40 protein-coding genes and 1 pseudogene are annotated in these 45,009 nt (G+C 46.0%); 7 read left to right on the top strand and 34 right to left on the bottom strand.

What is annotated here, in order from left to right:
* The 18 genes from AC1DSE_RS04570 to AC1DSE_RS04485 all read right to left on the bottom strand — a co-directional run.
* Window positions 1–302 (bottom strand): phage holin family protein (locus AC1DSE_RS04570; RefSeq protein ID WP_477527442.1); only part of this gene is annotated, 302 nt, incomplete at its 3' end.
* A gap of 334 nt (window positions 303–636) precedes the next feature.
* Complete coding sequence (locus tag AC1DSE_RS04565) at window positions 637–2,118, bottom strand: hypothetical protein (RefSeq protein ID WP_477510233.1); 1,482 nt, start codon at window positions 2,116–2,118, stop codon at window positions 637–639.
* A 3-nt stretch (window positions 2,119–2,121) separates the two neighbouring features.
* Complete coding sequence (locus AC1DSE_RS04560; protein ID WP_477527441.1) at window positions 2,122–3,159, bottom strand: hypothetical protein; 1,038 nt, start codon at window positions 3,157–3,159, stop codon at window positions 2,122–2,124.
* Between the two features lie 4 nt (window positions 3,160–3,163).
* On the bottom strand, window positions 3,164–3,781 hold the full coding sequence (locus AC1DSE_RS04555) for a putative phage tail protein (RefSeq protein WP_477510235.1): 618 nt from the start codon (window positions 3,779–3,781) through the stop codon (window positions 3,164–3,166).
* Window positions 3,782–3,784: 3 nt separating this feature from the next.
* Entirely contained in the window at window positions 3,785–4,279 is a 495-nt protein-coding gene (locus AC1DSE_RS04550; RefSeq protein WP_477510236.1) for a tail fiber protein, read from the bottom strand.
* 12 nt (window positions 4,280–4,291) lie between these two features.
* Window positions 4,292–5,314, bottom strand: a complete 1,023-nt coding sequence (locus AC1DSE_RS04545) for a DUF2793 domain-containing protein (RefSeq protein WP_477510237.1) — start codon at window positions 5,312–5,314, stop codon at window positions 4,292–4,294.
* Window positions 5,315–5,728: a phosphoglucomutase gene (locus AC1DSE_RS04540; RefSeq protein ID WP_477510238.1), complete on the bottom strand. Its 414-nt coding sequence runs from the start codon at window positions 5,726–5,728 to the stop codon at window positions 5,315–5,317.
* Between the two features lie 3 nt (window positions 5,729–5,731).
* The gene (locus AC1DSE_RS04535; RefSeq protein ID WP_477527440.1) at window positions 5,732–6,769 is read right to left on the bottom strand and encodes a baseplate J/gp47 family protein; all 1,038 of its coding nucleotides are present in this window, start codon (window positions 6,767–6,769) and stop codon (window positions 5,732–5,734) included.
* On the bottom strand, window positions 6,762–7,163 hold the full coding sequence (locus tag AC1DSE_RS04530) for a DUF2634 domain-containing protein (RefSeq protein WP_477510240.1): 402 nt from the start codon (window positions 7,161–7,163) through the stop codon (window positions 6,762–6,764). Before AC1DSE_RS04530 ends, AC1DSE_RS04535 begins: the two co-directional genes overlap by 8 nt.
* A complete protein-coding gene (locus AC1DSE_RS04525) occupies window positions 7,160–7,462 on the bottom strand; it encodes a DUF2577 domain-containing protein (RefSeq protein ID WP_477510241.1) in 303 nt (100 codons plus the stop codon). The genes AC1DSE_RS04530 and AC1DSE_RS04525 overlap by 4 nt, the downstream gene beginning before the upstream one ends.
* Entirely contained in the window at window positions 7,462–8,430 is a 969-nt protein-coding gene (locus tag AC1DSE_RS04520) for an XkdQ/YqbQ family protein (RefSeq protein ID WP_477527439.1), read from the bottom strand. Before AC1DSE_RS04520 ends, AC1DSE_RS04525 begins: the two co-directional genes overlap by 1 nt.
* Window positions 8,431–8,434: 4 nt before the next feature.
* Window positions 8,435–9,100: a LysM peptidoglycan-binding domain-containing protein gene (locus AC1DSE_RS04515; RefSeq protein ID WP_477510243.1), complete on the bottom strand. Its 666-nt coding sequence runs from the start codon at window positions 9,098–9,100 to the stop codon at window positions 8,435–8,437.
* Entirely contained in the window at window positions 9,097–11,310 is a 2,214-nt protein-coding gene (locus AC1DSE_RS04510) for a phage tail family protein (RefSeq protein WP_477527438.1), read from the bottom strand. Before AC1DSE_RS04510 ends, AC1DSE_RS04515 begins: the two co-directional genes overlap by 4 nt.
* Before the next feature lie 229 nt (window positions 11,311–11,539).
* Window positions 11,540–11,962 carry a phage tail assembly chaperone gene (locus AC1DSE_RS04505; protein WP_076269726.1) on the bottom strand — a complete coding sequence of 141 codons (423 nt, stop codon included), beginning with the start codon at window positions 11,960–11,962 and terminating at the stop codon, window positions 11,540–11,542.
* A gap of 32 nt (window positions 11,963–11,994) precedes the next feature.
* A complete protein-coding gene (locus AC1DSE_RS04500; RefSeq protein ID WP_076269725.1) occupies window positions 11,995–12,453 on the bottom strand; it encodes a phage tail tube protein in 459 nt (152 codons plus the stop codon).
* A 1-nt stretch (window position 12,454) separates the two neighbouring features.
* Window positions 12,455–13,771 carry a phage tail sheath family protein gene (locus AC1DSE_RS04495; protein WP_477527437.1) on the bottom strand — a complete coding sequence of 439 codons (1,317 nt, stop codon included), beginning with the start codon at window positions 13,769–13,771 and terminating at the stop codon, window positions 12,455–12,457.
* A 3-nt stretch (window positions 13,772–13,774) separates the two neighbouring features.
* Window positions 13,775–13,963, bottom strand: a complete 189-nt coding sequence (locus tag AC1DSE_RS04490; protein WP_339207325.1) for a hypothetical protein — start codon at window positions 13,961–13,963, stop codon at window positions 13,775–13,777.
* Between the two features lie 178 nt (window positions 13,964–14,141).
* Entirely contained in the window at window positions 14,142–14,762 is a 621-nt protein-coding gene (locus AC1DSE_RS04485; RefSeq protein ID WP_339207323.1) for an ECF-type sigma factor, read from the bottom strand.
* A 256-nt stretch (window positions 14,763–15,018) separates the two neighbouring features.
* Here AC1DSE_RS04485 and AC1DSE_RS04480 point away from each other — a divergent pair, with 256 nt between their 5' ends.
* Together AC1DSE_RS04480 and AC1DSE_RS04475 are read left to right on the top strand one after the other, a co-directional pair.
* Window positions 15,019–15,444, top strand: coding sequence for a helix-turn-helix domain-containing protein (locus tag AC1DSE_RS04480; RefSeq protein ID WP_076269721.1), 426 nt, complete (start codon window positions 15,019–15,021; stop codon window positions 15,442–15,444).
* Between the two features lie 8 nt (window positions 15,445–15,452).
* Window positions 15,453–15,863: an ImmA/IrrE family metallo-endopeptidase gene (locus AC1DSE_RS04475; protein ID WP_339207322.1), complete on the top strand. Its 411-nt coding sequence runs from the start codon at window positions 15,453–15,455 to the stop codon at window positions 15,861–15,863.
* A gap of 357 nt (window positions 15,864–16,220) precedes the next feature.
* Here the strand turns inward: AC1DSE_RS04475 and AC1DSE_RS04470 are convergent, their stop codons facing one another.
* The 10 genes from AC1DSE_RS04470 to AC1DSE_RS04425 form a co-directional block, all read right to left on the bottom strand.
* A complete protein-coding gene (locus AC1DSE_RS04470; protein WP_477510246.1) occupies window positions 16,221–17,453 on the bottom strand; it encodes an aminopeptidase in 1,233 nt (410 codons plus the stop codon).
* A 215-nt stretch (window positions 17,454–17,668) separates the two neighbouring features.
* On the bottom strand, window positions 17,669–17,908 hold the full coding sequence (locus tag AC1DSE_RS04465) for a YolD-like family protein (RefSeq protein WP_076269718.1): 240 nt from the start codon (window positions 17,906–17,908) through the stop codon (window positions 17,669–17,671).
* Between the two features lie 252 nt (window positions 17,909–18,160).
* Entirely contained in the window at window positions 18,161–20,899 is a 2,739-nt protein-coding gene (locus tag AC1DSE_RS04460) for an alpha-mannosidase (RefSeq protein ID WP_477527436.1), read from the bottom strand.
* A 20-nt stretch (window positions 20,900–20,919) separates the two neighbouring features.
* Window positions 20,920–24,051, bottom strand: coding sequence for a beta-galactosidase (locus AC1DSE_RS04455; protein ID WP_477510248.1), 3,132 nt, complete (start codon window positions 24,049–24,051; stop codon window positions 20,920–20,922).
* A complete protein-coding gene (locus AC1DSE_RS04450; RefSeq protein WP_076269715.1) occupies window positions 24,048–25,367 on the bottom strand; it encodes a glycoside hydrolase family 125 protein in 1,320 nt (439 codons plus the stop codon). The genes AC1DSE_RS04455 and AC1DSE_RS04450 overlap by 4 nt, the downstream gene beginning before the upstream one ends.
* A 32-nt stretch (window positions 25,368–25,399) precedes the next feature.
* Window positions 25,400–26,314 (bottom strand): carbohydrate ABC transporter permease, encoded by a 915-nt coding sequence (locus tag AC1DSE_RS04445; protein WP_076269714.1) that lies wholly within the window; start codon window positions 26,312–26,314, stop codon window positions 25,400–25,402.
* A gap of 50 nt (window positions 26,315–26,364) precedes the next feature.
* Window positions 26,365–27,303 carry an ABC transporter permease gene (locus tag AC1DSE_RS04440; RefSeq protein ID WP_477527435.1) on the bottom strand — a complete coding sequence of 313 codons (939 nt, stop codon included), beginning with the start codon at window positions 27,301–27,303 and terminating at the stop codon, window positions 26,365–26,367.
* Between the two features lie 80 nt (window positions 27,304–27,383).
* Window positions 27,384–28,850 (bottom strand): ABC transporter substrate-binding protein, encoded by a 1,467-nt coding sequence (locus AC1DSE_RS04435; RefSeq protein ID WP_076269713.1) that lies wholly within the window; start codon window positions 28,848–28,850, stop codon window positions 27,384–27,386.
* A 195-nt stretch (window positions 28,851–29,045) separates the two neighbouring features.
* Window positions 29,046–30,566: a response regulator gene (locus AC1DSE_RS04430; RefSeq protein ID WP_477510249.1), complete on the bottom strand. Its 1,521-nt coding sequence runs from the start codon at window positions 30,564–30,566 to the stop codon at window positions 29,046–29,048.
* Window positions 30,559–32,478 carry a sensor histidine kinase gene (locus tag AC1DSE_RS04425; RefSeq protein ID WP_477510250.1) on the bottom strand — a complete coding sequence of 640 codons (1,920 nt, stop codon included), beginning with the start codon at window positions 32,476–32,478 and terminating at the stop codon, window positions 30,559–30,561. The genes AC1DSE_RS04430 and AC1DSE_RS04425 overlap by 8 nt, the downstream gene beginning before the upstream one ends.
* Before the next feature lie 106 nt (window positions 32,479–32,584).
* Between AC1DSE_RS04425 and AC1DSE_RS04420 the strand changes: the two genes are divergently transcribed.
* From AC1DSE_RS04420 to AC1DSE_RS04405, 4 genes are all read left to right on the top strand, one after another.
* Window positions 32,585–32,827, top strand: coding sequence for a hypothetical protein (locus tag AC1DSE_RS04420; RefSeq protein WP_339207313.1), 243 nt, complete (start codon window positions 32,585–32,587; stop codon window positions 32,825–32,827).
* 150 nt (window positions 32,828–32,977) lie between these two features.
* Window positions 32,978–33,286 (top strand): hypothetical protein, encoded by a 309-nt coding sequence (locus tag AC1DSE_RS04415; RefSeq protein ID WP_441877200.1) that lies wholly within the window; start codon window positions 32,978–32,980, stop codon window positions 33,284–33,286.
* 144 nt (window positions 33,287–33,430) lie between these two features.
* Window positions 33,431–34,264 carry a non-homologous end joining protein Ku gene (ku, locus tag AC1DSE_RS04410; RefSeq protein ID WP_477510251.1) on the top strand — a complete coding sequence of 278 codons (834 nt, stop codon included), beginning with the start codon at window positions 33,431–33,433 and terminating at the stop codon, window positions 34,262–34,264.
* On the top strand, window positions 34,264–35,169 hold the full coding sequence (locus AC1DSE_RS04405; protein WP_477510252.1) for an ATP-dependent DNA ligase: 906 nt from the start codon (window positions 34,264–34,266) through the stop codon (window positions 35,167–35,169). The genes ku and AC1DSE_RS04405 overlap by 1 nt, the downstream gene beginning before the upstream one ends.
* A gap of 794 nt (window positions 35,170–35,963) precedes the next feature.
* Here the strand turns inward: AC1DSE_RS04405 and AC1DSE_RS04400 are convergent.
* Genes AC1DSE_RS04400 through AC1DSE_RS04375 form a run of 6 tightly spaced genes read right to left on the bottom strand, consistent with a single transcriptional unit; the run spans window position 35,964 to window position 44,333 of the window.
* Complete coding sequence (locus AC1DSE_RS04400) at window positions 35,964–37,001, bottom strand: glycoside hydrolase family 18 protein (protein ID WP_477510253.1); 1,038 nt, start codon at window positions 36,999–37,001, stop codon at window positions 35,964–35,966.
* Complete coding sequence (locus AC1DSE_RS04395) at window positions 37,001–39,646, bottom strand: transglutaminase domain-containing protein (RefSeq protein ID WP_477510254.1); 2,646 nt, start codon at window positions 39,644–39,646, stop codon at window positions 37,001–37,003. The genes AC1DSE_RS04400 and AC1DSE_RS04395 overlap by 1 nt, the downstream gene beginning before the upstream one ends.
* Window positions 39,647–39,652: 6 nt before the next feature.
* On the bottom strand, window positions 39,653–40,678 hold the full coding sequence (locus AC1DSE_RS04390; protein ID WP_477510255.1) for a carbohydrate-binding family 9-like protein: 1,026 nt from the start codon (window positions 40,676–40,678) through the stop codon (window positions 39,653–39,655).
* Window positions 40,679–40,729: 51 nt separating this feature from the next.
* Window positions 40,730–41,608, bottom strand: coding sequence for a sugar phosphate isomerase/epimerase family protein (locus AC1DSE_RS04385; RefSeq protein WP_477510256.1), 879 nt, complete (start codon window positions 41,606–41,608; stop codon window positions 40,730–40,732).
* A 33-nt stretch (window positions 41,609–41,641) separates the two neighbouring features.
* Complete coding sequence (locus tag AC1DSE_RS04380) at window positions 41,642–42,928, bottom strand: alpha-L-fucosidase (protein WP_477510257.1); 1,287 nt, start codon at window positions 42,926–42,928, stop codon at window positions 41,642–41,644.
* Window positions 42,929–42,947: 19 nt separating this feature from the next.
* Window positions 42,948–44,333 (bottom strand): alpha-L-fucosidase, encoded by a 1,386-nt coding sequence (locus AC1DSE_RS04375; protein WP_477510258.1) that lies wholly within the window; start codon window positions 44,331–44,333, stop codon window positions 42,948–42,950.
* A 135-nt stretch (window positions 44,334–44,468) separates the two neighbouring features.
* Between AC1DSE_RS04375 and AC1DSE_RS04370 the strand changes: the two are divergent.
* A pseudogene (locus tag AC1DSE_RS04370) lies at window positions 44,469–45,009 on the top strand (AraC family transcriptional regulator); the annotation flags it as partial.

Below are 45,009 nucleotides of genomic sequence, written 5' to 3'. Positions count from 1 at the left end.
TAGAATAAGAGCCCTGGCGTTCCGAGCATCAAGTCAAGTAAATTCGCCAGGAAAGGAAATAACAACAAAAAAACAGTCCTTAAAATACCATGACGTCCGTATTCCGAGCTATAAGTCTCATCCTTTAACGACGCTGCTACTCCTGTTATCCAGTCCATAACTATGGTAGATAAGAGTAGCATGATAGGAAGCATTCTCCCTTCTCCGTATAAAAGATCTATCCAAGGTGCAGCAGCCGCTCCAACTCCTGCAGCTAGTGTCTTGCTTGGAGTAATATCCAATGAAAAAATATATTTAAGCATAACTATTCCTCTTTTCTTATTTCTTTGAAAACTAAGCTTAAATAATTTAAATTAATTTAAATATCTCTACTTTTAAGATTGTCTTATATTGAAAATATTTGGTTTATAATCATGATATTTGCTCATAATTTATTTCTTTTTTATTTACAAATAAAAAGACAAAAATAGAAGTTTTAAGCTCCTCTTCTTGTCTTAATATGTATAAATATAATTAAACTGAAGATGCATGAAATTATACTTAGAAAATGATGTACTACAAAAATCCATCTTACTTAGACTATAAGAGATTAAGCAAAATAAATTGACAAAGAACCTATCATATAGCTCAATTTTTTTAAGCAATAATGTTTGTTCGAAGCCCATCCACATAGTTTGTGCTATTGTTCCATAAAACATCGATAAATGTTGATAAGTCATTACTTAGACCTATAACAAAGGGTACATTTGTTGGTGTGACTGTACCATTCGATGCTCTAAATCTATCACAACCAAGCCATCTTTGACCGTTTGCCGATATTTTAGACATACGTATCGTTGTTCTTGTTTGGTAATACTCAGTAGCAATTCCACCAACATAGGAATAATAAAATTTAGTATAATTCGAATCTTCAATTGTGATGGCTGCATTTTGATTATCTTTAGCTACATCATAGTCAACTAGAGTATAACCTGCGGGTGCTTGATAAAATACAGTTCGAGTGTTTCCATTCTGCGTATCTGTTACGTAAATAGTACCAGGAGCAGTATACTGAGAATCATATACATAGCGACCATCTCCACTGCATTTAATGGTGCCTAAGTATAAATTCGGAAATGTATTGGAAATAATAGTCCACGTACTAGTAACAACATCTAAACGATAGATTTTGGTTCTCTGGCAATTATGAGTAAACACGAATCGACCATCAGCGGTGCAGGCAATTCCCGCCGAACCATAATTTGTTTCTACCCATTCTGGAACATTCCATGAAGTTGTTCCGCCAGAGCTATTACGACGAAGATAAATAACAGGGACTCCGTTATACATGCAATAAGCAAAGAAATAATCTCCATCGGAATTGGTACAAATAGCCGTCGTACTTTGATGTGACATACCCGTAATCTCAGTAATACCATTAATAGGAGTATATCTATAAACCCTAGCCGCCCCCCCTCCTTGCATACCTAAATAGTAAACGACGGAAGCATCATAGCTTGTGCAGGAATACGCACTAGTTTCAGGTCTATAACTTAAGTAACCAGGTGCCGAAGTATGTGTGAATACAGTTCCTGTATATGCTGATGAAATAGTTTTAGCGGTCCCAGTCAAACCAAATAATACCTCACCGCTCTTAATGTTCTTAGAAACTAACTTAGGCTCAGCAGCTTGCAACTGCGACAGGGACACTCTAGCTTCCGAAGTGCCCAATGTACCATAATAACCCTCAGGTAAATATACCGCTAATTGTCCGTCGCCCCATTGAGACGTTCCAGATGCTTGTATAACCCCAGATCTGTATGGCATTGTTCCTTGAAGTCCGAAAATATTCTTATCTGAACGTATATTCGATGCGATAAAATCAGGATCATTTGCAAGTAAAGAGCCATAACCATTTACGTTTAACCCTGAAGTATAATATCCTGTAGGTGGTTCGAATACAAGATTCCCACCTCCGTCTGGTTTGACTGATATAGAATGAGCATATCCTCCACCCAAGACCGATAATGACCTGTTGAGCATTTTTCCTGCTCCATCATAAATGAGTCCAGCTGAAAATTTTTTACCCTCTAGAACTTCCTCAGCTCTTACGTTTCCTGTTACTATAATTTGCCCCATTTTCTATACCCCCATAATAGTCGCTGATACTTCAACTTGACTTGCGATGTTTGAAGTAACTTTAACTGCAATTGGCGTACTTGTTACTGCATTTATATAACAAGGTAACAAGCTATAGCTTCCTACTCCTACAGCTTGTGCATTTAATAGTATCGTTGATTGTGCTCCTGTTACATCTGCATAAGTTACCCTTATTGTTATTGTAGCAGCAGTTAATGCTCGCATATAAATACCAATCAAAAAATTCCCATTAGACGTTGGAGTAAAAGTTGCTATTATCGTTTCTGACGTTGTCGTAATTGTTGTGTCATCTGCTTGCGCCTTCCTAGCGATGTTCAAGCTATCTGTAGCAGATTTAACAAAAGCAGTTGTAGCCAACTGTGTTGTATTTGTTCCTATTACCGCCGTTGGAGCTGTAGGTGTTCCTGTAAATGCTGGTGAAGCTAAATTAGCTTTCGTTTCCAAAGCAGTTGTAATAGATGTAATCGTCATTGAAGGTAATGTATACCAGTTCGAAGAACCCGTTATGCCCTTAATCATATTAGCCAACTTCGACCATAACCGTGTAGGCGTGTCTGCACCTGCTGCAGCTGTTATCGTATCATCAATCGTTCGTGTACCTATTACGGGATCCGTTGCACTATTTACGCTTCCTGCCCCAGCAGCAATCCCATCCAGCTTCACCTTATCAGCCGCAGACTGAAGACCAGCTGCGGAAGTGGTGGCTGCAGCCGTGCTCGCCTTTGCATTCCAAGCCGTTTTCTCAGCGTCAGTCACAAATCGATTGCTCGCATCCTGAGTAATAACGGATGCAGGATGATTAGCCGGATGCACATATGCATTAGCCCCCGCAGCAACGCCTGCCAGCTTGGTCTTCTCCGCTGTCATATAGTCCTCTGTAGATAGCTGCTTCCCAGCCACTTTATCTACTTTGTTGCTAACCGCAGTATCCAAAATATCCGCATTCCCATTCAAATCCGCAATATCGACAACATCTGTTCCTTCCGGTTTTTTCAATCCTAAATTCCCTGTCGTTTGCATATTTTCACACTCCCTCGTAAACTCTTAATTCACTCCATGTCTTGCTTCGCGCTTGATTCCATGTCATCGTTCCTATCTGATTCCACACTGTATAGGTGTATTTCAAAGCAAAAGCTAAATGAGCGGGCTTAATATCCTCTAGCATTTGAATAAAGCCAGCCATATTGGGCGGAATCCCCTTCGTCCCAACAAATACGACCTCGAAACGGCTCTCTGCCGGATATTCAATTACAATCACCTCACCGCCAGAGAAAGCGATAGCCGTTTGGATAATTTTAACTTTAGTCGTCGTACCAGCTCCGCGAAGCTTGGCTAAAATACTCTCGCGTCGTCGAGCATCCGGCAAAGAGGAGTCGCTTTTCAGTCCAAGCACATTTTCCCAGCGCGTCAGTCCCCATGTAGCCGAATGTACAAAATATTGATCAAATGCCGTTTCAATCGCCTCAGCCTGCTCCCCTAGTTCTCCGCCAAGCTTAGATTGAATAGCTAGCATTTCAACGACTTCATAATAATAGGGAGGCAAATATTTCATGAGATCTATTTCCGTATGGAGAGCCTCCTCCCCGTCGTCCCTATCTTCCCCATACGTCTGTTCGCCATATAAAGCTAGACTATAGGACAATACCTACACCCCCTTTAGCTGATTCCAGGTTACTCCCGGTCCAAGCTTTCCGCTGGCTAGATCATAAGCGAGTTTCACCGCATTGGCCGTCGCCGCTTGTACAACACTCGTGCTGTTAACCGCATTGTTTAATTGAACAACACCAGCAGCAGTTACCGACGCAGCAGGCAATCTGGCCACGGCAACGGTACCTGAGGTAATATCTGCAGCCGCGTGAGCATGCGCAGCCGGGGCAAAACTTACAGGTTTGCCGCTAATACCAGCCCAAGGCGCGCTGTCCGCTGCTTCTGCACTATCGATCTTTCCGTTGTTGTTCGTATCGTAAATGCTTTTCAGCATGTCGCCCGTCGCCTGCGCTGCAGCAAGCACAATATTCCCGCCTGCTGTACCGATGTACAGCTTCTGGGTATCTGTGCAGTACCCTAGTTCACCGACTTCAAGCAGTCCAATGCTCGTTTCCAAACCTCGCCTCAATTGAATGAGTACTTTTCTTGGCATCTGCTCGCCTCCTTAGAACGTACCGCCATCAATGACGGCAACCCTTAAGCGATTTCCGTTCGCAGCATCATAAACGATGCTGTCTGCATCAATATTTGCTTCTATGCCTGTCGCATTAACGAGCACGCCTTTGCCAGCTTTTGCACTAACTGCTGCACCTGCAACCGCAATCCCGTTCCCCGCTCCAACGCTAAGGGTGACGGTATCGGCCTGCCCTCCGCCAGTAAGACCGCTGCCAGCTGTAATCGTCTGAAGCGCACCGCCAGTTCGCACCCATGCGGTACCGTTCCAGCTAAAAATCTTCTGCTCATCATCGATGTAGCATGTCCATCCTACTTGCGGCGTGTATAAATCCCAAGCTGTACCGTTCCACTCGGCAATTTTGTTAACTTGCGAGGCCCAAACGCCAGTTGCGCCTGCAGGAATCAAATAACGATCCGCTAAAACAGGTGAAGTCGGCGGGGTCACTAAGTCCTTATCCTTAACCGAAGCTTGCGGCTCGATATTATGCTTCGCCAGCTCAATTTCATTTCTAATCTTTTGCGCTGACCACAAATCGGTTATAGCCAAGCCCGCATCATTAATAAGCCTGTGCTTGGTTGGATCGTCCAGATGCGTCTTGATCTCAGCAGCTGTTTTCACGTTCACACCATCGGACACCTTGTTTACATTGCCGCTGGTAACGTTAGCTTTTAGTACCTTTGCATAGGTTGCACCTTCTGAAATGTCATCCAGCGTTCCCGTCAAATCGGTAACCTTCTGCGCATTGATTCTTCTCCATGCGGTTCCATCATCAGCATACAAATAACCATTGTTTGTACCGCTGCTCACGTAATACAACCTACCCATGGCTGCTGCGGCTGGTCTAGCTGCTTCTGTGCCGGATAACGCGCGACCTACCATGCTATTTGTTGTCCCATCACCGACATAAACTTCCTTCGTATCTGTRCAAAATCCCATTTCGCCAGCCAATAAAGCACCGAATGCAGATAGCTCTGCTTTTGTTCCACGCTTGATCTGAATCGTCTGTGACATTTAATTCCTCCTCAAAAATGATCCGCCATCGATACTTCCGCTTTTCTTGTATCTTTCCACTTCTAATTGTGTTGCAGAAATACTAACCTGCAAATCATTAATATCTGCTGCTTCCACCCGATCGCCGGGCGTCTCGTAGGTAACAAAGACAGCTTCAGCTTGAGCAAAAAGCTTAATTCGGAGCCTCCAAGGCGTCTCAGCCGGTACAGTTAGAAAATAATTCTGTATCTTCTCACCCGATAAGCCGGGTCCTGTATAGACCTGAATGCTTTCCTTGCGTATGTCGTCATGTGCAAGTTCTCCCTCAAATACCCCTCCAAAAACGGCAAGCTGCTCTTCTATAACGTACAGCTCGCTGCCTTCCTTTTTGTTCAGCTTCACCGTAAATTGATCTACCTCCGCAGGATATCGCATAGGCTACACCTCCAATTCAACAAGCCCCGCAATAGGTACTTCATCAATTTCAAGTCCGATATTATCGCTTCCGCCATTCAGTAAAAGTCGATCGTAGTCTAAGACCCCGGGTACTCCTAAGAGCAAAGTACCGAGCTTAGCGATACTCACATAATTAATGCGGAACGCCGTTTCATCTAAATAAGYAGTGAGTGCTTTAGCAAAAGCCGCGCTCACAAGTTGAATCGTATATCCTACTGCAAGTGTAACCTTAGCCTTGATGCGAATAGGCACACTCGAAGCCGAAACGATTGAAACCTCTGCACCGATTGGCCTGTTCTCATTGATAAAATCAAGCACCGCATGCTGCAGCACCTCGCTCGCTGGCTGCTTATCCGAATTGACGATAACAACCTTCACGGTCCCCGGACCATCCCATAAGGGCATCACTCTTGCACCGCCAACACCGGGAACCGACAACGCCCATCTCATATAATCGGATACATTGCCGCTCGTCCCTGGATTTTGAACCTCGGCAAAGAAACGGCTGCGCAGCTGTGTATCCGACTCCTCGTCCTCACCGGGCACCAGCACATCGACTAGCTCTGCACGAGCAAGCGAGCTAATATAATCGATAGGCAGCATATCGCCAAACTGTTGATTGCCAGCTGCTCCCTCTGTTTCACTTTCAAGAACAAAAGAGCCCACTTTCAATCTCTCTCTTACGATGTAATTAACCGATTCTGCCGAAAAACGACTTCCAATCGTCACGTCCATTGCCGCTCCGCTGGAGCCATAAAATTTACCGAGCCGCTTCGCTCTCGTAGCCGCTTGCCTATTGACGCCAAAATCTGCTGTACGCCTAGACAAATATTCCCCGCTCGATGTATCTGCAAAAGCTAAATCAATATTGACGTCCAGCTGAGCATACAGCTCAGAAAGCTCTGCAGCCGCCGGAGCCAGCGCATCATAAATAATGCTGCCTTCCCGCTTATCTACATTCCCTTGTACACGATCCAGCATTCGCTGGAGCAAATAGCTAAAGGTCATGTTTTCATACATTTTGGCTTACCTCCTCTCCAAAGCTTCCAAACTCCGTTACGACAGTAAACTGGACAACGATAGCTTCATCTTTAACGTCGTACTGAAAATCAATGACATCACTCACCCGCTCATCTTGCAAAAGCACCTCTTGAATGCTGCGTTTTAGCTCTGATTGAACATAAGATGGCGATCCTCCAAGTAAACTTTCCAGCTCAGTACCATAATTGGTGCTGTAGCAAAAATAGCGGTACCGCTCTGTTTGCAATATTTTAAATACAGCCTGCTTTACCGCTTCTAACCCGTCAGTCCTGCCTACGATCCGTTTGCTTCCTAAATCAAGCTTATAGGTCTTGCTCGTTTCGAGCTCCTCTACTGTCGTGACCTCCGCAACATTTGCTCCCTGTGGAATCATGGCTTAGCCACCTTATCGAGTACTACAAATTGTTGACCGCCTTGTACGCGGAGCATTAACACCGCATCTCCCGCTTCCAAGCCTGTGCGGATGACCAGCTTTTCAGATGTTTGCAGCTCAATTTCATACTTAACGAGGCTTTCCGGTATAATTAAAAAATCCTCTGATAAAGTAAAACGTTGATCGACGTTTACTTCCAGAGGATTGATTTGAATGACTTTTCCTACCATGACGGCTAGCGGATTCCCTGCAGCGTAGGCTGCGGCTCCCGCTTTCTTGATCGACTCCAATAATGCCATTAAATCACCCTCAATTCCAGCTTCATCGTATGCGAATCCGCTTCGAATTTATGCGAGCATTCATCTACGAGAAAATAGTGGTGAATGCCGAGCTCATCAATCACTACGGGTACATAACATCCCGCTCTAACTCGCAAATCACCAATGGCATCAATACTGATGCTCTTTTGCTCACGATTTTTCAGCTTCATCAGCTGATTAAGCTGTTCATTTATTTGTGCCACATTCATTTTCTCATCCGCCTGCTGATAAAGCAGAAGCCRTCCCCATTTCGCGATTGAAGCGTCATCCTTCTTGGGATGATGCTTACGTATGCCTGCTTCTTTATTATCCTCAAAAATAATAATGTGGTTATAGGTATCGCCGTCAATCGATCGCTTCATTCCATAATCAAACATAAGGCTGTAATCGCCAATTACAAAATCAACCTTCATCTCCTCCACATTGCGCAAGGAAAGCTTTCCGAAATCATCCAAAAGTATAAAATTTCCTCCTGAATGAATGAGTGTTAGATCAAGTGCCTTACAAATAATATCAAGCAGCTTTTTATTATCCTCCAGCATGGATGGAATTTTGTACTTGGTATCCACGAGCACGCCTGTCTCCAAGCCAAAATCATCGGCAATTTTCTTTACAATTTGAGAGGCGGTAACCCCTTGAAATTTATAAAAATAATTGCTTAATAAATAGCGAATCTGATCATAGGCTTTTATCGAGATTCTCTCATCCATACCGGTACTCACTTCAAATACATATCCGTAAAATACATTGATATTATCTTTGAGGACACGAATGACATCGCCATTGTTCACCTCAAATGAAGCACTTTGAAATGGACTTCCTTTAAGCACCGTCATATCCAAACTAGACGCCGCTCCAATTCGTTTCGTCTTGTAGGTCAGCGAAGGAACAAGACTCGTAATATTCCACACTTTACCATTGCGGTTATCAATTAATATTTCCAGCATATTATCACCTCGGCAGCTTTAGCGTCATCCCGATGGGCAGCTTTTTGAGCTGTGCATCCTTAATACCGTTCAGCTTCTGAATTTCCCGCCAACGCTCTTCTTTGTGAAGCTGAACGCGAGCTACTTTAATAAGCGTATCCCCGGCAACCAGCTTATAGGTGCTTGGAGCTTGCTTATCCGATGGCCGTGAGTTAGGCTTCACGCTTGCCGCTCCCTTTTTAATCACTACGGGCCTAGCACCATAAAAAGCAAATTCTTTCAGTGAAATACTGTACTCAATATCCCCAGAGCCCGCCGCTTCCTTCCATTCGAATTTTTCAATGCTCATCGCCAAATTAATATCGAAGGTTGCCCCGGTATAAACAAAACGGATCGGCCACTTTTTCTCCATCCAATCGAGGATAACCATGACATAAAAAGCAGGGTCTATCCATGTTTTGCTGACGACAAACGGATAGTTCGTCTTTGGGAAAAAGCTTTCAAAGGAGATCGTCGTGAGCTTCGAGCTTTGAATGAGATTGATTTCGCCTAAACCGGACACCTCGTAGGTCTTGCCCCCAGCACCATCATTAATTTTAATTTCTGGAGGATTGACCGGGAGCTGGAAGCCCTGCTTTTGATCATTGTAGCTAAGCCAGATTTCATAATCATAATGCGCATTTGAAATCATCTGTTGTACACCCCTTCCGCAGATGAGGCAATTTCATCGTTCAATGAACGCTCGATACGCCCGATAATCGTATCGATATCATAGCCATTGTTAATATCACCAGTTTGCACGCTGACCGTAGGCTGCAGCGACACGAAGTTCTGAATGTTCTTCATCTCCGCAAGCTCCCGCATCGTCTTCAAATCCTCGCTGGAAATCTCGACGCTATCGTTGATTTTACCAACCTCGCCGACTCGGTCGATGTTAGGACTTGCTGCTCCAAATCCACTGCCTGCATCAGCAGTTGGCTTAAGGAAGCCTGATTCCTTATTTAAATCATAACTTGTATTGTTTTTCTTTTTCTGCAAATCATCCATAAATCCCTTACCATAACTCGATCCATTATTAAAGGCTTCTCCAAGGTCAGATTGAGCCATTTTGTATTTAGAGAAATCCACAACATTTTTATCGCTCGTTGGTTTAAACTTATCGATTTGGCTCGTGTCGAATCTGCCTTTTATTTCATAATCTTTACCAGTAATCTTGTTCAATTTAGCAAGAACCCAGTTTATTCCATCAATAAAGCTGTTAATCATCCCGCCAAAGAAACCAACCACATTTTGGGTGAGATCAAAAAAAAGCTTTTTAATCGCATATACAGGGTCAATAAAAATGTTAACCAAAAACTCAGCAACCGATAAAATGATATTCCACAAATAGGCGAAGCCATTTTTCAATGCCGTAAATAATCCGAAAAATAAGCCGGAAACGAAGCCAACTACCTGCTCCGTCGTACCGCCAAAGTATAGAAATAGACCTACCAATAAACCTATCACCGCGATAATGAGCAATATAGGCCAAAGTGCCAGCAGCCAAGCACCTGCTTGTGCCAAAATGGGGGCAATCATTGCCCATAAGGCTGTAAGTATGGTTGGCAGCAGTACTGCTCCAGCGAGCATAAGAATAGAAGCGATAAACGGCCAATTGTCCAAAAACTGACTAAACAACCACAGTGCCCCCTCGCCGACTATGGCAAGCTGATTGGCTACGAACGTTAATCCGTCTCCAAAAAGAGTGAAAAAGGCTTGAAACTTCTCACTTTCTACTAGTTCATTAAGCTTATCCAGCAGCGGTGACATTGCCGCGACTGCCCCCATACCTGCAGCAGCAAAACCAGATTGAATCGTATTTTGCAGCTTGGCGATTTGGTTTACTGGGCTAGCGCCGACTGTGTTTAAAGCTTCTGTTCCCAAATTTGCTTTTTCTCTCATCGCATCGAGCGCATTAAGAAAACCATCCATATCCTTGGCTTTTTCGAAACCAACATCTTTAAAAGCTTCTTCACTAATATTAAATTGATCCATTAATCCGGAATAATCGCCTTGCATAGCTGATTTTATTGCACCTGCTGCATCCTCCGAGCTGCCACCGTTTGGATCTAAGGTAGACAACTCCATCGCCATATTGGTCATCCGATCCAGCTGTCCCGTATTTTGAGCAGTTGGCATAAGTGACAGTGCAGTCTTTATGGCTTCGTTTACATCTACGCCATTTTCAATCGCATTTCCACGTATATTCTCGTATAGCGGCTCTCCAACTTTAGTACCGCCGGAACGAGCAAGCAGCAACGCTTTTGAGTTGCTCTCTTCCATAGCCCCGGAAATCGCCATGCCAATCATTTGTGTAAGCTTTTGTCCAGCGCCGAGTATTGCAGATTGCCATAATGATGCCCCCTCTTGAGCGGCATCAACGATTGCGTCAGGTGCTGGTTCACCACCTGCTGGGTCAGCTGGATTTGCTTCATTGTTCTGAAACATCTCCATGATCGTATTAAAAGCTTGTACAGCAGAAAAAGCACCTTTTAATATATCAAGAGGTTCAAAATCCAGAAACCCTCGTCTAGGCCTTCCTTCACCAGAACCGTCTGGATTTCCTGAACCATCAGGATTTCCAGAATCTCCTGAATCACCACCCGGAGGAACTGCTGCTTCTCTTAATCTTTTAACCGATTCAGTAAACTCATTCATAGAGGAAGTTGCCTTCGTCAATTCAGTGTCCAGCTGAACGGTTTCAACACGCATTTTATCAAAAGCATTCACTAATTTTTCGCCTTGCTTTGTTGCTTCAATAAAAGCAGCATTCAAACGATTCATGAAATTAATAAAGGCTTCGGCTGAACCTGTATTGGYAGACCCGCCATTCTCAATGATAGCAGGGGAATTACTCGCCATCCTTCCACCCCCTTCACACGGGCAAAAGCGCTCCCTCATGGGAGCGCGGCCCGTCCTTATTTTCGTTTTGCTTTGGCGCGCTGTTTCTTCTCGTTCTCGATACGAACGTCGATCATGGCATAGATCGCCGCTTTCTCCCGCCGAGTCATGGTCATGAGCTCATGCGGAAGTATACGAAGCTCGTGGAGGGCGTAATAAGCGTAATTCGCTTCTCCGTCGCCCTCTTTTATTAGTTTTTTACTTCATCTGCCAAATCGTTTAGGCTTTGGTTAAAGCCATTAATTTCCTGCACTCGTTGTACGAGTGAGGCATATTCGCCAGGGAGAAGCATTTTGCGCAAAAGGTTCTCAGCACCGATGATGCCGTACGATTTTTGCAAATCTGCATCCTTTAGGTTCGGGAATTGAATGCTGCTGACAACAAGCTTAGCCAAATACTCGTCTGTATTGGTTTCTGGAGTGAATGCGCCATTTTTCCCCTTTACCTTGCGGGTAGATGACTTGCGGCACTCCTCGTTCTCCGCTTCCGTCATGCTGCGCAGCTCCCAAGCGACAGCCTGTCCTTCTGCATCCTTAAACCGATCCGATACGATAAACGGCTGCGTTGACTCCACAGCCGCATTTTGTGCAAAAAATACACTTAAATCACTCATTGTCTCTTGCCTCCATCATTTTTAATTTCGCCTTAAGAAAGAGCTGAAAATTGCTCCGCAATATCCAATCCTTCAAAAGTGAATTCCAACTCTTCTTCAAGAGCTTCGCTTTCCGTATCCAGCTTACCGATAATGACCTTATTCAGATTCACCTTATGAAGGAAAACCGTCTGCTTGCCCGTAGCCGAAGACGGATCTTCATTAATAATGGAAATATCAAAATAAGCATCCACGCCGGTATTCACATAATCCAGCATCATCTGGCGGAATTTTGACGTTACATAATAGATGGTCATCGTACCTGTACCCGACCATCCCGTCGCTTTATGCTGCAAACCGCGGTGGCCAAGCGTCTTGATCTCAGCCTTTTGCTTCTCAATGCTTGCCTCCAGCGTCTTGATATAAAACATCTCTTCCTGCAAACCATTAATAATGGTATAAGCCCGTCCTTCGCGGCCCGAAATCGTATCTCCTGCGTTCAAAAATGCCATATTACTTCACCGTCACTTTCATATATACTTTTTCTACGCTATCAACCGGTTGGATATGAGCCTCAATAATAATGCTGTCCGTATCGACACCAGCTGCAACCGACAAATCGGCTTGGGCTTCAAAGTTTTGAATAGCATTGAGCGACTGAAGATTGTTCAAATATTTCAAGCACTCGTTGCGGAACAGGCTTCTGCCATCTGCGTTATTATCAACTTTCCCAATATAAAACGACTCGAAAATGTGTTTAAAATCGTTCGCAATGCCGTCCAGCACACGAATGACTCGGTTTTTGGAGAAGGCTTTGCCTTTCTCTGGCGAGTAGCCAGTGAACGTATTAATATCCTGCTCAACAATGACTCTGCCGCCGCTTACCGTGAACAGAAACTCACCAGCTTGCAGCGCCTCTACCGTTTGCGAATTCGTATAACGAATGTCCGCATCAGCAGCTTCCTCATAGGCTTCATAGGTCAGCGATTTGTTCATCGGTGCTCCGGCAGTTGCCGCAGCAACCCAAACCGTTGCCTTCTGTGCGTCAAGAACCGTTCCATCCAGCAGCTTGACGCCGTTTTTGACGCTGATGACCCCTTCAGAATCAGCAGACGGATAATTCGCCAGCACGACCTGAATTTTGCGGCCTTCTTCCTCGCGCAGACGGCGGGCAAAAGCGGCATATACCGATTTTAAGGACAAGTCGGCGGATACTAGCGCTATGGTATTAAAATCCTTCAGCTCAATTTGCGCCAAATAGTCGGTATGGTCTTGATTCGTTACGGTACCATTGGAGCCGCCAACAAGTGGAACGCCTGCTGCTAACGTCAATGCTCCTGTACCGCCGAAGCTTACAAAGGCATTCGATTTCAGCTCTGCGATATTCGCTGCTGTTTGTGAGTCAACTGCCTCTTTAGCTACAAAAGTGATGACATCAAATCGTGCTTCATCGTCAACATTTTGTTTGACCGCAACGGTGATGTCATTGCCTCGAACACCGCCGAATTTAGCTGTAAGCGTTAGGCTGCCAGCGACAGCCGTCGCTTTTGTTCCTTCGTTTAGTCGGTATAAGAGCAGTGTTTTTGCTTTCTTGAATGCTTCGCGTACCAGCAATAGCTCAGGCGCACTTAGATCATAACCAAGCAAGCTTCGCAGATCATCGCCAGCGTTGATCGCAATAACGGCCTTCGACTGCCCCCAGTTAAGGTTTAGCGGTACGGACACCGTTCCGCGCTCTCCCATGCTGCCTACCGTTTTCTTCTCGCCAACCAGGTTAATGTAAACGCCGGGGCGCACMTTATTTTGTGATGTATAAGTTCCTCCTGCCATGTTCTACATGACCTCCTTTTTCAAATAGGCTGTTATCATCGATAACGCTTGTTCGTGAGTATACGTTTCTTGCTCCAACAGCACGGCGGATAGTATATCCTTCTGGGAAGGCGTATACCGTCTAGCCGACTTCAGCTGCTCCTTGCTGAACCTTGGTTCCAGCTCAGCTTCCTGCAATCTGCTTTTGTTCATTTTGTTCTGCCTCCGCCCTCTTACGATTTGCACCATTTCACCCACCCGCGCTCACATCTGAGCCACCTCCTCATCTGGATAAGACAAAAGGGACGCTCGGTGTCGTCCACCGCTCGTCCCCGTTTATGATCTTTGGTACAATATCATAATATCACGGTTATTTGAGCGAAAACGGACATTAGGCGGACAGAAAGCGGACAACTTCTTGAAGCGCCTTTTGCTTCCATCTTCGGAACGTGCGATCAACGATACCCAGCTCCGAAGCAACAAACTCTGTAGGCTTTCCTTCTATAAAACGAAGCTTCAGCAGCCGAGCGTAATCGGGCGCATATGCTTCTAACGCTTCAAGCGCTTGATCGATAGATTGCAGCTGCTTCTCTATATCCTGAAGCTCGCTTATTTTATCGATGACGCCCATATAACCTTCAAAGCCGCCCGAGCCTTCTCGCGCTTCAAGCACCTTCTCAATCTTTTTCTCCAGCTCTCGCAGCAGCTTTTCATCCGCTGGACTTGCTGTAGCACGGCTTTTCTTTACTTCGTTTAGCTGCGCTTTCGTTCCAATAGGATATTTCGATAGATTCGCATGCGCCGCTGCTTCGATACGCTGATCCTGCTCATCCAAGTACATATAGGAAGGCAGCTTGCGCAGCTGCCGATGAAGCTCCTGCAAATGATCATCCTCAGATACTGCACTTAGCCTCATGCCTGGTCCTACCGAGGTACCCTCCAGCTGTTTCTTTCTCGCTTTTAGCCTTTTATACGCATGTAATTGATCAATCACCTGTTGTTCTGCATTCATTCAAATAACCTCCCCTAGGTTTTAATGAATATTGAGTATTTAAAATACCACTCACAACAAAAAAAAATAGCGACTTCTCCGGTATTGACAATACTCCTAATCAAAAATATACTTACTTTTAAGTAGTTAAAATAGCGATTATGATCTACTGATACATTTCTTTAAGTGTTCGTCTGATGAATCTCATTGTATTTGGTATTTTAATTACCGTCAAGTATTTAAAATACCGGATATTCAAAAACGGAGGGTATTTATAATGTCATTGGGTGCACGAATTAAACAACTGAGGGTTGAGCGCGGATTAACGCAGCAGGATGTCGCCGCAAAGCTCGAGATGGGCCGCTCTAACTTTGGTCATATCGAGAATGATCGGGTAACACCAACAAGTGAAGATTTGCAAAAAATGGCGGATATCTTACTGACAACAACCGATTATTTGCTTGGCCGCGATGCAGCCTCGGCAACTATACCTGAGTGGGCTACGTATAAAGATAAGCGCGACTTTAAAAAGCTGCTTGAGGAAGACGGGGAAATTATGTTTGACGGCGTGCCGCTTAGTGCTACCGATCGTCAGCGCGTCATGGATGTGCTTACAGGGTTGTTCTGGGAAGCTAAGCATATGAATAAGCACAAAAAAAAGACCGAGCCGACTAACGATGCTCCTGATGATGCCAAAGGGTAGGTGTTGCTATGGATAAAATGATTTTGAAGCTCATTCGAAAATATAAGACTAACGATCCATTCATCATCGCTGAGGGCCTTGGCATTCATATCCGTTACGCCGACCTCGGAGAAGGCACGCGTGGTCTCTATTTCAAAAAACTGCGCCGCCGGTTTATTGTCATTCACGATTCGCTTCCGGATAATTGGCGCCGCTTCGTATGCGCGCATGAGCTCGGGCATGACCGCTTGCATCCTGGCTTCAACCGTTTTTGGCTGGATGAGCAATCGTTTTTTAATGTTGGAAAATATGAGAGACAAGCTAGCAAGTTTGCCGTAAGGCTGCTGACAGCAGGCGATTCTCCTGCTCCCAGCGAGACGCTTGAAGAGCTGCTAAGAAGAAATGGCGTGCCTACGGAAATGCAGAAGTTTTATTTTTAATTAGCTGTATTCTGCTTCATTCAATGAATGTGCTGCTGTGCAAATTCACACTTACAGGAAAAGCTCCCGCTAATCCAGCTGAAATTGGCGTATTTACCGCGTTTAACTGGAAATACTCCTGTTAATATCGTGAATACAGCCTTAAGTACTTGCGATTGGCTGAATTAGCTGGAGAAATTCCTGTTAACGGGCATTAAATGAGCAAAGCTGATTATTTAACAGGAGTTTTCCCCTTTACTTCGAGTACAAATCACATACGAACTCCCAGCTGCACCAATAAACACAAAAAGCTCCTATACCACAGCCAATGCTGCGGAATAGGAGCCTTTTTACATAGACGTCATGAAATCAAAACAATTAAATCGCCCAATTGCCGTTGCGGAAGATAGGCTCGCGAGTGCCATCCTGCGTCACACCGTCAATATTCATATCAGCCGAGCCGATCATGAAGTCTTCATGCGTAAGGCTTCTGTTTGCACCATGAGCGAGAAGCTCCTCAGGTGACATTTTTGTACCGCCTTGGATATTGACCGGGTACGCTTGACCCAGTGCAAGATGACAGGACGCGTTCTCATCATACAGTGTATTGAAAAACGTCACATTGGAGTTCGAAATCGGTGAATCATGCGGCACTAGCGCTACTTCACCGAGATGTCTTGCCCCTTCATCCGTGTTCAGCAAATTAGTGAGCGCCTCATATCCCTGCTCAGCGGAATGATCGACTACTTTGCCATCCTTAAAGGTCAAACTGAAGCCATTAATGACTTGACCGTTGTAATTCAAAGGCTTGGTGCTGCGAACCGTTCCGTTCACACCATCCTTATTTGGCATAGTGAATACTTCTTCCGTTGGCATATTCGGATTAAAATAAACGCCCTTTGCATTTGCTTTGGAGCCGCCTAACCAAATATGTCCATCCGGCAGGTCTATCGTCAGATTCGTGTCTGGCGCTTCATATTGAAGCTGTTTGTAGCGCTTGCCATTCAGCAGCTCAACCATCTGAAGCAGCTTGGCATTATGCGCTTTCCACGCTTGAACAGGATCTGAAAGGCCAATCCGGGTAGCATCAACAATGCGTTCCCAAAGCTTCTGCACCGCTTCTTCCTGTGAGAGATTCGGGAATACTTTAGCTGCCCATTCCGGAGTAGCATAGGATACAAGCGACCAAGCATTCGTATGATTCATTAGTGAACCGCGATAGCCGCTAAGCGCAGTTGAAGCTGTTTTTGATGCTGTTGCAACGCGCTTCGCATCTACATCGTTAAGCAAGTCTGGGTTCGGAGAGTAAATCGTAATAAATGCCGCCCCATTTTCCACAAACTCTTCCCAAGCTTTGGCACGCCACATCGGATACTCCGAGAAAGCCTCTTCAGGAGCCTGCTTGTATTTGATGCGGGAAAGCTCCTCATCGTTATATTCCACATGGACATTTTTTGCGCCTACTTTATAAGCCTCAGATGCAATAAGCCGTACGAGTGGAGCTGCTGTAATTGGTGCCATGACAACAACCGTTTGTCCCTGCTGCACGTTGACGCCAACCTTAACGACCAGCTCTGCGTAATTTTCTAATTGTTGCGGTGTTGGATACATGTATGTAAATCCTCCTTCATAATCAGTTCATTTGTTGCATCGTCCATAACCTTCTTCTATTATAATCCTCCAAGGACAATTGCTCAAATGATGCAGGCTCGAACATATCCATCTAGGCAATATTCCAGCTTAAAAAAAGGCCCCCAACGCTCAACGAATGAACGAGGGAAACCTTTTATAGAAAGCTCATATGTTATTGCTGCCCGGYTATGATATTARTAAGGGCTTTCCACCTTCATAATATCCATGAAAGGAACCTTTGTTACGCTGCCCATGTATTCCACATGAACCTTTTTTGTTCTTGAATCGAGCACCGTAATGACACCTCTTACTTGCTCTGCAGCCCATATCGTAAGAAGCAGCTCTGTGCCTTCTTGCTTTGCTTCAACCAGCCGCTCGCCCAGCTCTTCCAGCTCAAATTCATCTCTAGTAGGCCTTTTTGGTCCTTTTGCCACCTTGTTCCCCTCCTGCTAGGTATGTACCCGTATTTTCAATAAAAAAGGGCCCCTCCGCTCGAGGAGACCCTGTTCCTATCGATCTAAGTTACGCGAATATATCTATTATAGCATGCCGCAACTTTCTCTGTTAGCGATATTGCGAGAGTTTCAGCAACAATTATTGGAATGCGAGATCATAGCCTGAACCTCTCTATTGAATAAAAAGAAGCCCTCCGTATGGCAGTCCATAGCAGAGGGCTTCGTTACTATTTATGAATGCTTAATCCCAATGGTCAAAATCTCACAAGGACCAACCGATACTTCAAGCAGCGATTGTCCATCTACAGCAAGATTTTCGACTTCATGCTCAAGCACATTACTTTTATAAGCTTGTTCAAGTGACACAGCTGCTGCTTCTGACAGCTTAAGCGCCGTTTCAGAAGGCTTCATATTATACCATCTAAGCATGAAATCGCCAGATTGCTCATTCACCTTCATGGAGGAGAATGCTAGTCCACTGCCGTCCCAAGCGAATAAAGCGCCGTTTGGAGCAAGCTTGCCGGCATGAACGCCTGTCTGGCTAACCGTCCACGGCACTTGGAACTGATATGCCGCTGCATATGCGCCGGATGCAACTCCGTCGCCGTTATGCGGAAGGATCGTCAAGCTGAAGCTTTGCTCACCCAAGCATTGTGCTTCTGGTGTAGGGAATACGCCCCAATCGCCAAGCTCAGCAACTGCACGAAGCAATGTAATCGCAATGGTGTTACGTCCATCGCGCAATACTTCGTATTCATTTAGGCCAAGGTTGGCAACCGTCAAACCAGCTTGCTCGCCGCTCACATCGACAAACGCCTGTTGATGCTGTGCGTTGCTAGGATTGATCCACTCTGCTGCCGGCTCGTTATCACGCGTTGCAACCTCAAAGATGGAGTCCGCTTGATGAACAGCTGTTTCCAAATCTGTTGGGAACAATACGCGAACCCGGTGGTCCTTCGCTTGGTTGTTGAAGGAGGATTTCCATTCTACCCCTTCGCCTTTGCGGCTTATTGCAATTTCAGTCCGAATTGTAAGTGGAACTGTTGTTTCTGTACGTTGTGACTTCCGCTCAGGGAAATAAACAGCCTCTTGCTTCTCAACTTCGAAGTATGGTTCTGCTGAAGCAGGAACTGCCCATTCATGAACGATCTCGAATGCCGCACGGTATGCCGTATTCTCGATTAGACGAATGCTTGCAGGTACACCCTTCGTTGTCAACGTTTGCTCGCCGGTTGGCTGCTTGTACATATATTCGTTGCCGATATCGCCTGTATTCTCATACACGCCAAGCTCGCGATAGATTTGACCGCTGCGTTTATCGGTCAAGTTAAACAATCCGTCCTGTGCGATATCAATTCGAAGCCATTCGTTCTCAAGCGCATGCTCGCAAGCAACCAGCGATTGTGATGGCTGCAATTCTGCTTTCGCATTCCGAACATAGCCATAAGCTGCCAAGCCTAGCGCAGCAACTTCCGCTGCTTCGAATGTCAGCTTCACTTTGCGGCTCATATATGGCTGACGGAACTTGTCATCTGGCAGATCATAACCGAATTGAAGCCCCATATCAGAAGCTGTATGCGCAATGGCTTCGCCGCTTGAATTAACAAGCGTTCTGCCCGTTACATCGACAGCATACATTTTCCTGTTCATCTCATCCAGCGACAAACCATCACGGAAGTAAATGCGAGCGATGTCCAGCTCAACCTCTACTACTCCGCTGCGATCCCAGCCCGTTGTATTATACACAACAAACGGCAGTGCATCTTCACCATATTGTTCAAATATGGAAGTGTCAACCGCATCGGCAATTATCACTTTGCTATCGTCAATAATCGCTTCCGCTATATGACGGCTCTTATCGAAGCGAGTCACCATCTCACGGTGAACCTCGTCCACGCTGCAGCCGCAAATGCTGTCATGCGGATGGTTCTGCATCAGTGTTTTCCAAGCGTAAGTAAACAAGTGATGCGGGTATTCGTGGCCAAGTGAATAAGCAAGCGCAGCAAGCGGCTCCGCTACCTTCTCCAGCATGGCTTGACCAAGCTGATTCATTTGCTTCAAGTAAACACGTGCGGAAGCTGTATTCACGAGCGTTGACCAGCCGTCTGTACGTTGGCTGCGAAGCTCGCCTTTCACGACAGACAGCTCGCGTGTAAGCGAAGCATTCACCGACGCCAAATAATCTTGGAAATTCGAATGAATGAATTCTGTATCAGGGAAAAGCTCTCTTGCTGTTTTCAGCGCAGTAGACAGATCCTGCTGAATCGGCTGATGGTCGCATCCGTTCATGAACAGCAATTGGCCTGTAGCAGCATACTTCTCTGCCTCAGCCAGCTTGCGCTCCCAATATTCCTTGGCGCTTGCTTCATCTGTAGGCACTTCCATGCCGTTKCAGTACCAGTTGGCGAACAATACGCCCAGCACTTGCGAGCCGTCTGGCCCTTCCCAAATCAGCTCAGAGAAGGAAGATTCATAATCGGAATCTGCTACTGTATTGTTAAAGCCCGTTGGCTTCACGCCTCTGCCAAATACCGCATTATCGATGCCGGCTTGACGCAAAATTTGCGGAGCTTGGCCGATATTTCCGAACGTATCTGGAAAATATCCAACTTTGGCAATCGTTCCATAACGGCTTGCATCCTGATGCCCGATTTGCAGATTGCGAAGATTCGCTTCACTGCTTGTCAGGAAGGCATCCTGCAAAATATACCAAGGCCCGATCGGAATACGGCCTTCTTTAATATAACGTTCCAGGCGCTCACGATTCTCTGGGCGAACCTGCAAATAATCTTCCAAAATGATCGTTTGGCCATCCAAATAAAAGCTTTTGAAGTCCGGATCCGTATCGAGTGTATGAAGCAGCGTATCCATCAATTTCACTAGCAATACATGGTGCTTCTCATATGGCAAATACCATTCCCGATCCCAGTGGGTATGCGAGATGATATGGGCTGTTCGTTTGTCTTTCATCACTAGAACACCTCTTCTTGTTAATCGTTGTTTGCAGGAATTACGTTCACATTCACCTGATCAGGTCGGTAAACGGACAGCAGCTGACCGTTTTTATCCACTGCAAAGAGTACAGACCGTTCCTTCTCCAGCGTAAAAGCGTAGGAAACGCCGGTTACAGGGTCTTTCACCTCAATATCAACATCCAAGCTGAACTCGGATACAAATGTGAATAACGCGCCGTCTTGGAAGGACAGTTTACGACCATAAACGCCTGGCAGTTGTCCGCCTTTAATCCAATCCAGCTCCACGCTGCAGCCTGCATAGGTGAGCGCAAACTCATAAATGGCTGAGATCGGCTCAATGCGATCATTCAGCTCTACTGGCAGCGGACACCAAAGGATGTTTCCTTTGCCGTGCGATAGCTCGATAAGCTGATCGACTTCAGCTGCAGACGTTCCTTTTTGCGCTTCCTTCCATACCTGAGCAATTCTCCGATTGCCATAAGAAACAGGCAGCAAACGATCACCGATGCGAAGCAGTTCTTCGCGGCGTACATTGACAAGCTCTCTTGATCCAAACAACTCATCATGACGATCGACTTGACGCCAGTATGCATCAAGGCTTGTTGGACCAGTCAGCAGCAAAGTTGCTCCTGTACGTTCAACGTAGCTAAGCAGCTGGTTCATTGCAGCATCTTCTATATTATGGGCACTTGGTACAATAACAAGCTTAACCGGATTTGCTTCCAGCTCGTCCAGGTGATATTCCGAAGCGCCGCGGAATGGCTTGTTCAGCTCATACGCCAGCACTCGCGTTGCTTTAGTTGTTGCATCAAACGCCAGCTTGCGATTGGAGAAATCATTGGAATAAGGGAAAACGACTGCGGTATCCTCAAGCTCCCGCCCTCTGAACAAATCTCTGATTTCACCCATGAAGCGTCCGAAATCATAAGATACATTTGCCTCAGGTTTCTCCGTGCCATCTGCACGAAGTGCGCCAATGTGCGATTCATTCGCATTGTCCATATAGAAATTCGTATTCCAAATCCACTGCACCGCACCTGCGCCACCTGTTGCAAAAGCATAGGCATATTTGCGCTCAAGAATATCGCGTAGTTCTGCTTCCGAACGTTTCGCGCGTCCTTCTGGTGTTTCCACGTACATAATGCCCGTTTCCTGCACCAAATTCGGTTTGTCTGCCGTCTTAGCAAAAATACTGTCCCAAACCAAATGATCATTCAACCACCAGGAATGCACGGTTGTATAATCGACAGCCTCGCCATAGAAGAATGGTGAAGGCCTCTGCGCGCCAAGCGCTTCATCCTGTCCGACCGTAACCATATGATCCGGACATTCTTCTTTAATGGCCTGGTACAGCTCCTGTGCCCAGCGATTGTGCATATCCATGGAGAACAATACATAATCAAGCCAGCGCGTACCCTTCTTGCCTTGATGCATATCTTGAACGTCAAAGTTGATTTCCTCTGGCTCAGGCACTTTCACCGCTTCAAAGCTCGGCAGCTGCTCTGGCGTCATATTCCATAGCTTCTGCAGCTTCTCCACAGATTCGTGGCGTTCCTTAAGCCAAGCTGCATAGGCCGCCTGCTCGAATGGATCGCGTGCTGATCTTGGTCCATCAGAAAAAATACGAGGAGGATCAAACATTGACGGCTCGTTAATTAAATCCCAATCGACATGCTTCGATTGTTTGTGGCGCGAAATGATCGAGCGGATAAACCGTTTCTGTGCTTCTAAACTCCGCGGATCGAGATAAGGATTTTGGCCTTCCCAAGTTTCCGGAGTGAATGAGAAGAAAGTAAAGGTTACCTGCAAATCATGGCGTTTGGCCGTAAGCAGAAACGCATCAATGGAGCGAAGCGCTTCTTCTGATGCATGGCCATCAACCTGCATAATATTGCGATAAGCTGTCCATATGCCGGTTCTAATCCAGTTGATGCCTGCTTTGCGCATCTGAGCCATATCACGATCCCATACCGATGCGTTTGGCAAAAATAAAAACTTGCGTGCAACATCCGATGTCATGTAGGTCATGCCGACAACCGGCATCGGTCTGCCATCTTTTACGAAATAATCGCGTTCGCTCGTAACCGGAGTTCCCTCTGCAAGCAGTTCAGCATCAAAACCCCAGAAGCCTTGGCGAAGAATACGAACTTCTCCATCCGTTGACTCCGCGATACAATCCACCTTGTAGTAACCGCTCACGATTGCTAGAGGAACGGGAATACGAACGATAAGCTGTTTGCTCGCCGCTTCCGCTTTGATGCTGCTCGTCCACCGCTCATCTGGCTTGCTTTCATGCTGGATCGTAATCGAAAAGTTCCAACTTACAGCTGGCAAATCTGTCGCAGAAGCATAACGGCTAAGCTGTTGTACTTGCAGCGTCAGCATCGCACGCTCATCCAGCTCGAAGGACGCATAATTAGGTTTCAGCCACAGCTCTGTTACGCCTGCTGAGCAGAATTCCGACCAGCGGCGAAGCTCGTCCGCTCCTCCGCTTTGCCAGAATAGCTCCGTTAACGGCTGATTTACGAACAACCAGCGCGCGCCTGCGAACATTCCCTTCGTGTTCTCCCATAGTACGACAGGTGCTGCTACTTCTCTTCCTTCAGATGAAACACCCTTTAGAAGCGGGTACAATTGTGCATCCATCGGTCCAGCGGAACCCATCTGATGCGGCAAATCACTCGTTTTGGTTACATGCGGCACTAGATTCCAAGTGCTTGAAACCTCAAACATGGATTCTTTGCCTTGCATCAACGGAAAATCTTCCATTGCACGGAATTTCATAATCGGTGCTGCATCTACAGGCAAAGCCTCATGAATATGAAGCTCGCGGTGATAGGCGGTTTGCTCAGATTCTGGCTCCCAAACGCCAGCTTCGTTTTTCGAAACTGGTTTTTTGAATGGAACGCCGCCGATGCTGATTAAACCTCCACCGCGCTTTAAGTAGGCTAAAATTTCAGACCATGCTTGCTTAGGGAAATACGGTGCATGCATATTTATAAAGCTTCCGCCATCTGCAGCAGCGAGTGCCGCTCCAAGATTATTCGCGCGAACGACGCTGCCGATTTGCAGAAGCTGTCCTTCCGCATCCGAGCTTATGCGAGAATCGATTGGAAACGATGGATCATAGAAAATAATCATGCTCATAGAATCTCATCCTTCATCGCTTGATAGACAAGCTGTGAGAAAAGACTGTTCGACCAAGCGAACCATTTGCGCGTGAACACAGTTGGATCATCCGCATGGAAACCTTCGTGCATGTAGCCTGTGTCCGCGTCAGTCGCTTCCAGCATCGCAATCAAATCTAGCTTTTCTTCGCTGCTAGTAGCTGTAATGCCTTGCATCGACAATGCCATATGCCAGATGTAGCCTGGAGGCGTATGCGGGCTGCCGATACCTTTTGCTGCCGTTCCTTCATAGTAGAAAGGATTATGTTTGCTTAGAGCAAACTTTCTCGTATTCACATAAATCGGGTCTTCCGCATCCACATAACCAAGGTAAGGGATCGAGATCAAGCCCGGAGTTCCTGCATCATCCATCAGGCAGTAGTTGCCGAAACCATCCGTTTCATAAGCATAAATAGGTCCGAATTCCGGATGCTGATAAATACCGTAAAGCTGAATGCCATGGTTGACATCCTCTTCTAGCTTTTTCAATTCTTTCAGGAAATCCATGTCACGGAATACCCATTCCGCTATTTCCTCCATTTGACGAAGCGTAACAACCGCAAACATGTTATCCGGGATGTTGTAATGGAAATCACATGCATCATCGCTTGGACGGAACCCTGACCAAATCATACCCGTGTAGTTTACAGGCATGCCTAGACCAGAATTGCGAAGTGAATCAGTTGGAATGCCATTATCACGAGTAAAACGGTACGGCGATTGTTCAAAATGGCGCTGCTCTGTCTTCCAAAGCTCTACAATGCGGCGCATCGCAGCTTTGAAGCCGGAATCGAAAATATCCGTCAGCTCCGTTTCTTTCCAGTAAGCATGCGCGAGACGCATGGAGAAACAAATGGAGTCAAGCTCGAACTTGCGCTCCCATACCCATGGAGACATATCCGTTTCATCCGTAGTATTCCAGTGCCAATCATTAGCGGACTCATTGAACGCATTCGCATAAGGGTCGATTTGAATATAGGAAATATGGCGTTTAATCAAACCACTAAGAATTCTTTGCAAATCTTTATCATGTTTCGCGAATGGAACGTAGTGCATCACTTGCTCGACGGAATCACGAAGCCACATCGCAGGGATATCGCCCGTGATTACAAATGTCGTACCATCGTCCATCAGCTTTGTCGTTGTTTCCAGCGTATTCGGAAAGCAATTTTTGAACAATTGAAGCAGCTTCGGGCGATGTGCCAGCTTCTGCTCCGCTTCCTTCAGCACGTCTTGAATCGCCTGCGGCAGCGTTAGCTCAGGCATCGGAATTTTCGGTAATCTAAATTGCTCCATCGTATTTGCTCCTTTAGAAATATGATTCGTAATTATTCCTTAACGGCACCAACCGTCAAGCCTTGAATGAAATATCTTTGGAAGAACGGATAAGCGAATACGATTGGGCCTGTTGCCAGCACTACCATCGCCATACGCGAAGTATCCTGCGGCATCGACTGYAGCAAACCGGTGCTGAGCGACGCATTTTGCGAGTTTTGCATAATGAATTGCATACTATTCTCGATCCGCATCAGCATCGACTGAAGCGGCACTAAATTCGGCGTGTTAATGTACAGCAAGGCGTTAAACCAATCATTCCAATAGCCTAGTGTACTGAACAAAGCGATGGTTGCAAGCCCTGGAAGCGACAAAGGCAGCACCAGCTTGAAGAAGGTTCCAAATTCTCCCGCACCATCGATTTTGCCTGATTCTATAATAGCATCTGGCACCATGGTCGAGAAGAATGTCCTTAGGATCATAATGTAGAAAGCGTTGACCGCAAGCGGTAAAATAAGCGCCCAAATGGAATCTTTAAGTCCAAGCAGCTGTGTAACTACAATATAAGACGGCACGAGACCACCGTTAAATAGCATCGTAAAAAAGGCGAAAAATGCGAAGAAACCGCGATATTTAAAGCTTTTACGTGAGATTGCGTAAGCGAAAAGCGCTGTACATACAACACCAATGACAGTACCAATAACGGTAACAGCTATCGTTACCCCATAAGAGCGAAGCAGTTGATCCCCCGCTTTAAATAAATAGCTGTAAGCCTCAAAGCTCCATTTTTCAGGAAAAAGCGAATAGCCGTTTTTAGCTAGCGTCGCCTCATCCGTAAACGAAATGATGGTGACGAATAGAAAAGGAAATACACATAACAATGCAAAAATACCAGCCACGGAATGGAATCCTATATTCCAAATGGGCGTCAACCTATGAAAGTCGCGGGTTTTCGTTTGAGCGGACATAGCGGTTTTCCTCCCTGCGCAATGCTTGTTCCAGCAGTAAAGCCTTTAGACTAGAACAAAGCATTGTCTTTGTTGAATTTACGAACAATTCCGTTCGATGTAATAACGAGTACAAATCCAATGATCGACTGATACAAGCCTGCTGCTGTACTCATACCGATTTCACCAGTTGATTTCAATCCGCGATACACATAAGTATCGATAACATTCGTTACGCTGTAGAGTGTTCCAGAGTCCCTTGGCACTTGATAGAACAGTCCGAAATCCGCATAGAAGATTTTACCGATTGCAAGCAGCGTCAATATTGTAATGAGCGGTGTAAGCATCGGGATCGTAATGCTGCGAATTTGCTGCCATTTATTTGCGCCATCGATCATTGCCGCTTCATAAAGGGATTTATCAATACCCATGATGGCTGCCAAATAGATGACACTGTTGTAGCCGACTGATTTCCAAAGAAAAACGACGACGATAATAATCGGCCAATAGGTTGGATCAGAGTACCAGTTTATCGGATCGATGCCGAACCAGTTGAACACTTGGTTCACAACGCCTTTATCMAAGCTCAGGAAGCTGAATACGAAATAACCGACGATAACCCATGATAAGAAGTATGGAAGAAACATACCTGTTTGATATACTTTTGCTAATTTCTTGTTCGTAATCTCAGCGAGCATAATCGCCATTGCAACGGCAATGACTAGACCAAGCACGATAAAGAAGATGTTATAAACGACGGTATTGCGTGTAATGATGTAAGCATCATTGGTACTGAATAGAAATTTAAAGTTTTGCAGGCCTACCCACTTACTCTCGATAATGCTGGCAAGAAATCCATCCCGGCTGTATCTGTACTCCTTAAACGCAATAACCATACCGGCCATCGGCAAATAAGAGAAGAATATGAACCAGATTGTTGCTGGCAGCACCATAATCAACATCGCTTTATTTTTATTAATATCTTTAAAAAACCGTCCTATGGCTCCCACGTGATCACCTCTCAGTTGTCAGATTAATGAGCAAAGGTATGAAACGAATGCCGTGCATTCGCTTCATACCTCCCGCATGTTTACTTGTTCGCCGCTTTCCATTCGTCAAGCTGACGTTGTGCTTCAGCCATGATTTTATCAAGTCCAGCTGCTTTAAATTTCTCATTTGCACGTTTGATGTAAGTCTCAGGATCAACTGTTCCTGTCATAAGCGGTGCCCAGAACTCTTCTCTTACGTTTTGTACGGAAGCAATTTCAGTCGTTACTTTCGACGGATCGAAGTTGAAGCCAAGAAGAGGTGCTGGTGTTCCTGCATCGTTAAACTTCTTGAACTCTTCCCACTTGTTCGTAGGATCTGTTGTATTCAAGTACGTAAGCATTACGTTACCGAGTGAGAATGTTGGCATGTCATAGTTTTTTGACTCATCAAGGTTTTCCATAACATTGTCGCCTGTTTTCTTGTAATGAACGTTTTCGATACCGGAATCAATCATGTTGCGAAGCACTGGATCTGTGTTAAGCAAGTTTAGGAATTCCATTGCTTTTTCCGGATATTTCGAGTTAGCCGAAATAGCTTGCATCGAGCCCATAACAGACCAGTTGTAAATAAGCGCTTTGCTTGCTGGTGTTGAAACTACTGGGTAGCCATAGCTTGCAGACCATAGGTTGTCAGCGAAAGGCTGAGTTGTCGCACGGTCTGAGAACCATTTGCCAGTCGTTTGAACATCTGTCATCGAATCCATTGTTGCTGCTTCAGTTGGAATGTAGCCTGCTTTATAATATTTGTGCATTGTAGTCAACGCTTGTTTCATTTCTGGTGTATCTAGAACGTTAACCAATTTGTAATCCTTTGTATCAAGGGAAACAGCCATTGGAAGCTTCTCGATTACATAGTCATATGGCACGTAAGGCATTTGGTTTTTATCAACCGCGAAAGGATATACGCCTTGTTCGTTTTCTTTGATCGTTTTGAGCAATGGCTCAAGGCTCTCAAGTGTGTTTACTTTTGAAATATCGATTTTGTACTTGTCTACATACTGCTTGTTAAAGCGCCATACTTCTTGTGCTGGCAGCTCTTTGTTAGCAGGGATACCATAGTTGTGGCCGTCAATTTTGGAACCTTCAAGGAAGGCAGGATCAAGTGTATCGACGATGCCTTGACCGTGCGATTTCAACAAATCATCGATTTGCATGAATGCGCCTTTTCTTGCGTTCTGCACGTAGTCAAACGCCCATGAAGACGTAAACATAATGTCTACTGCTTCACCGGAAGCCGTCATAACTTGCAGCTTCTGTGAGTAATCGCCCCAGTCGATCATGCTCATTTTAACCGTAACACCAATTTTTTCTGCTGTATATTTGCTTACTTCCTGCATAACCTTGTCCACATCTTTTTGAGGCGTACCAATTGTGTACCAGAGCAGTTCTACTGGTTTCTCTGCAGTGCCTTCACCTTCGTTTTTGCTTCCGCCGCACGCGCTAAGCACGATTGACATGACCAGCATCAGCGCAAGCGCCGGCATAAATCTCTTTTTGTTTCTAATCATTGTAAGTCCTCCCTATGTCTAGTTACGAAGCACAATTCAATTGCGTAAGCATACGCTTACTTTATTGCTCTGACCTTAATTCGCGATGCGTTTTAGGGCTAACTTAAAAATAACGGATGTAACGGTTTTCAAATAGGGAACAAATTAAAGGTATGGTGTACAAATTAAAGAAAGAAAGGACAACTCCATCTTGCATTAGAGTAGTCCTTTGTAATCAGTCGGCGAAATGCCAACATATTTTTTAAATTGCTTGTAAAAATATCCAGTTTCCCAGTAGCCAACCTGAAGCGCAATTTCCTGCACCTTCAGATTCGTCTCCTTCAACATTTCCTTAGCCTTGCCTATTCGATATTTGTTTATGTACTCGGTAAAGGTTTCATTTGTCTCTTTCTGAAACAGATGTCCGAGATAAACAGGATGGATGTTGTATTGCTGGCTGAGCGATTTGAGCGACAGCGCCTGTGCATAGTTCTCATGCACATATCCAAGCAGCAGCTGAATGATCGGGCTTTTCACGTCGCGCATAAGCGAATCCACCGTCAAGGTAGCTGCTTCTTTGACGACGGAGGAGAGCCCTTCAATCGTCTCGGCTTGCATGATTTGCGTGAAACCTGCTTTGAACAGCTCAGGCTGATCTGCCTGCTTAATTTCTTTGAGCTCCATTTTGAACCGTATCATCATCTCAATGGCCATACTTTGAATATATTCCGGCGTAACGCCGTCCAGCGTCTGATAATGCTCAAATTCAGCATCGATTGCCGCATGAAGCTGCTCTAGTTCCTTCGCCTTAATCAGCTTCGAGAATAAGGACCAATTCAGCGGCTGCGACGTTACATTCTCAATGCTGTTCTTCTCCGATAACAAGCTATAGTCCAAAATAGCCGGCTCGTCGGATAATAAGAAATATTCCTGCGCTTTCTTCGCATGCGCGTAGCTTTGCGGCGCTCCCTCGCCTACCGCCTCCACACTGCCAAGTGAAATACGCATCGGGCTCGGAGCGAACCGTTTCTGCATATTTTCAAGCATGCTTATCGCCTTTTCCTTACCCTGCTCCTTGTCCTCCAGCATAAACACGATAACCAAGTCGCCATCAATGTCCACAAACGGCAGCATCGACGGATCTTCCATGGCAAGCCGCTGTACGGCTTCATAGGACGGCTCGAACTGACTTTCCGTTCGAATAATCGCAGTCACAAGATAAGGCGCATCCAGCCGGATTTCAAGCATATCGGTACGTTCGATCAGCTCATTTGGCGCAATGCGTCCAGTCAGCCACCGATACAATATATTATCCCTAAGAATGCGAATATCATAATCACTAAATAATCGGTCTGGCCTTGTTGTGTTCAATTTGTCGATTGTATTAGCCAGCGTCTCCTGCAGCTCGTCAATATTAATCGGTTTAAGCAAATAATTTTCCACACCAAGCTTAAGCCCTGACTTGATATAGTCAAATTCGTTGAAGCCGCTCAAAATAATGACCTTCAAATCCGGCCGGAATTGCCGTGCTTCCCGAATCAAAGTTAAGCCGTCCATCACAGGCATTGAAATATCCGTAAGCAAAATATCAGCTGATGACTCCTTCAACGCTTCAAGCGCATCTTGGCCATTTTCTGCTGAACCGACGATTTCAAGGCCAAACGCCGCCCAATCAATAATGTCGTACAAGCCTTCTATAATAAACGGCTCGTCATCTACAAGAAATACTCTATACATGCTGCGCCTCCTCTAGCACTGGGAATTCAATCGTTACGATCGTTCCGACGCCTGGCGTGCTGTTAATTTCAACACCATATTCCGTTCCATACAGCAGCTTCAGTCTCTCATGCACACTGCGAAGACCAAAGGAATCGCCGCTTTCCTCCAGCGTGTCCATCGACTCACGAATGGACGCGAGTCGCCCAGACGCTATACCTCTGCCATTATCCTCGACTTGAATTTGTATGCGATCCTCTATCTGCCGAACATTTATTTTCACTTGGTTATCCGGCCTGCGCGCTTCTAGACCATGTACAACGTAATTTTCAATGATCGGCTGAAGTGCCATTCGCATTATATTTTTGCTTGCCAAGCTCTGATCGCAATGAATTTCATAAGACAGCTTATCCTTATAACGAATCCGAAACAGCTCCAAATAGAGGCGCGAAGTCTCTAGCTCATCCTTGAGCGTGTTTTCACCTTTGGGCTGAACGAAGCTTTTGAATAACACCGATAAGCTGTATATCATTTCGCCTACGTCCTTCGCTCCTTGCGATACGGCCCGCATCCGAATCACTTCGAGCGTATTGTACAAAAAGTGCGGATTCACTCTAGCCTGCAGAGCAGCAAGCTCTGTATGCTTTTGTTTAATCTCCGCTTTATAGACGCGGTCGATATGCTTTGTCAGCTCGCCGAGCATATCGTTAAAGCTTCTGGAAATTTGCCCAAGCTCGTCCTCTTTCTCGTCTTGGATGCGTGCGGACAAGTCGCCGTTCTCCACTTTGCGCATAAATCGTATTATTTTATTCGTTCGTTTCGCGAAATTGATAACAACCAAGGTCGGAACTAGCAGCACCATAATGATACAAATGATACTAATCAATGTAATCGTGTGCTTCAAGCCTTGATAGGCAGCAGCTACCTCCGCCTTTGGCGCTACACCAACTACGGTATAACCCGCTTCGGTTTGCGTGAACATCTTGACATAAGATTCCTGCTCAAGCATCACAGTGTCATTTAAGGAATCAATTTTATCGATATAAGGGTACCGTTTACCATAAAAGTTGTCTGAGGAATCGAAGAGCACTTCCCCTGTTGGTCCGAGGACAAGAATGTAGCCCTTTAATTGCTCTTTATAGCTCTCAAGTGCTTTTTGAATCCGTTCTGAGTTGAAATAAACGAGCAGCTGCCCTAGGTTTTTCAACGTATTTTTGTCCGTAATGGGGACACGTATCGCGAATAGCTTTGGATCCTGCTGTCCAATTGCCGTTCGTACCCATGCATTCGGCAGCGTTACTTTACTTGCTTCCATCGCCATGGCATCCGGGATATAGGAATGTGCGGCATTCGTAGATATTAACTTCGTTACATGCCCCTGCTTGTATGCGTACAAAAACTGCTTTTCCGAGCTGTATAGCAGCAGGTTCTCGATATCGGCATCATTTTCAACCTTATTTTCAAAATAATCCAGCCCCTTCGGCATGTCGATATTAATAGAAGAGGCATACTGATCCAATTGATAATTGATGTAATCCTCGAATGGATTTTGAAGAAAGTAAGTAAGATGAAGGGATAAGGCTTCATTCCGATACACATCAAGCATAATGGACTCCACCGATTCAAATTTACGAGCCATGTAGCTATTCACGCTATCGATCGCTTTTTTCTGATTTTCAAGCTCATTGCGTACAATCGATTCTGACATGACATTAAACATAAAATACGAAAAGGTTACGATCGTCACTGTTGTGATCAATGCAAACAACAAAATCATTTTCATGAAAAGATTATTTTTGACATAGTTGTGGTACAAGCTTTTTGCCTTCAAAATAAGCTCCTTTCCCGTGAATGATCGTTGCTCTATAGGTTGATCGGAGTTCACGATATGGGGTACAAGGTTTAATAATACTTCAGTATGATTTGCTGGCACAAGTATGCTCCTTAATAATCGGCAATTGAAGGGTACGGTTGAATGGCGCCTCGGAAGGGGCGTATAATGTAAAGGTGAGAGAATCCGCAAGATTGGAGATGAGAGCATGACAATTGGTAAAATGCTTCGAAATGTTTCCGTCGGACTGATATTCGGCATACTGGCCATTGGGTTACTGCCGTTTCTGGTCATCTTTAACTGGGCGGAGATGCTCAATCTTGTCGAACTCGAAACCTCGCCATTATTTATGCTTCTTGGACGATTTATTAGACCGACCGTTCGCAAGAAAAGCATGAACAGCGTGAACAGCATGGACAGTCAGGAACACAAACAAGAGCTCAATCAATAAACTAACAGCAGCCTAAACCGTTTGCATGAACGGAGACCCGGGAGAGCACCTTATTTTGGTGGCATTCTTCCGGGTCTTTCTTTCTCGCTTAAACGAGCGATTTATAGTAAAATGGGGCGATGCAACACTATACGATTATGAGGTGCCCTTATGTCCATTAGCTTCACAACATCCATTATCAGCCGCTTAAAAAGAGAAATCGCTGACATGCAACAGCAAACCAGCAACGATAAAAGCAAAAAAGAGAAAGCTCTCTCTAAAATAAAACAACTGCAAAAAAACATCAAAATGAGCTCTTCCCCCACCGACCTTAGCAGCAAGATGACTCAAATTACGAAATTAAACGAAGAAGTAGCCAGAATTGATGCTTCGCAGGCTGCTTTAACTAAACAATTAGCTGCAAAAAATGCAGAGCTTCGGCAGCAGCTTGCCAAAAACGAGCAAAAAAGCGAAAAATAGCTTTAGCATAGAGACCTTTCACAAGTTCAAATGAGCTTGCGAAGGGTCTTTTTGTTATCGGCTTGATATGGTGAGATTGTCCATTCCTCGTATACTTTAACCAAACGCGCGCATCCTATGGAAAAAAAGCAGGGCGGGGATTGTATGCATACAGTTTGGAAAGGTGCGATTAGCTTTGGATTGGTTCATGTGCCTGTAAAAATGTTTACAGCAACAGAAGATAAGGATATTCATTTCCGCCAAATACATAAGGTTTGCGGCATGCCTATTTCCTATGTGAAGACTTGTCCTCACTGCGATGAAGCCGTTAAACCAGAGGATATCGCTAAAGGTTTTGAATACGAGAAGGACAAGTTTGTCCTCTTTAATGAAGAGGAGCTTGAAGCGCTAAAGCCTGAATCTGCACGGGTTATTCAAATTCTCGACTTTGTCGATTTAACGGATATCGATCCTCTCTATTATCAAAAAGCTTATTACCTCTCTCCCGACATGTCAGGGGCTGGAGCTTATACGCTGCTGCTTGAAGCGATCAAGCAAACAGGTAAAATCGGCATCGCCAAAATATCGATCCGCAGCAAAAGCAGCTTGGCCGCGATCCGCGTTGTCGGAAACTGCTTATGCATGGAGACAATGCATTATCCAGATGAAATTCGGCCGCTAGCAGAAGTGCCTAACCTACCTGGGCTTGCTAATGTCAATGAAAAGGAACTGCAAATGGCAAAACAGCTCATTGAGCAGCTGTCTGAACCGTTTCATCCTGAAAAATATACCGATGATTACCGGGCTGCCATGCTTGAAGCTATTCAGCATAAAATGGCGGGCGAAAGCGTTGATATGGTTTCGGCTCCGGCTGTTGGACGGACGAATGTCATTGACTTGCTGGCTGCGCTGCAAGCTTCCCTCGAAGCTGCCAAAACACCGCCTGCTGCTCCAAAGAAAAGGAAGAGCACTACTAGAAAAGCGAAGGATGCCGGATAATGAACACGATGTCTTTGCTTCCTCTGCCGAAGGTGCCCATGGCACCAGTTACTTCACCCGATATCCCTACTGGCTCGGAGTGGGGATATCAAATCAAATGGGATGGCGTTCGCACGCTCGCTCGATTAGATGGCAGCGGCGGTGTTGAACTATTTTCCAAACGAGTAGAGCCGAGAAATACCACTTTCCCTGAAATTGTAGCTCTCTTGTCGCCGCTGCGTGTTGGGCCTTGCATCCTTGATGGTGAAATCGTCTATTTTGACGGTACTCGTCCAAACTTTCAGCGCAGCCGCCTAGGTGTACAGAAAAGGTCAGGCAAAGATGATCTTTTATTCGTCATGTTTGATATGCTCAATGATAACGGTGAAGATTTGCGCAGCTTTCCCTTCCGTGATCGTTACAGCCGGCTTGCTGCCAAGTTTCCTGAAAAATCGCCGCGCCTGTTCGTCACCGACTTGTTTGATGATGGTCAGTCCTTATGGGAATGGCTTATCGAACGGGAGTGGGAAGGGCTCATATCGAAGCGTCTGGATAGTCCTTACAGCGAGGGCAAAGGCCATAAGGATTGGTTCAAGAAACGAAAGGAAGTACGAATCGTCGCGGACGTTGTTGGGGTGAAATTAAGGGATGGCCTTGTGTCGAGCCTCGTGCTGCAATATGAAAATAAATATATTGGGCATGTGTCGGGGCTCGACAATGCATCAAAAAAACTGTTGCTCCAGTTTATGCATGACCACCCGGGAGATTGCCCCTTCCCTTCGCTTTCGCAAGGCATGAAGAAATCCGACGTAGTCTGGCTTGCCGTACATTTCCCATGCAGGGTGACCGCACTCGAGTTTACGGATACGGGCCTGCTTCGCCAACCGAAACTGCTAGGTTTCGGTGCGGGAGACGGCGAGGTTTAGCGCTGATGAAAAGTTTAATCGGACGATTAAAGAGGAGGTTGCCCCACAAGGTCATACTACTTGCGGGACAACCTCCTCTTACACTTTTCCGCCCAAACCCGACAAATACCCCACTATGCGTCGATTCAGTAAAGATAGCGCTAGAATCTAGACCTATTTTCAACAAACATGAGCTTTTCAAGGAAATAGGACTAAAAAGTAGGCTTATTTCTACTCGCAACCCGCCAAATGCCCCACTATGCGTCGATTCAGTAAAAATAGCGCTAGAATCTAGACCTGTTTTCAACAAACTTGAGCTTTTCGCGGAAATAGGTCTAGAAAATTGTGTTATTTCCACTCATAACCCGCCAAATGCCCCACTATACGTTGATTCAGTAAAAATAGCGCTAGAATCTAGACCTATTTTCAACAAACTTGAGCTAGTCGCAGAAATAGGACTAGAAAATAGGCTTATATCCACTCATAACCCACCAAATACACCACTATGCGTCGATTCAGTAAAAATAGCGCTAGAAACTAGACCTATTTTCAACAAACATCAGCTTTTCGCGGAAATAGAACTAGAACCTAGGCTTATTTCCACTCATAACCCGCCAAATGCCCGACTATACGTCGATTCAATAAAAATAGCGCTAGAATCTAGACCTATTTTCAACAAACATTAGCTTTTCGCGGAAATAGGTCTAGAAAATAGTCTTATTTTGAATGACAGACTTCCACCTGTGCTTCATGCGCATGCGTCCACTAAACTAACTAGAGCCACACCGATACCACAAAGCAACTTCCCAATCCAGCTACTCCTTAAGTCCTTCATATATCGCGTGGAGCAAACGGTGCGTTTCATCGCAGCTGTATTCCCAGAACATTACGCCGCCAAGCTCACTCGCCTTAACATACTCGCATTTATGATGCAGCGATTGTTCGTCGTCATAGGAGATAAAGCTGCTTCCGTCGTAGAGGTATGGCGCCTTCGCTTCGTCGTCCCAATATCGAACATAATTGTTTTTATTGATGTATTCCGCTGCAAGCTTGGTGAAATCTGGTCCATATCCGCCTGTGCTGCCCGCCATTTGATGAAGCCCATTTGCGCGATTAGGAACGTTATGCCAAACCCGAGTATAAAACGCCGCGCCTATAACGATCTTTTCCTTCGGCACGCCTGCTCGGATGAACAAATTAACGGATGCATCCGTACTGATGCGGAATAAATCTCCGGTTGGTGTATACAGATTCGTATGATGCCCCGTTAAAATTTGAAATCCACCGCGCATATCGTAGGTCATCAGCTGAACAAAATCCAAGTATTGCTGGACTTGATCCATTTCTGTACCGTCTACATAATATTGGTCCGCGCCTGCCGCAATCGTAAGCAAATAATGTTTTCCGTCACTTGCGCCCTTCTCGTCCAAAGCTTCGCGGATGGTTTTGAGCAGCAGAGTGAAATTGGTCTTATCATCTGGACTCGACGCTATGCCCGCTTCACCATAACAAGGATACTCCCAATCGAGATCGACTCCATCAAATGGATAGTTGGTTAATACACGAACCGCCGAATCTGCGAAGCGGCTTCTCCCTTCAGCAGTAGATGCAGCTTCAGAAAACCCGCCTGCGCTCCAACCGCCAACAGACAATAATATGGTCAGCTCTGGATGCTCGTGTTTAATCTTGCGAAGAACATCAATATGCTGCAAATGCTCTGTAATAATTTCATCATTGCGCACATGGCCAAATGCCACATTCAAATGGGTAAGCTTCGTTAAATCTTCACGCGTCATGTCTGGAAGCTTTGAATCTGATGCATAACCCGCCACAATATATTTTCGACTTGCCATTACGTATCACTCCGTTTCGTTGGTTGCTGCCATATGCTAGTGAGAATCTGCAATGCTTCTTTCCCTGTACCGATCTTGTATCCTGATGCTGTATAACGAATTTGATCTTGGCCATCCAGTACGAGCAGATGCGGGAAACCCGCTTCGCTAGCTGGCGGCACTGCTATAAAGTCCGGCAAAGACGCGTAAGTGGAATCACGAACAAACACGGTACGCGAAGGCAACCCCTTATAACGAGAAGGATCAAAAGATGCCGTCCATTCGGAATCACCTACGACAAGCACAATCGGCGCTCCAAGTTCGGTCAACGGCTCAGCAAGCTCGCTGAGTTCACGGAATAAATGTTTGGTAGGCTCGCGCTCCGGCTCCAGCCAAGCAACAATTGCCCCATTCATGCCGATAAGCTCACCAATCGATTGGTCTGAACCATCGAGCATCGTAAACGTATCGTTTCTGTTTAGCGCCCCGAGTACTGGAATACCTTGCTTCGCACTTCGGAAAGTCAGCGGAATATCCATTTGTTCTCCTGCACGCAACTCGAAATAGGTAAAGCGAACGCATGCGGTACCATCTTTTAACCGAATACCTGTGGTCAATCGATAGCTGCCTTGCGCAAGCTCGAACAGCTCATCGTAAACATCAGATTTACCATTAGGGTAAACTAGCGTTTTATATATGCCGTTCTCCAGCCGGGCGAACGTGAAGTTCTCAGAGTACGAAGCTGCCTTAGCTTCATCGGATGACTCGTTATCTTTAAGAAGCCGCAGCTTGCCGTTTACCTTCTGCTCCAATTGCTGCAACGCTCGATTTGCAAATAATGCATCCTGCCAGCCAACGTTAGCCATCGCCATGTATTGCGGCTTTTGCTCACTTGGATGCAGACGTGCTGGAATGCCTATGCTACGGCAGATCGCCACAAACATAATATTGAGAGAAGCCTGATCCCCTTTCTTGATCTTAAAGGTTCCAACTGGGTTGCCTCTGCCCTTCAGATTAGGAAGATCCTCCCACAACGACCACTCTGAATCCAGATGGCGTACAAGCTCAGCTGTATTTTGCCGGTACAATGCCACTTGTGCTTCAGTGAACACCTCTTGGAAAAAATGCTTATAAGGTACGATCATTTCATATAACACTCGCGGACAAAGGATATACCGCGAGAAGATGTCTTCGGGAAGCTCACCGCGCTGTGTCAGAGAACCGATTAGATGATCGTCAAGCTCCTTGCGGAACGTATCGGAAAGATCCTTCTCGTTCAAGCTCTCCAGCAGCTTAAGCGGCCATTCTCCAAATTCAGCAGAGCGTTCCTGCAAGAAAGCTGCGATCTCGCGGCTATTTCCCCGTGCCTTGCGCAGCACATCCCACACTCGCTCCTGCGGAAGACCAGCAGCCGCGGCAATATCCGACGCCTGCGCTTCGCTTAGGAATGTTTGTTCATAGCCGCTGCGGATGCCCGTGCCTTCTTCCAGGCGGCTATTATGCCGCTGAACCTTCTCCTCGGAAAGCACATCGAGAGCTTTGCCATTACGTTCAGGAGGTGGAACCATATCAAAGTCAGTTATCCCTTCGGGCTGCTGCACTTGATCCAGAACGATCTCGAAGCGCACACGATCACTAACTGTAACCTTCTTTTCTCCCCACTTGCCATCCATCACAGCACGAATCAACAGATCTCCGTAGCCTGTCTTAAACGCAGCCTCACCCAGTTCGTTTGTCTTCAGCTCAGCAATCGGATAAAATTCAGCCATATTATAGAGCTCAAAATAAACATTCGCGCCGCTGACCGGTTCGTTCAGCTCATCCTTCACAGCGACAGTAATGCTTCGAGTAGGCGCATAACCCTCAAGCAAATTAATTTCTGTAAACCAATTATCCGCAAGCGTAATATCCTCAGGGCCCGGGTAATTTGCGAATACCCGAGTATTGATCAGCATTGCCCGCCGCGCTGGAGGAGTGAACCAGCCTTGATCAAGGCGAGCTTCCGGCTCACAGGCGCCGATATAGTGCCACTGCCCGTCAGCCCAAGCTTCTACCCAAGCATGGTTATCGTCACAATGCGCCCAGCGCGGGGTGTACACTTGGCGAGCAGGAATGCCAATGCTCCGAAGCGCTGCAACAGCAAGTGTCGATTCCTCACCACACCGGCCTCGAGCATTTCGAATCATCGTAAGCGGCGAGATCGTCCGCAGATCGCTGCCAATGTAGTTCGCCTTCTCATGGCACCAGTAGTTCGTCTCCAGAATCGCATCCTCCATCGACAAATGCGCAGTACGCTCCGCCAGTTCACTGTACAAGATACCGCGTGAATCCTCGATGTTTTCCGTGTTCACACGGTAGGGCAACACAAAATGCAGGAAGAGATGATCCGGCACCCGTTTCCCCCAAGGCACTTTTCCCCGAATGTCCAGCGTCTGCCGCACATGGCTTAGAAATAACGTACCGTCATAATCAGCCATATCATTTACAGGCATATAGGCGTACAAATATTTAAGCGCCCATGTCTCTTCATCCGTTAGCGGCTGCTGAAAAATATCAAACAGCTCATGCTCTCTCGCCTTAGCAAGCAGCTGCTTCTCACGAAACTTGCGTTCAATCAGCTCCATCGACGCTTGCTCTAATGAGAATACAGAGGTTTGCAATGTCATGCGTACTCACTCCTTCCATAGCTTTCCGTCTTGCCTAATGCAGAAGCTCGACTTCCCGTCGCTAGACGGCGTTGTGATTTGGAACATGGAGCGGGTCGTCTCAATGGCAGGCAATATGCTCCACTGCTCTCCGCCATGCATCAGCGATTCCGCATCAGCAGTAAATTCACCGTGACTTGCAAAGTAATTGCGCTCACGATAATAGAGCTTGCGCAGCTCCCACTTTATGCGTTCATCCGGCGGCTGTGCGAACGAATCAGGACCATCTTCCCCTGCAAACATGACATAACCCCATAGCTCAGGATAATGCATATTAACAAGTCCCATCGGAGACCATACCCAGTTGTCCTCTGGATAGGATTTGCCCGTATCCGGGTTGATGATCTTGCGGTATTCGCCATCCTTCACTTCAACGCGCCATTCAACGCGGGAGAAATTGACGCGCCAAAACTCGCCATTTACTGGCGCTCTGCCTTCAGGCGCGCATTCGCGCAAGCTTTTCCAAGGCATCGCTACTTCAATGCTCCACTTCCGATTCGCTGCTTCCGGCCGATTCAGCTCGCCGTCAATATGTACAGCTGTCTGAAGCCCGCTAATGTCCCAGCCGTTAATCGGCGGACCACCGTCACGGTATGGCTTAACCAGCAGCAGATCCCACACGGTGTTCAGCGCGTTAATTTCAAACTCATAATAATTGTGGCTGTCGCCATCGGGATCAATAAATATTTCAAAATCATTATCATAAAAAATGACCGAATCCCGCTCCGTCAATGTCGCCCAAATCTCGTCTTCAATCAATTCTGCCGCAAAATAGAAATAGTCGTCATCCCACAGCATTTTCACGCGGGTCTGCTTCGCAGGTTTTGGCCGAAGATCGCCTTCGATATCTACAAAATCGTCCGTCCAGTCCGCTGCTGCCCAGAACGGCTTATCTACTCGCCCGTCAAGAATGAGCGGCTCCGCCGCGCGGCGACATACATAATGTTTGGGTGCATATTCGATGTTCGGCTCCTGCAATCCGCTTAAATTCATGTTATCCCTCCGTTTGAATTACTATGAATCTTTGAAAACGATGAAGCTCGCTTAAAGTACACATTCATGCCAGAAGCGGCGCAGGTTGTCCATCGCAATGCGGGAGGCGGATTTGCACTCTTCCATGCCTTCGAATTCGATCGTCATATAACCATCGTAACCCGATTCCTTAATAAGCTTGACGATTTTACGGATCTCAATATCCCCTTGACCTACAATCGCCCCGCGCAGGTAGTTGCCGTTCGAGGTCAAAAACCAATCACCGTCACCCGGATGCTGATCATATGGACGGAAGTAGAAATCTTTGAAATGGATAAGCGATGCATAAGGCAAGTTTTTCTTAACGCCGATGATCGAATTCTCATCTACGCACATAAAGTTGCCAATATCGAGAGTCGTCTTGAAATTCGGCCGGTCTACCGCATAAAGAACACGTTGAACCCGGTCGCTGGACTGTACGCTGAAGCCATGATTCTCTATCGTCGTTGTAATGCCGTATTGCGCGGCATAGTCCGCGATGAGCTGGCTGCCCTTCACCATGAGATGAAGGTTCTCCTCGAACCACTGAATCGTCATCTTCTCCGGCGGAATGGTGAAGGCGGTTACATCATGCCGCATATGATTCATGCCGAGTCGATGCACAAGATCAACATGCAGCTTGACCCGCGCGACCTCCTCTTCAAACAATTGCTCCGTATCCTGCACGAAGTTCGCCGGCATCGAATAGTTGGAGAGGGCAATGCCAACCTCCTTTGCTTTCTCGCGTACAGCATCCGCCAGCTCAGGGTTGTCAACGAGCGTATAGCCATATGGAACAATCTCCATATGCTCGCCGCCGTTATCGGCTATCCAAGAGATGGCATCAAGAATGCTCATCTCTCCCGATTTTATGGCGCTTAGCAAGCTGTAAGAACTTAATCCAATTTTCATCGTTTCTTCCTCCTAAGTAGACAGATCACTTGATTAGTTATGCGTTACAACTGCGCCTGAACCACCATACATATCAAGCTCCTCATCAAATTCCAGCTTAAGCACGGTCACTTGCTTGTGAGTGTCTTCCGCTGTCAGATGAATCCATGTCGTCCCCGGAATATTGAACCACGGCACCCCGCCATGAATTTCATGCGTAAGCTCTTTGCCGGAATGCAGCACCGTAATCTTTTTGACCTTGTTGCATAATCCCTTTAGGCATACATTCTCTTTCGGATCATCATACACAAACAGATACAATGACTTTTTATCTTTGGATATGGTGCTGCCGCCCAAATAATAGCGGGTCATAATGCCTTCATCAGTCCCAAACACCGCTTCTTCGTGCGTTCGAATCCATTCGCCTAATCCCAGCAAAATATCCTCTTGCCGTTTATCTACCGTTCCATCCTCCATCGGCCCGATATCAAGCAGCATGTTGCCTCCCAAGGTAATGCAATCACAGAACATTCGAATGATTTGATTTAATGATTTATATTTATCGTCCGTCGGCACATACCCCCACGAACTATTAATGGTTGTGCAAAACTCCCAAGGCCCCTCCGGCCGCGTTATCGGAATCCCTTGCTCCGGTGTCTTGTAATCCCCGTAACCTTGCAGGCGCGAGTTGATAATAATGTCTGGGTTAAACGATTGCAGATATTGCTTGAATTCGGGCAAATTCCACTGCTCAGCGCTGCGTTCCCAATCGCCGTCGAACCAAAGAAGATCAACCTTCCCATAGTTCGTTAAAACCTCCCGCAGCTGATCATTGTTAAACTTCAGAAAAGCATTCCACTTTTCTTCATCCTGAACACCATCTATCGGGCTCGAAAATTTGTTAACCTTAGACAAGTCATCCGGCACCTTGCCGCCTTCAAACACAGATGGATAATCGGGATGCGACCAGTCGATAAGTGAATAATACATCCCAAGTCGAATCCCTCTTTTCGTGACGGCTTCCGCATATTCCTTGATCAGATCCCGCTTTGCCGGCGTTTTTTTCACAACGCTAAGGTCACTGTACTGTGTATCAAACAATGCTACGCCATCGTGGTGCTTGGTCGTAAGCACTGCGTACTTCGCTCCCGATTGCTCAATTAAATCAGCCCATTTGTCCGCATCGAACTTCGAAGCCGTAAAGCCGTCCAATTGTTTCATATAATCGTCATAGCTCATTCTTCCGTTATAGAACGACCATGACTCCGATACACCATCTACTGCATAAATACCATAATGTATAAAAATACCTAGCTTAGCTTCCTTAAACCATTGCTGCATAGCAGACTACCCCTCTCGATTAACGAATCCGAAACACATGCGCGATTGGTGCTTGTTCTGAGTATTCATTCACTGGCAAACGGACAATAATGCCGTTTTCTGCTTGGCTGTACTGCAAATGGTCTTGTCCACCTACGAGATCAATCTGGCTGAAAGACTTCTGTATAGGGAGGTATAATTCCTCTTTCACAGCTTCTTTTTCATCCTTGTACAAATAAAAGGCATAAGCCGTATCTCCTTTTCTCGTAAAGTGGCAATTGTCAGCAGAAAAAGGCTCACAAATTCGTGTTCCATAGATTGCCTCACCATAAACCTTCAACCAATCGCCCATCCCTTTGATACGGCTAATGGCTGTAGTCGACAACCTGCCGTCAGGCTGTGGACCAACATTCAATGCCAGGTTTCCGCCTTTCGCAACGATTTCAACGAGCAGATGGATCAGCTGTCGAACCGTCTTGTACTTGTCCTCATAACGGAAGGAGAATGAGGTGCCCATTGTAATACAGCTCTCCCAAGGCACGTTAAGCGGACGCTCAGGCAATGTCTGCTCTGGTGTTATGACATTTTCATAAGGGCCGCCGACCGTGCGGTCAGCCGAGAGCAGCCAAGGCTGAATTTCCCGCGCCTTCTCAACCACCTCGCCTAATCGGATGTTTTGATCGCGGTAATCGTTAACCCAACCTGCATCGAGCCATAACATATCGATGCGGCCATATTTCGTCATCAACTCCATAATTTGCGCATGGGTGAACTGCACGAATTGCTCCCACAAATGTGGATATTGCTTCGGGTCATAGGAAGGCCCCCGCGCGGTAAACGACCCACGCTCCATGCCTGGCGCCCAGTAATATGGCGTATGCCAATCTGCCTTCGAGAAGTATGCTGATATAGCTAAGCCCTTTGCGCGGAAAGCATCAAACAGCTGCTTGCAAATATCGGCGTACTTATGCGAATGGAAAGGACAATCAGGGCTCGTAATCCGGTAATCCGTCGTATGGGTATCCCACATGCAGAAGCCATCATGATGCTTGGTTGTAAAATTCAAATACTTAAAGCCATTCTCCGCAGCAAGATCTGCCCATAGCTCAGGCTGAAAGCGAAGCGGGTTAAAGGTTTTGTTTAGCCCAAAATACTGCCGCTTCAATTCCTCTGCGTCTACATTCCAATCGATGCCATCGCGTGACCATTCCTCATCCTTGTCACTCAGCGCCCATGATTCAACTACACCTAACTGTGAATAAGGCCCCCAGTGCATCATAAGGCCCAGCTTCTGATCCTTGAACCACTCTAGCCGCTCCTGCAGAAGCGGGTCCTCTGGCTTCACCCATTGCTCTTCACTGCTGTAATTGTGGACACCCTGCTCAACAACTTGCTCTAGTTCTTCTGTCGTCTTTATTTCGCTCATGGTTACCTCCAAGTATAGTAGGACTTTTGTAAGCGGTACGTTCATTGCCTTCTTCTGCTCTATGTCCAAATTGTAAATTTGTTGCTATGATTAGTAGCGACGAAAAGGATTGATCGATCATAGGGGGCAGACGATATGAAACGAAACTACTTCAAATCCAAACTGTTTTTAAAATACATCTGGTCCTACTTGTTTATTTTGCTTATCCCATTAGTACTTATGACGATATTTATCTATCAAAACGCAGTGTCCAATCTACGTACTGAAATTGAGCAATCTCGCCTCGGCCAGCTCACGCAAGCCAAAGTTATTGTTGACGGCCGGATGAAGGAGCTAAGTGAAATTGCTTCACGCGTCTCGTATGACAAGAGGCTGACTCCGTTTCGGGTTCACGATTCTTATTACAGCGGTGAAGCGATACAAGCACTGGATCAATACAAAGCGACCAGCTCTATCATTAGCGAGATGTTCTTGTATTTTCACAAGGATGAAAATATTTATTCCGCGAAGGGTCTATCGAGCATGGATGTATTCGCAAACACCTTTACCTTTCACAATTGGAGCAAAGACACTATTTTTCAAGATTTGAATATGGTTAAATATCCAACGATGCGTCCAGCTGACACCGTAGTCCTAAGCGCTAATTTGCAGGATTCTATGCTCGCTTATCTTGTTC

The sequence above is a fragment of the Paenibacillus sp. 01L418 genome, from assembly GCF_056400045.1.
This window is presented reverse-complemented; position numbering and strand designations above follow the sequence as displayed.

Excerpts from the sequence above, each read along its gene's own strand:
- AC1DSE_RS04505 (WP_076269726.1), bottom strand. The coding sequence starts at position 11,962 with ATGAGTGATTTAAGTGTATTTTTTGCACAAAATGCGGCTGTGGAGTCA.
- AC1DSE_RS04525 (WP_477510241.1), bottom strand. The coding sequence starts at position 7,462 with ATGGCATTATTGGAGTCGATCAAGAAAGCGGGAGCCGCAGCCTACGCT.
- AC1DSE_RS04540 (WP_477510238.1), bottom strand. The coding sequence starts at position 5,728 with ATGCGATATCCTGCGGAGGTAGATCAATTTACGGTGAAGCTGAACAAA.
- AC1DSE_RS04435 (WP_076269713.1), bottom strand. The coding sequence starts at position 28,850 with ATGATTAGAAACAAAAAGAGATTTATGCCGGCGCTTGCGCTGATGCTG.
- AC1DSE_RS04530 (WP_477510240.1), bottom strand. The coding sequence starts at position 7,163 with ATGATTCCACAGGGAGCAAATGTTGCGGAGGTCACGACAGTAGAGGAG.
- AC1DSE_RS04550 (WP_477510236.1), bottom strand. The coding sequence starts at position 4,279 with ATGCCAAGAAAAGTACTCATTCAATTGAGGCGAGGTTTGGAAACGAGC.
- AC1DSE_RS04475 (WP_339207322.1), top strand. The coding sequence starts at position 15,453 with ATGGATAAAATGATTTTGAAGCTCATTCGAAAATATAAGACTAACGAT.
- AC1DSE_RS04415 (WP_441877200.1), top strand. The coding sequence starts at position 32,978 with ATGTCCATTAGCTTCACAACATCCATTATCAGCCGCTTAAAAAGAGAA.
- AC1DSE_RS04470 (WP_477510246.1), bottom strand. The coding sequence starts at position 17,453 with ATGTATCCAACACCGCAACAATTAGAAAATTACGCAGAGCTGGTCGTT.
- AC1DSE_RS04450 (WP_076269715.1), bottom strand. The coding sequence starts at position 25,367 with ATGGAGCAATTTAGATTACCGAAAATTCCGATGCCTGAGCTAACGCTG.
- AC1DSE_RS04390 (WP_477510255.1), bottom strand. The coding sequence starts at position 40,678 with ATGAATTTAAGCGGATTGCAGGAGCCGAACATCGAATATGCACCCAAA.
- AC1DSE_RS04485 (WP_339207323.1), bottom strand. The coding sequence starts at position 14,762 with ATGAATGCAGAACAACAGGTGATTGATCAATTACATGCGTATAAAAGG.
- AC1DSE_RS04430 (WP_477510249.1), bottom strand. The coding sequence starts at position 30,566 with ATGTATAGAGTATTTCTTGTAGATGACGAGCCGTTTATTATAGAAGGC.
- AC1DSE_RS04480 (WP_076269721.1), top strand. The coding sequence starts at position 15,019 with ATGTCATTGGGTGCACGAATTAAACAACTGAGGGTTGAGCGCGGATTA.
- ku (WP_477510251.1), top strand. The coding sequence starts at position 33,431 with ATGCATACAGTTTGGAAAGGTGCGATTAGCTTTGGATTGGTTCATGTG.
- AC1DSE_RS04405 (WP_477510252.1), top strand. The coding sequence starts at position 34,264 with ATGAACACGATGTCTTTGCTTCCTCTGCCGAAGGTGCCCATGGCACCA.
- AC1DSE_RS04515 (WP_477510243.1), bottom strand. The coding sequence starts at position 9,100 with ATGATTTCAAATGCGCATTATGATTATGAAATCTGGCTTAGCTACAAT.
- AC1DSE_RS04385 (WP_477510256.1), bottom strand. The coding sequence starts at position 41,608 with ATGAAAATTGGATTAAGTTCTTACAGCTTGCTAAGCGCCATAAAATCG.
- AC1DSE_RS04560 (WP_477527441.1), bottom strand. The coding sequence starts at position 3,159 with ATGCAAACGACAGGGAATTTAGGATTGAAAAAACCGGAAGGAACAGAT.
- AC1DSE_RS04420 (WP_339207313.1), top strand. The coding sequence starts at position 32,585 with ATGACAATTGGTAAAATGCTTCGAAATGTTTCCGTCGGACTGATATTC.
- AC1DSE_RS04500 (WP_076269725.1), bottom strand. The coding sequence starts at position 12,453 with ATGGCATTTTTGAACGCAGGAGATACGATTTCGGGCCGCGAAGGACGG.
- AC1DSE_RS04490 (WP_339207325.1), bottom strand. The coding sequence starts at position 13,963 with ATGAACAAAAGCAGATTGCAGGAAGCTGAGCTGGAACCAAGGTTCAGC.
- AC1DSE_RS04565 (WP_477510233.1), bottom strand. The coding sequence starts at position 2,118 with ATGGGGCAAATTATAGTAACAGGAAACGTAAGAGCTGAGGAAGTTCTA.
- AC1DSE_RS04455 (WP_477510248.1), bottom strand. The coding sequence starts at position 24,051 with ATGAGCATGATTATTTTCTATGATCCATCGTTTCCAATCGATTCTCGC.
- AC1DSE_RS04395 (WP_477510254.1), bottom strand. The coding sequence starts at position 39,646 with ATGACATTGCAAACCTCTGTATTCTCATTAGAGCAAGCGTCGATGGAG.
- AC1DSE_RS04375 (WP_477510258.1), bottom strand. The coding sequence starts at position 44,333 with ATGAGCGAAATAAAGACGACAGAAGAACTAGAGCAAGTTGTTGAGCAG.
- AC1DSE_RS04400 (WP_477510253.1), bottom strand. The coding sequence starts at position 37,001 with ATGGCAAGTCGAAAATATATTGTGGCGGGTTATGCATCAGATTCAAAG.
- AC1DSE_RS04380 (WP_477510257.1), bottom strand. The coding sequence starts at position 42,928 with ATGCAGCAATGGTTTAAGGAAGCTAAGCTAGGTATTTTTATACATTAT.